The following is a 57,671-nucleotide window of genomic DNA, read 5'->3' as shown; positions in this document are numbered from 1 at the left end:
ACCAAATTTGCTCATGTCCGAGTCCCAGCCAAAGGCATAGACCCCTTTCTGTTCAGCTGCCTGAACGACTGCTGGAGAATCAGTATTTTGCATCAACACATCGGCACCTTGAGCAATCAATGCCAATGCAGCATCACGTTCCTTGCCCGGGTTAAACCATGAATTGACCCAGATCACTTTGGTTTTCACTTTTGGATTCACGCTTTGCGCACCCAAAGTATAAGCATTGATGTTGCGCACCACTTCAGGAATCGGGAATGATGCCACGACACCTAAAACATTGTTTTTGGTTTTCTGCCCAGCAACCACACCGAGCATATAGGCACCCTCATAGGTACGAACGTCATATACCCCCAGGTTCTTGCCCTGCTTATAACCAGTGGCATGCATAAATACCGTATTCGGGAACTGCTTGGAGACTTTCTCCATGGCATTCATATAGCCAAATGAGGTGGCAAAAACGACTTTATTGCCCTGCTGCGCCAGGTTACGGATAACACGCTCTGCATCGGCAGTTTCTGGAACATTTTCGATATAGGAGGTTTTATATTTGCCGCCCAGCGCTTTTTCAGCCTTGATCCGGCCCTGATCATGTGAATAGGTCCAGCCATGGTCACTGGTTGGGCCAATATATACAAATGCTGCTTTATCCTGTGCATGAGTCATTGATGCCGCCACCAGGCCACCCGCACATAGTATCCCCATCAGTGTTTTGAATCCGGTTTTAAAGATCTTTTTTTCTTTCATTCTCTTCCGCTCTTTTTGTACTTGTGCCCCATGCACACTAATCAATAACTTTACTCAGATGAGTAAAATCGGTTCTTTTTATAATTAGCAATAACTATTCCAACTTGATTAAAAAATGATTTATTTAATTTATTTCTTTTAAAATAAAAGTAATATTTTATTATTTTAATATTTATTAATAAATAATTTTTTTAATATTAAATAAAATGAATTAAATAAGTGCGCTTGATATAAGTAAATGCTATTAAAATGGGCATTTATATTTAAAATAATTTCTGTAAAAATAAAAAATCCCATTCTTAAAATGGGATTTTCTTCTAAAAAGGCTTATCTGCTTTGTCAGAATTGCTTTTGTAAACTGACCGTTTCAGCTTCAATCTCAGGTACTGGTCCAATCAAGTCAATGTCCTTTTGTCCATGGCTAAAGATATAGTGTGAGCTGACACTCATCGTTGGGTTTTCCTGATGATTACCGGTACATTCAAGTAAATATTTTTCCAAAATACCATAAACTACACGGCCTATATTAGCCCAATAGATGGTTCCAGCACACATACAGCAAGGTTCTACTGCCGTATAAAGCGTACATTGCCATAAATAATCTGCTAGATAATTGGTGGCAGCAATACGGGCTAATGTCGATTCTGCATGATTGACCGTATCAATATTACATTGGGTGAGCAGCACCGTTTCATGATCTGGCGCCACCAGTACTGCTCCAAAGGGATGATGTCCCAACTGGGTAGCACGCCGTCCCACATCATTAGAAAGTCTTAAAAAATTTAATATCTGCTGATGATTTGGACGGCTTATTTATACTAGAATAAATTTTAAATGATTGAATATTTAAATAGATTCTTTGCATTTTAAGAAAGTATAATTTATTTAAATATAGCCCCTGCTTGTTAAATAAAAATATACTGGTTTATTTTAAACAATATAACGTTTACTTAATCCCCATTCTGCCAATATACGTCGATAAGTTGTTGATGAGCGATCTGCTTCAAAATGTGCTTCCATGGAAATATCCAGTGGCAGCTCTTCCGGTTTTTGACTTTCTACCAGTTCCTGGTCTTCAGCAAAGATCTGTGCATTAAAATCATAAACTGCCTGTAAATCGCCAGTGGTATCAAAATTTCGGGTTAATGGTACAAACAGTCTGGTTTGGTTGTGTGACACCGGGCAGCAGGCATTCAGGATTTTAAGAATGCCTTCATTTGGAAAATGCACAGTTAATATCGCAGAAAATGGTGGATAGACATCAAACACGCGTTTCCATAAAAATCCTTCAGGTGCCAGATGCTGCATGCCATGAGGATAATTGCTGACATTACTGACATATTCAGTATGCAGACCATAAGACGTACGTTCGGTATTGTATTTCGGCACCACCGGATTATCGCGATCGGCAAAAGCATTGTGATGCACCCAGGCAAAATGCGCTACATCAATAAAGCCTTCTAACTGACGACCACTCGAACCGGCAATATCCACAAATGGCGGTAAAATAGATTGATGTTCTGCGGTATCCCAGGTATCTAGTACCGGGAAATTGGCAGCAATTTCATTCCGGCTAAACAGGCTGGTCCAGATCAGACCGTATTTTTCTACGACTGGAAATTTTGTGAGCGAGAAACGGTCTGAGATTTTAGTCAACTCGGGTTGCGCTGGGATTTTGATACATTTTCCCTGTTCGTTGTATTGCAGCCCATGATAGGGACAGACAATATTTTCCCCAGAAACCCAGCCCTTGCTCAGTGGTACACCACGATGCGGACAGATATCGCGTACCAGATGAATGACGCCGCTTTCAGTTTTATAAATTGCCAGTTTGACATCCAGCAAAGTCACTTGCTGTGGCTTTTCGTTCACGTCCTGAATACGTGCAACCGGATACCAATGATGCGCCAGAATTTCCCAATCCTGATCATCAAACTGGCTGTAGCATGGCTTGCTAAATACATTGATCATTGGAATAGCGTTCATATCAAACCTTTTTTCTGCAAAATCCTGAATATTTTTAATCCCCTGAAACGTGGCTTGTGCTGGCTAGCGTTCCAGTTATTTACAATTGAAATTACTCGTTTTTTTACTTTTTCGTCTATTAGAATGTTTCGTATAAATCATTCTAAAAATTAGAACAGTACCTTGTAATACTTGCTTGGCTTGGACCTTAGCTTCCTGCTTTGGCATAAAACTCGCATAAAGCTTTTATTGAATTTTAAGTACAGGTGAAACAGGCTTGAGTAAATTGATAAATACCCCGTTTTCACGCTTTTCTGATTACTTTATTGCTGTGGCGAAAAGTGGCAGTTTACGTAAGGCTGCAGATCAGTTATTTATTTCGGTATCTGCGGTTCACCGGCAGATCGCCCTGGCTGAAGAAGAATTAGGTATTGAGCTGTTTGAACGTTTGCCCAACGGACTGAAGTTAACTTTAGCGGGTGAAATGCTATATGCCGATATTCTAAAATGGCAAAAGGAGTTTCAGCAGACATGTATCCGCTTTGATGAAATTCAGGGACTCAAACGTGGCAGTATCGAATTTGGATTAATTTCTGCCTTGAGCGAAGGCTTTGTAATGCAGTCACTACAGCATATGTATGCGCAGTATCCTTGGATCAATTTCAATATACGAGTGGCAGACAGTGAAGTGATTGCCCGAAAAATTATCGATACCGAACTGGATTTCGGGCTGATTCTTAATCCCAAAGCCCATCATCAGCTGGAAGTACTGCATTTTCTGGAATTGCCTTTGGGCTTTGTCATGTCCAAACAGCATCCCCTTGCTGAGGCTGAACGAATCTATTTTTCAGATACCTTGGATGACAATCATTTTATTGCAGCAGAGCCGCTAATCATTCATGACTATGTACAGGCCATGTACAAACATCACAAATTCATTCCGGCACGCAAAACGGAATCCAATGATATCCGCCTGATGAACAGCATGATCAAAGCCAATACCGGTATTGGCATCTTGAGTTATCTGGATGTCTTCCCGGAACTGCAACGCGATGAACTGATCTTTAAACTGATTACGGAAAAAGGTGTACGTCCTTTGACCCTTGCCCTTTGCGTGGCGCCAAAACGTCAGATTTCACGAGCCTCCCAGCTAATGATCAAGCATATTATTGAACAGATGGAACAGCTAAAAAGTCAGATTTCTCAGCAAGCAGCCTAATAAATGATTTGTGAGGTCTACCTTTTCCATAAAGACGCGTTAATTCTCAAAATATGCTCACATATAAAAGAGAATGATCTTCAAATGGTAAAGAGTGTTCTAATTTTCTCAATACCTCATACGGATTTCTCTAATTTCGGTGAATGGGCTGTTGATCTATATTCAATCGAATATCACCGATTTGAGGCAATCATGAATAGTAAAACCATCCTCACGCATCAGCCTGACTTACCTGTTCATATGACATTTTCAGAACATGACTGGCACCTGTTAGCGCAATACTGGTATCCGGTAGCCTTGGCACGCGAAGTCTCTGAACAGCCAATCGGGACCATGTTGCTGGATATGCCCTTGGTAATTTATAAAATGGGGGATGAAATTATTGTGGCGCGAGATACCTGTCCACATCGAGGGGTTGCTTTAAGTCTGGGAAAAAATGATGGACAAGGTGTGGTTTGTCCTTATCACGGTCTACGCTTTGGATCAGGTGGAAAATGTAATCGTATCCCGGCCCATCCGCAGCAAAAAATCTCTGAGCGTTTCAATCTAAAAACCTATGCCGCCGTAGAAAAATATGGTCTGATCTGGTGCTCATTGCTGGCAGATAAACAGGCTAAGGCAAATATTCCGCAAATGCCTTACTGGGATGAACCAGATTACCAGCAACTGGTTTGCCCGAAAGTTGATATTCAGTGTTTTGCCGGTCGGCAGCTAGAAGGTTTTATTGATGTCGCACATTTTGCCTGGGTACATCCAGATACTTTTGGCGATCCGGATAATTCAGAAGTACCCGATTATCAAACCTATGAGACAGATTATGGTTTTGCTGCTGACTATATCAGTACCGTTGGACGCTATCCGATCGGACTGGATCAGCGCGGTGCAAAAGACTTTAAATGGCTACGCCATTTTGAAATCAGTGTACCCTTTACCGCGACCTTGACCATTCATTTTCCCCATGATGCCAAACAGGTCATTATGAATGCAGCTTCGCCTATGACAGCACGTACTACGCGGCTGTTTGCACCCATCTGCCGGAATTATGACAAAGACCTGCCAGTTGAAGATGCTTATGACTTTAACCTGAAAATTTTTGAAGAAGACCGGTTAATCGTCGAAAACCAGAAACCTGAATATCTGCCTTTGGACTTGTCTTTAGAAGCACATTTCCCGGCAGATCGCAGTTCCAGCATGTACCGGAAATTGCTGCGTAAGCATGGATTCAGTCCTTTATTTGCGGCTTGAGTTGAAATGAAAGGCTCTGGTTTTGGCTGGATTATTTTCCAGCTTTCAGTTTGAACAGTGGATCAGAGTCTTTCTTGCATTACCTATGTTTAAAAAATAATAACAAGCGTTAATCATAATATGCCTCTCTTTTCTTGGAGAACCGTTCTAACTGCTTCAGGAACCCTTCAAAATAATCTTTCTGTTTTTCTTCAGTGCGATAGCCTGCAAATAAAGTACGGCGTAATCCTTCAGGTGCGACGCAATCCAGACGGCGGGAGCTTACCCAGCCTTTCTGTTCATATTCATTCACCACCCAGTCCGGTAATGCTGCAATTCCGCGTCCACTTGCCACCAGCTGAATCAACATCTGGGTTAAATCAGTCCTCCGGATCTGTTTTGGCAAGATATTGGCTGGAATAAACAGGCGTGACATGATGTCTAGGCGATGTTTATCCACTGGGTAAGTCACCAGTGTTTCTTCTGCCAGTTGCTGTACGCTAATCTCTTTGGCACGTACCAGTGGATGAGTATTGGAAAGTACCAAACGTGATTCATATTCAAAAATCGGAAAATACTCTATCCCTTTTAATGCGATCGGATCGGCGGTAATCAGCAAGTCAAACTCACCAGTTTGTAAAAGCTCATGCGGATTGGCTTCAAAGCCTGAAGCAAAGTCTAAATCTACATCTGGATATTGGATGCGATACTGATTGAGTAAAGGCATCAGCCAGTCAAAGCAGCTATGACATTCAGAGGAGAAAATAATACGTCCCGTCTGTCCATGGACAATACGAGTAATATCACTTTGGGCAATCTGTACCTGAGGCAATATTTCATCTGCCAGTTTAAGTAATCGCTGTCCAACATTGGAAAAGCTCACAGGCCGACTACGGCGATTTACGACTTCTACGCCAACCCATTGATCAATTTCACGCAATTGATGAGATAAGGCTGAAGGTGTAAGACACAAATCTCCTGCAGCGGCGACCAATGAACCATGTTCTCGTAAAGCAACTAAAGTTTTTAAATGACGAAGTTCTAACATGTCTTCCTGCAGAATTTCCATAAAGCAATTTCAATATGCTGATCATAAAGCATAAAATTTTTATCTGTTAGTTTTTTTCAGTTTTAAATAACAATGATGATATTTATTCAATTTGTATTTATATCTACTAACATTCCCAGCAGTTAACCCGACTTATATTTTAAAAGCTAATTTTGAAAACAAGAATGATTTGATGGTGAGGCTTTGCCTTCAGCAAATTCTGAATTTTATCCAGCCCTAGAGTAATACCATTCACTGGATCAGTTTGAATCGCATCAACTGGTAATGCGCCAAGCAAGCTAACCCGACTCATCCACAATAGGATAAAGTTGGTATTAAACTGCCCGCCATTGTATAAAATATCACGCTCACCATCACCAATTGATACCATTGGAAATGCGGCTTTTAATGCCGGATGCTGGGTAGATGCCCCCAGCAGACTGGTAATACCTAGATAAGAAACACCATAGAGACCAATATTGCCATTTGACCATAACTGTTTGCCAGCCCAGTCAATAATTTCAAAACTGTCCTGCTGTTTAATGCCATCAAATGCCTGCCATACCCCTTCTGAAGAACCGGTACTATGTACATCTGCAGCTACTGTGGCATAACCACGGCCTACAAACTCAGGATTCGGGCCGCCTGCCATATCCGCAATCTGGCCTGCAAGGCCTGTATTGTAGAGTGTCTGGATTAAAATCACTGGATGTGGTTTAGTAAAATCGGGTTGTTTATTCTGATCAGCTGGCAAGGTAACACGAATTGCGATTTTGGTACCATCACGCATTTTAATCTACTGTACAGGCAAAGTGACCATATTGGGATAATCATAATCGCGAGTGTAATTACTCCATTGTGCATCTGAATTTGTGAGTAATGGTCGTTGAACTTGACTTTCGAACTGTCGTGTTCCTAATTTAGTATTTTTTAATGTAATGGCAGGTTGTGTCATGCCTGTAAAGTCAGTAAAAGATTGTGGTTCTAGGTAACTTAAATCTGAAGTGACTTGCTGAGGGGGGGTGAAAGTTTTATTGACCACACCCGCGGTCACGGTCACTGCAACCACAGTGACCTTCGCTGCCATGGAAGCATAAAATTTATTGAGAGCTTCATTGCTTATATCCGAATTATTATGATGATGCATTCCTCGATCAATGAACCATGCATTTTTATCTATGTTCATAGTTTTTATTAAGTTTGATTTGACGAAATGATTTCCTTCTCTCTGTTTTTCCTTTTAGATCACTTCTTAACACTGCATTTATAAACTGACAATGCTCCTTGTCTGTTATAAAAATTCTTATACAAAACTATGCTTATTCATATCTTGATAGATTTTAGAAATTTCTGATTGAGTAAAAATTTTATAGAAATGTGGTTTTCAAGACATTTTTACAAGATATTGCAACGTTACAGTAGATAGGTGAAATGTATTATTCATTATAGGAATAAGCAGATCACAGATCTTGACATGTTATAAAAATAATCAATGCATCAAGAGACTGTAATTTATTACACCCTAACAATGAAAACTACAAATGCTGTTCTAGATTCTATTTATCCCGAGATAGCGAAAAAGCTGGATCGGAGAGCTAAATATAATTCCTTACCCTGTATTTTATTTTTAGACATTGACGGTACACTTTCAGAATTTCATCCAGATCCTGAACAGAGTTTTATCCCCTCTTCTACCCTAAATAATATTGCACAAATCCAGCAATTTTTACCTTTATATCTGGTTACTGGACGTTCTATCGAGCAAGCACAACGACTGATTCAGCCTTATTGCTGGAATATTATCGGATCACATGGCATAGAGTTGCTACAGCAAGATGGTATAGGTCAAAAACTTGTTTATATCAATCACAAAGAACTCGAACAACTCAAATCTAGTGTGCTTGAGCAGCAGAATAAATGGCAGCCGATTCGGGTAGAACACAAAACCCATTCAGTTGCCCTACATTTCCGTGAACATCCTGAATATGCAGATCAGGCAAAAGCCATTATTGATAATTATCTTAAACAATTTACAAGTTTTGAATTAAAAAGCGGCAAATGTGTCTATGAACTGGTTCCCCACGGTTGCAATAAAGGTGCGGCAATCCAGCATATTTTAGAGGATCTTGAAGCTGAGCAGTTTTACCCCATTTTCATTGGGGATGATTTAACGGATGAAGCTGGTTTTCACATCATTAATGACTATGGAGGTATGTCAATCAAAGTTGGCCCAGGAGAAAGCGCAGCCAAAGCTCGTTTAGACGACGTGGCAGATGTCGGTTTTTTCTTACATGAATTTTTAACATCACTAAAAGCGTTAAAACAAGAAATGAAAGGAGAAAAAACGTGTCCCGACTCATTGTATTATCCAACCGTGTAACATTACCGAACCCGAATGCCACTCAGGCAGGTGGTCTTGCGGTTGCTCTGGAAGATGCCCTAAATGGTATAGGCGGCATCTGGATGGGATGGAATGGCAAAAAGACGGCGTATAGGCAGAATTCCTTTGACGTCCTGAAAGATCAGCAGATTGAATATCATACCTGTAGTTTCTCTGAAGCTGAATATCAGGGTTTTTACTGTGGTTTTGCGAATGGTGCACTATGGCCGCTAATGCATGACCAAAATCAATATATTGATTACTCAGATCAGGATTACCGGATCTATCAGGATGTCAATTTCAAGTTTGCCCGCCAGTTGCAGAAAATTATCGAACCGGGTGACATGATCTGGGTGCATGACTATCATTTCTTAAGTGTTGCACATTACTGCCGTCAGTTGGGCATGCGCAATCGTATCGGTTTCTTCCTGCATATTCCATTTCCAGAGACACAAAAATGGCAAGATCTAGCCTGCAGCCAGCATCTTGCAGCGCATCTGGCACAGTACGACCTGCTTGGCATGCAAACGCAGCAGGATCAGAGAAACTGTTATGATTTCCTGAAAACTACCTTGTCTCTAACTGCACATACCAACAATATTCTGCGTAATGGACAGCGTCAGGTAGAAGTAAAAGCTTATCCGATCAGTGTGCATCCTACTGCAATCCAGCGTCGTGCGGGACAACTCACTGATACTGAACTGCCATTTGATTTCAGTTCATCACCTGATGTTAAACATATCATTTCAGTAGACCGAATTGACTATAGCAAGGGCTTATTACAGAAGGTGGATGCGCTGCGTCAATGTTTCCAAGAAACTCCTGAAATGTTGTCGAAGATACGCCAGTTTCAGATTGCCTGTCCTTGCAGACTGGAAGTTCCGACCTATGCCAATCTGTATCGGGATTTAAAACGAGGTGTCGATCAGCTGAATCAGGATTTCTCTCATACAGATCAACCGGTCTTTGACTGTCATTATGATGCTTTAGGCCATCATGCCTTGATGCGTTTATATCGCAAGTCGGAAATCTGCTGGGTCAATTCGGTACGTGATGGCATGAATCTGGTAGCGAAGGAATATATTGCTGCTCAAGATCCAGAAAATCCGGGCATTTTGATTCTGTCCAAATATGCGGGTGCTGCTGAGCAGATGCGTGAAGCTTTACTGGTCGATCCTTATGATAATAACAGCATGATCAAAGCCTTAAAGCTGGCAGTAAAAATGCCAAAGTCTGAACGTATTGCACGTTATCAGGCGCTATTTCAAGGTCTGATGGACTATGACATAGTGCATTGGCGTGATTGTTTCTTAAAAGATCTTAAACACGTAAATAGCCAGTATATTTACCAGCCACTTAGCAAGTCACCCTCTCACGATCTTTATTTACAGCATTAAATTGCTTTGATTTAAACAAAAAACACCAGCTTTATGCTGGTGTTTGTGTTTTTTCTGCTTCTGCCGCAGTTGCTGGAGCAGAAGTCAGCTGGTTCAGTACAGTAATACTGATCAGGCCAACTGCAATGATAAAGAATACCTGGCTTAGACCTATGATCTCGCTTCCGAATCCCACCAATGCTGGCCCAAGCAAAGAACCGGTATAAGCAAATACAGAAACATAAGATAAAGCAATATGTTTTGGTAATTCAGTTTGACGTCCTGCACGTGAGAACATCAACGGAACGATATTGGCGCTACCCAGACCCAGGATCGCATAACCAATCAAAGCCACATACCAGACTGGTGCAAATACCACAGTCAGAAGACCCAAACCTGCTAAAGTGGCACTGTACAGAATCGTGTTCTTTTCACCAAAGAAGCGAATGATCAAATGGCCACTTAAACGTCCTGCAACCATCAATGCAGCAAAGCAACTGTAAGCTAGACCAGCTTGAGATGCTTGAACTTTAAATTGAGTATTCAGGTAAATTCCACTCCAGTCCATCGCTGCGCCTTCAGACAGAAAAGCGATAAAACAAATCAATCCCATGCAAAGAATTGCAAATGTTGGACGTGGTTTATGGGCAACTTTCTGGGTAGTATCTTCAGATTCTGTTGCTTCAGCTGCAGCTTCTGCTTTTAGACAGAATGGCACAGCAAATACCATGATTAGTAAAATGCTCATACTGATCACCAGTACACTCAAAGGCAGTGCAAGACCAAATGCCAGCATACTGGTCATACCCAACACACCTGCCAAACCACCCAGGCTACATACGCCATGGAACAGTGACATCATGCTTTTACGTTGCTGACTTTCCAGTTTAATTGCCTGAAGGTTAACCGATACGCCGAGTGCGCCAGCGCTAGCACCGAAGCAGAATAAAGCGGTTGCCAATAGCAATTTAGTCGGGCTAAATGCCAATGCAGGCAGAATCAAAACAAATGCAGCCAGTACCGTAGCAATAACGGAACGACAGCCGTAACGATGTGCCATACGACCTGCCAATGGCATGGCAATCATTGAACCTACGCCAGCGGCAAGCAATAGCACACCGAAATCCGAATGGCTCAAATTCAGACGCTGCTGCACCAGTGGAATCAACGGTGCCCAGGCAGCGGTACTAAAACCCAGAGCGAAAAAACATAGTGCAGTGGCAATACGTTGCCAATGACTACGTGGAAGCGCACGAAGAGAAGCAGGTAATAACGGAGCGTACATAGTAAGAACCAGTAAAAATTTCGGTGCGGTATCCCAAACCGTTGATCCATAGAAAAACCCCATGAACTTATACTTGAAATGTATTAGTTCACAGGGCTTAATTTGGATGAATTATAAGCGGTTTTATTTTAAATGGAATAGGTTTTAATCAAAAAAATCGGCCAAATTGTTAAGCCTATGATTCATTAAAAAATATAGTTCCAAAAAAATTCAAATAATTTTTCTCAGGCATTTTGTATTGGATTTGTTATCCTGATTTTGTCGTTCAATGCTCCATAAAAATTGTGAAAATCCTTCACGGACACGTGAAATCAGGCGACTGCTGGTTACCACTCTCAACTGGTTAGACCAGGTAATATGCATTCCCATTTTTTCCGCGCGTTTAACCAGATCTACATCTTCATGACATGGCATAGGTTTGAAGCCACCAAGAAGCTTATAACTCGATGCTTTAAAACAAAGGTTAGCACCATGAATATGCCGATGCCCCATATAATCCTGATAATGGTGCAGATATTTTTTTTGGGTAGCTAAACTTAAGTGCTCCCATTGCGCAATTTCAACGACTCCGCAAATCACATGTGTAGGCTGATGCAGCAGCATGGTCTTAAACCAGTCTGGATGTACTCTGGAATCTGCATCCGTACAGCAAATCCAGTCATAGCCTTGTTGGATCAAATGCTGTATACCGAGATCACGGGTTTTTCCTACACAACGATAGTTACAACTTATAGCTAAAACATTATAAGTGTTTAACTTTTCTGCTGTAGCATCAGTACAGCTATCCATCACGACAAGAATTTGAATTTGTATGCAATGACTTTGAGGCATGTCCTGATAAAATTTTTGGCGTGCCTGTTCCAATGCCTGCAGACAATGTTCGATTTCTTCTTCTTCGTTACAGGCCGGAATGACAACACCAATTTTTTTCATAACAATCCTTCCTGTACAGCAATCGAATTTACATCATGTGTCCAGACATCCAGAAAAAAATCGGCATCCTGTAACTGTGTGTGGTGATAATAATGCAATCGCTGTTTTAAAATCTGATGAACCTGTTCTCCATTCAGACTAAAGCCTTCAATCGCATGTCGCCAGTGGCAAGCCACAATACAGCCTTGTGGACTAAGATGCGTATTCATCCATTCAACCAGTTGCAGCAGAATATTTTCTTCAAGGTAATATAGCATTTCGCTGGCAACAATCAGATCAAACTGCTGTGTTGGCAAATCCAGAGGCACAATCCCCTGCACCACTTTGACATGATTATGGATCAGGCGCTGATTCGCTAGCTGTATGGCGGTCGAATTGGCATCCATACACAGTAAAGCTTCGCATCGTTCAGCCAACTCGGCGCTCAGCACGCCGTTACTGCAGCCAATTTCAATACCATTTTTAAATTTGGGATAAGGCAGTACAGCTAAGGTCATATCGCGTTTGCGCTTCTCATACCAGCGCTGTTCATACTGCCAGGGATCGCCATTATTTATGCGATACAGCTCGGCGAAGTAGTCATGATTATAGATGGCCTTCGTCATCAATATAGACCTCCCATGGCTGTAAAAGACGTGCTAATGCGCTGCCCGATACGATAGCAGCTTTACCTGTACTGGAGTCCGGTTCAAGCTGGCTTTTAAAACATTGCATGGCTTCTATTTTACGCGCTAACTGCTTTGCGTTGAGTTCAAGTCTAAGGGCTTTATGCCAAGGAATACGACTATCTCCAGGACTGGCCCAATGCCAGGTCCAGATCAGCACCTGTAAACATTTTAAAGAATGCGTTGCTGCAAGCTGTTTGCTTACCTGACCTGTAATCTCATGATCAGGATGGCCATCATGTTCAAAAGTGGTTACCAGAATATCATTTGCTTGCAAATACGGTTTTAAAGCAGCAACCAACTGGTCACGTTGTTGCGCTACTTCACCATCCTGGATATTCAGCGCAATACGCTGTATCGATTGTTTCAGATCGAGAACGCCTAAAGCATTTATTGTTTCCTGGGGTCGGATATGATCCAGCTGCTCTGGTGTATATAGTCTGGAGTCGGGATGACTGGCTGTGCCATTGGTGACTGCAAACAGAACAATCTCATAACCCGCTGCATCCAGCTGCTGAATCAGTCCACCACAGCCAAGAACTTCATCATCCGGATGTGGAGCAACAATACAAATGCGACTATTTAGGGGAAATATTTTACTCAGTTCAAGCGCTTTTAAATGATGGAGCTGCTGACTCTGCTGCCATTCTTCTAGCGCTGTTCCTTTACCCTGAATAATACGGTCTTCAACGATTGGATGTTTTAAAGTGCCCATGTCTGTTCATCCTCCATCGTCAGTTGACCAATACACTGCAAATCAAATGCAGCATGGCTTTGCCGGATAAATACGGGCAAATCTGCTACACAGCGGGCAAAATCCGCCTCCTGACAATATGGTGCTGCACCTAAGGCTTTACCACAAAGTTCCAGTACTGCCAGTGCAGAGTCTTCGACCTGGGCACGTAAAGCTCGGATCATTAGCTCATGATTATGCCTAGGGTCGGCATCAATCAATTTTGCAGCCTCATAAAATAGTGCACGAGTTGCATACAGCTTGCTACTGACCTCACCCAGATACATTTCTCTAAATGGATTAGTTTTATGATGCATGGCATGCTTTAAATAACCGGCCAGTTTGAGCGTTGCACCAAACCAGCAGGCAGCGACACCAGCCGCACCATGCCAGAATCCATGACGATCCAGATAATAGTTTGGCTTGCTGATGGTTTTGATTTTGACCTGATTGAAGCTGACCTCAGCCGTGCGTGTATATTGCATCCCTACAGCATGCCAGGCACTGGTATTGATCTGAATCCCATGCTGGGTCATATCTACCAGTAACAGTTGCGAGTGTTCTTCTTCATCCCGATAGGTCAATAAAGCCTGCTGTACCTGACCCGCGGCTGAACACCATGGTTTAATTCCGGAAAGCAGATCATCTTCCAGCTGTAAAGGTTTAGGACCACCTTCTGCTGCCCAGATAGCAGTCAATCCGACAATCTGCTCAGGATCAGCATGTAGTTCATGCAGTATCGCCAGTACATCCAGATGCGATTCATATAGCTTGGCCAGACTCAAGTCTATGGCAGCAACCTGACTCAGGACTTGCCAGCGTTTTAAGGTCTGTCCTTCACCCGGGTATGGCACCTCCAGACTGTGTGGAATCAGCTGATGTAAAGCGTAATCAATCTGCTGCTCGGGATCAGTCGAAGAAGAATTGAATTCTACTTTTAATTGTTCGATCAGCTGTTTGAGGTACATTCATATTCCTCATTAAATATCATTAAGATTCTTTTATCCGGTTCTTAAAGATGAATAGCAAAGTGAGTATCTGACTATCCATTATGTAAATCACTGTTTATGAATTAATTTATGCCCAGTATTGGCGCAAAATACTGTAGCTTTTTGTCAGGAATTTGTCTGATTTGTAAATCTTAAATATTTAAAGCCATAAAAAAAACCGCCTATCTTGAGGCGGTTTTTTGATGCAGCTATCTATGGATTATTGCTGAGCCACAAACTTGGCACGCGCTGCATGCAGTTTTTTATAGCTGTCAATCAGGCGTAAATGACGATCCAGACCTTCAAGCTTCATACTGGTTTCAGCCAAACCATAGAAACGGACTGTGCCTTCAACTGAACCCATGACTGCATCCATACGTTCATCACCAAACATACGACGGAAGTTGTGTTCATAATCTTCCAGTTCCATGTCATCATCCAGCATGACTTCCAGAACGACATTCATACACTGGTAGAACAGGCCACGTTCAACAGTATTGGTATTGAACTGCAGGAACTGCTCAACCAGATCTTTGGCTTCTTCAAATTGCTGCAAAGCTACATAAATCAGCAGTTTCAGTTCAAGAATCGTTAGTTGCCCCCATTCGGTATTTTCATCGAACTCGATACCGATCAAGGTTTTGATCTCGGTATAGTCATCCTCATCTGCTTCTTCCAGACGCTCAACCAGTGCTTCCAGTTTTTCATCATCCAGTCGATGCAGATTCAGGATATCTTCACGATATAACAAAGCCTTGTTGGTATTGTCCCAAACCAGATCTTCTACAAGATAAATTTCCGAATAGCCCGGTACCAAAATACGGCAAGCTGTTGCCCCTAAATGCTGATACACCGCCATATAAACTTCATGGCCCATGTCTTCAAGAATCGTGAATAATTCCTGAGCTTCATCCGCATTCGAGTTTTGACCATTATTGGTGAAATCCCACTCGACAAAATCATAATCTGATTTCGCACTGAAGAAACGCCAAGACACCACACCGCTTGAGTCGATGAAATGCTCAACAAAGTTATTCGGTTCAGTTACTGCATTGCTGCTAAAGGTTGGTTTTGGCAGATCATTCAGACCTTCAAAACTACGGCCTTGTAACAACTCAGTCAGACTGCGTTCTAATGCTACTTCAAAGTTAGGATGGGCACCAAATGAGGCAAATACACCGCCAGTACGCGGGTTCATTAAGGTCACACACATGACCGGGAACTGACCACCCAAAGAAGCATCTTTAACCAGAACCGGAAAGCCCTGTTCTTCCAGACCTTTAATGCCTTCAACAATTTTTGGATATTTTGCCAGAACCTGTTCAGGCACATCCGGTAGTGCGAGTTCACCTTCCAGAATTTCACGTTTAACAGCACGCTCAAAAATTTCAGACAGACATTGTACTTGCGCTTCAGACAGCGTATTCCCGGCGCTCATACCATTGCTCAGGTATAAGTTTTCGATCAGATTTGATGGGAAATAAACGGTTTCACCATCAGACTGACGTACAAATGGCAATGAACAGATACCGCGAGCCTTGTTCCCCGAATTAGTATCATAAAGATGGGTACCCAATAACTCATCTTCTGGATCATAAATTTCACGGGTATGTTCATCTAAAACTTCTGCTGGCAACTCGCCATTTGGAGCTGGCTGGAACCATTTTTCATCCGGATAATGCACAAATTCTGCATTGGCAATATCTTCACCCCAGAACTGGTCATTATAGAAGAAGTTACAGTTCAGACGCTCAATAAATTCACCCAAAGCAGATGCCAGCGCACTTTCTTTGGTTGAGCCCTTACCATTGGTAAAACACATTGGCGACTGCGCATCACGGATATGTAGCGACCAGACATTCGGCACGATATTACGCCAAGAGGCAATTTCAATCTTCATGCCAAGGCCTGCCAGAATTGCAGACATATTGGCAATGGTTTCTTCCAGCGGAAGGTCTTTACCTGGAATAAACGTACTGTTTTCAGAAGCCAGACTTGGCATTAACAAGGCTTGAGCATCCGCATCAATACTTTCCACTTCTTCAATGACAAATTCAGGACCGGTTTGAATGACTTTCTTGACGGTACAACGGTCTATCGAACGTAAAATTCCTTGGCGATCTTTTTCAGAAATATCAGCCGGCAGTTCCACCTGAATTTTAAAAATCTGTTTATAGCGGTTTTCAGGATCAACAATATTGTTTTGCGAAAGGCGGATATTATCAGTCGGAATGTCACGTGCTGCGCAATAGACTTTGACAAAATAAGCTGCACAAAGTGCCGATGACGCCAGAAAATAATCGAATGGGCCGGGTGCCGAACCATCGCCTTTATAGCGGATCGGCTGATCGGCGATTACCGTGAAGTCATCGAACTTGGCTTCCTGGCGAAGATTATCGAGATAATTGACCTTAATTTCCATGTGGATACCTAAATGTTCTTATGTGCCGTCACGGACAGATAAGATGCTGAATCTGAATATACAAGCCGGTTCACGGAGGAGAACTTGAATGAAAAATAGAAAATGGTCAGGTTATGCCATTTGACTAAGTGTCTGGATAACGCTGCCGAGAATGGGCGCTATTATAGAATTATTTTATGAAATTGATAATATTTGTCTGAAATTCTGGCAGATTAAACCAAACCCTCAACCTTTCCTGAGCTGCCGGAGCATGAATCAACTTCAAGTCATGGCTTATGCTATTAATCAATAGTTGCAGATAAGGCAGATTTTCACCCGCCTAGTCTGAATGATTTCATAATTTTAAAAATCATAACTCAGTGCAACTACTGCAAGATTACGCTGCTTGTCATCATAACGGTCATAACCGCCAAAGATATATTCACCAGACACACTCAACTGCGGTAAAAGCGTATAACTAAGTCCGGCAGAAGCATAACGAAAGGCAAACTGCTTTTCGGTATCGCCCAGTTCACCACCCTCATATTTGCCTTCATCGTTAAAATAGCTCCCTGCTGCCGTAACGCTGGCATTCAGACGATCATTTAATTGGTGGCTCAGATTCAGCGTATAAAAGGTATCGCCCTGATTGGCATAAGCCACATCATACAGATAGGTCGATACGCTGGCCCCGATACTGGTCTGATCATTCAATGCACGACTTACATTTAAGCCCAGCTCATTGCCAGTCGTGTTCTCACCGCCCGGATAATAATAGGTCGCATTCCATAAATCCCAGTCATAGTTTTCGCTGCTATGGGTATAACCCAGCAAAAAATCATGCTCGAATTTGTCTGAACGATGTCCCGAACGTCCCTGCACTTCTGCATAAGAGTATCCAAGCGTAGATCCCCAATATCCGACATAAAAATTGCCATAAGCTAGATTCAATGCAGCCTGTACAGCAATGTCGTCATTTTCAGGTGCATTGGTCAAACCACGGGAGACGTATTTGGATACCACACTCAAGTTTCCGCTTGCTTCTATTTGCTTTACTTTCGCATCATCGGCATAACAGTAAATACTTGAAACAGCAGCACAGCCAAACAGCACTGCTTTATATAACATTTTCATAAAATATAAATTGTATTAAGCACAGGCTAAATAAGACCTAAACCGGTGACGGCCTTATAAAGCTTGAGGTAAAGTAAATTTTGCTTTATTCCTGTTTGCACTCGGCAATAGAAAATGAAGCTATGAGTTAAGCGGGAGATGCCTTGTAGAAAGGTGCAGATGAAGGCGCAAGAGCAGGCTTGCCACGAATATGGTCTGCCAGTTTTTCAGCCATCATAATGGTGGTTGCATTGAGGTTACCGGTAATAATCAAAGGCATAATCGAGGCATCAATCACACGTAGACCCTGCATTTCATGCACGCGTCCATAACCATCGACTACCGCCATGTCATCTTCACCCATTTTACAGCTGCAAGAGGGATGATAAGCCGTTTCTGCATGCTGACGCACAAATTCATCAATCTCGGCATCGGTCTGTACCTCTTTACCTGGACTGATTTCTTCACCGCGATAAGGATCAAGTGCCGGCTGCTGCATAATTTCCCGGGTGATCCGGATCGCATCACGGAACTCACGCCAGTCCTGTTCCGTGCTCATGTAATTAAATAGGATACTCGGATGCTCGAATGGATCTTTGGATTTAAGCTGAATACGGCCACGCGACGGTGAGCGCATTGAGCCAACATGAGCTTGAAAACCATGCTCGTGAATGGCGTTGGTGCCATTGTAGTTAATCGCAATCGGTAAAAAGTGATACTGGATATTCGGCCATTCAAATTCATCTGAAGAGCGAATAAAACCACCTGCTTCAAACTGGTTACTAGCACCAATGCCCTTACCCAAAAATAACCATTCTGCCCCAATCATCGGCTGGTTATACCATTTCAAAGCCGGATATAAGCTAACCGGTTTTTTACACTGATATTGCAAGTACATTTCCAGATGGTCTTGCAGGTTTTCACCCACTCCAGGTAAGTCATGCACCACGGGAATATCCAGACTTTTTAATAGTTCGGCCGGACCTACACCAGAGCGTTGCAGGATTTGTGGCGAGGCGATTGCACCCGCACATAATAAAACTTCACGATCGGCAAACACCTGAATCGGCTGCAAGGTATTTTGCCCCTCGAAATACTCTACACCTATCGCCTGTTTCTGGTTAAACAGAATTCTATTGGTCATGGCATGGGTAATAATCGTCAGGTTGTCGCGACCTTTGGCCATGTCCAGATAACCGCGTGCAGTACTGGAACGACGGCCTTGCGGCGTCACAGTTCGATCCATCGGACCAAAGCCTTCCTGTTGATAACCGTTCAGATCATCAGTACGTGGATAACCGGCCTGTACACCCGCTTCGATCATGGCATGAAACAGTTCATTATTGCCCTGTTTAGGCGTTGCCACCGAAACCGGTCCAGAATCGCCATGATAATCATTGCCACCAATATCACGGCTTTCCGCTTTTTTATAATATGGCAGACATTCGGCATAGCTCCAGTGTTCAAGCCCCTTCAGGCTGGCCCATTGTTCCAGATCCATGGCATTACCGCGAATGTAGCACATGCCGTTAATTAACGAGGAACCGCCCAAGCCTTTACCACGACCGCATTCCATCCGACGGTTATTCATATGTGGTTCGGGGTCGGTCAGATAGGCCCAGTTATAGCGTCGTCCCTGTAATGGATAAGCCAAAGCGGCTGGCATCTGGGTTCTAAAATCCAGACGATGATCCGGACCACCCGCTTCCAGCAACAAGACTTTGATCTCTGGATCTTCCGTTAAACGCGCAGCCAGTACATTACCCGCAGAACCTGCACCAATAATAATATAGTCGTAATTCATTCATCCTCCCCCTTATGCGTTAAACACGGATTGGAAAGGACTGAGTTCGACCTGAACTGACTTGGTCTGGGTATATTGCTGTAGTGTAACAATACCGTTTTCGCGACCGACACCCGAATGTTTATAGCCACCGACAGGCATTTCTGCCGGTGATTCGCCCCAGGTATTGATCCAGCAAATACCGGCTTCGATCTGATGAATGATCCGATGGGCGCGAGACAAATTAGGCGTGACTACACCAGCGGCCAGACCATATTCTGTGGCATTGGCACGTTGAATCACTTCTTCTTCAGAGTCATAACTGAGGATACTCATGACCGGTCCAAAAATTTCATCACGGACAATTGTCATGTCGTCACGGCAATCGGTAAATACCGTGGGTAGCACGTAAGCACCTTGGGCAAATTGCTCATCTTCGGCACGGCCACCACCACAAAGTAAACGAGCACCCTCTTTTTTACCCTGTTCGATATAATCCAGCACTTTTGCCATATGAGAGAAGCTGGAAACTGGACCGAAATTGGTCTCAGGATCAAGTGGATCCCCCATACGGACATAAGGAATACGCTGCAAAATCTTGTCTTCAAATTCTGCTTTCAAGGCCAAAGGGATAAATACACGGGTACCATTGGTGCAAACCTGACCGGAACTATAGTAGTTGGCCATCATGGCAATATCTGCTGCCAGATCCAGATCAGCATCTTCACAAATTATCAGGGGTGATTTACCACCAAGTTCCATAGTCACTTCTTTCAGGCTGGAATTCGCAGCCTGCGCCATGACCTTCTTGCCGGTGGCAACACCACCAGTAAATGAAACTTTGGCTATATCAGGATGCGAGGTCAGATAAGCACCAATTTCACTGCCACCTGTCACCACATTAAATACACCATGCGGAACACCAGCTTCGGTATAAATTTCTGCCAGTTTTAACGCAGTTAAAGGTGTGACTTCACTGGCCTTAAAGATCATGGCATTGCCCGCTGCCATTGCAGGAGCAGATTTCCATAAGGCAATTTGAATTGGATAATTCCATGCACCAATTCCGGCCACCACACCCAGAGGTTCACGACGGGTATAAATAAATGATGTTTCTCGTAGTGGAATTTGCTGGCCTTCGAGTGCTGGCAAAATACCCGCATAATATTCGAGCACATCAGCGCCCGTTGCAATATCGACGGTGGATGTTTCACTAAAAGCTTTACCACTGTCGAGAGTTTCAATACGGGCCAGTTCATCATTACGATCTCTCAGTATCGCCACCGCTTTTTGCAAGATACGGGAACGTTGAATCGCCGTCATTTCTGCCCAGACTTTCTGGCCTTGCTGAGCGGATTTTACCGCACGGTCGATGTCGTCTTTGCTGCAAATCTGGACTTCTGCCAGAACTTCGCCGGTCGCTGGATTAATTGTTTCAAATGTGCTGTTGGATGTAGCATCGACAAATTGTCCGTGGATATAAGGACGTTGCAGATTAAAGTGTGTCAATGGGATTCCCTCGTAGTTGAGTCATTCTTGAGTTGCTGTCGGATATAGTCACTACAAAGTTCTATCGGCATTTCAGGGTCAAGTTCTTCATTGATCAGTGCACCCCTTAACCAGAAGCCATCAATCAGTGCAGCCAAACCTTGAGCGGCTTTTTCAGCTTGTGTCTTAGGCAGCGCTTTCATGAATTCGTACTTGATATTGGAATGCAGGCGGTAATGGTTGACCTGCTGTAAACGGTGTAAATCAGGTTGATGCAAACTGCTGGCCCAAAATGCCAGCCAGACTTTCATGGCCGCTTTATCTGTTTGTGGGGCAGCAAAGTTGCCTCGCACAATGGCTAGTAAACGTTGTTCAGGTGTGCTATCCACTTGGGACTGCATTTCTGCAACAGACTTACCTAACTGCTGCAATAAATAACGCATCGTTGCTTCAATGAGCCCATTTTTACCGCCAAAATAATGACTTATGATGCCGGTTGATACTCCGGCGCGCTGGGCAATCTGACTGATTGAGCTTTCGGCAAAACCCAATTCATTCACGGCAGCTAAGGTGGCATCGATTAATTGCTGGCGACGGATCGGCTGCATACCAACTTTTGGCATAGGACTAACCTGAATAACGAATATAACAATAGAAAACCATTCTGCTAGATCAATAGCGGAGTGATGTAACAATTCATAAACGCTTTTTTAATTGAACGTTCAATTAATAAAAATTATAGTGCCAGCTCACCCTTGATGTACAGCGCAGTTTGTTTTGGATTTGCAAAAGTTTGTAATTCACAAAAGGCTCTTGCTTTCAAATCACACTGCACTGTAGATCATCCGGCAACAAAACGATGGTCATGGATTTATGCAAAAGAAAAACGAAGAGGTGCAAGATAGTCTGAATAAAGTGGTCTTTTATTTTTCGGCAACGCTTATTCTGCTGTTTTCTATCATCACCATTTTATTTAATGAACAGGCCAATCAGGTTATTACCAATATTTTAAACTGGGTCAGTGCGACCTTTAGCTGGTACTACTTGTTGGCGGCAACACTGTATCTGGTCTTTATCCTTTTTATCGCCTGCTCACGTTATGGCGAGATTAAATTGGGTCCTAAACATTCCAAGCCAGAATTTAGTCTACTGAGTTGGTCGGCGATGCTATTTTCTGCCGGAATCGGGATTGACCTGATGTTTTTCTCGGTGGCAGAACCGCTTTCCCATTATATGCATCCACCGGTGGGTGAAGGCGAAACCTTTGAGGCTGCACGTCAGTCCATGGTCTGGACGCTGTTTCACTATGGTTTAACCGGCTGGAGTATGTACGCACTGATTGGGGTCGCACTGGGCTATTTCAGTTATCGTTATAACCTGCCACTGACCATCCGTTCGGCACTCTATCCCATCTTCGGTAAAAAAATTAATGGTCCAATTGGACATACAGTAGATACTGCTGCGGTACTCGGGACGATTTTTGGTATTGCCACCACCTGCGGTATTGGCGTCGTACAATTAAATTATGGTCTGCATGTGCTGTTTGGTTTACCGGAAAATCTCTGGGTCCAGACCGCTTTAATTCTGGTGGCCGTGATTATTACTATTTTTTCTGTTGCTGCGGGGGTCAACAAAGGTATTCGCATTCTTTCAGAGATCAATATTTACGTATCGATCGGATTACTGCTGTTCATTCTATTTGTCGGTAATACCGAGTTTTTACTGGGTGCCTTGATCCAGAACTTTGGCGACTACATCAGCCAGTTTCCTCAACTGTCTTTGACCAGTTTTCCTTTTGAGCAGCCGAAAGAATGGATGAATAGCTGGACCTTGTTCTTCTGGGCCTGGTGGATCGCTTGGTCACCTTTTGTGGGGCTGTTCTTGGCACGGATTTCACGTGGTCGTACCATTCGTGAATTTGTCACTGGGACTTTGGTTATTCCATTGTTATTTACCCTGACCTGGTTATCTATTTTTGGTAACAGCGCCTTATATAGCGTTATTTTTGATGGTAATACTCAGTTAGCAGCGACCGTTCTCGATAACCCGGCCCACGGTTTTTATGATCTGTTAGCCCAATATCCCGGCTTTATGTTTACCGCAGGCGTGGCCACGATTACCGGTTTATTATTCTATGTGACCTCGGCAGATTCTGGAGCATTGGTATTAGGCAATTTCACCACTAAATTTAGCAATATCGAGCATGACTCTCCACGCTGGCTCAGTATTTTCTGGGCGATTGCGATTGGCTTGCTGACCTTGGCGATGCTGATGGCCAATGGCGTGACAGCATTACAGAACACCACGATTATTATGGGCCTGCCCTTTAGTTTCGTGATCTTCTTTGTGATGGCAGGTTTATATAAATCTTTGCGACTTGAAGATTTCCGTCAAGCCAGTACCAGTCTGAATGCAGCGCCTGTGGTCGGCAATGTCGATATTTTTAACTGGAAGAAACGCCTGAGTCGGGTCATGCTGCATCCCAGCTTGAACCAAACCCGAAACATGCTGGATGAAGTATGTAAACCGGCCATTCAGGCGGTGGCCAGCGAGCTGATCAGCAAAGGGATACAGGTCGATGTACAGGAAAAACCGGTTGATCATGAACCTGAACTTTATCATCTGGATCTGGTCATTCAGCTGGATGAAGAAGAAAACTTTGTCTATGCCATTTGGCCAGTACGTTATGACACGCCAAACTTCAGTGCCCGCGGGAAACGCACCAAACGTTATTACTACCGTCTGGAAAGTTACCTGTTTGAAGGCTCTCAGGGCAATGATCTGGTGGGTTATAGCAAAGAACAGGTGATCAATGACATCCTGGATAAATACGAACGCCATATGATGTATCTGCATATCAACCGGATTAGTCCGGGTAAACGCCCACTGTTTCCGGATCGCGAATCTTAGGATAAGACCCATTAAAAAGGATTGAATAATGTCAGAAACTTTAAATGCCTTTGCCCTGTTTTTCTCCCTGCTCAATCCTTTTTTGATGAGTATTTACATGCTCGGAATTATCCGTAATTCCGAGGCCAAAGTATTCAACATGGCATTGATTCAGGGCAGCCTGATCAGCTTTATTGTTTTTATCATTTTTGCCAAGACTGGCGAAGCTTTCTTTCAGGAAGTGCTGCATGTCCGCTTTGAATCCTTCCAGATTTTTGGCGGTATTATCTTTCTGGTGATTGGCTATCGTTATGTATTTGAAGGTGCTGATACGATTGGGGTCATGCGTGGTGCACCTAGTCACCTGGCCGGTACAATTGCCATGCCCTTTATGATTGGTCCGGGAACCATTTCGGCATCCGTGATTACCGGCATTCAGCTCAGTTTATGGCAAACCATTCTGGTGATTTTCTCTACTCTTTTTCTGACATGTAGCCTGTTAATTCTAATGAAATATTTACATGATCATTTACAGCATAAATACTCCAACTACATCGATTTATATGTCGATATTGTCGGTCGTGTTGCTGCGTTGCTGATTGGGACAATTGCGATTGATATGATTGTCACGGGCGTCAGTGGCATCATGCAGGGTTAATTCAATCATTATAAAAGCCGTCTTAACTGCTTGTTGCGCGTCACCAGCCCTAAGACTTTTCGGCGTGCCATAATATCTTCTTGACTGCATTTCAGCATTTCACTGAGTTGTTCAATAGGTAAATTATTATTTTCAATCAGTATAATGTCCTGCTCACGTGTCCAATGAGCCGTGAGCAATTTAGCGGTTAATTTCTTGGTATTTACTCTCATTCATTTCAACGCATCATCAAACAATTAATTTCAGTTTAAAACACTATAAATCATGTACTGTTGAAGTCTGGTAAATCTCATGTTTATCAAGTTATAGCACCCTTTTCACTGTGCTCAAGGCGTCTTTTGGCTGACTCACTGGACTTTGACTGGTGACGCTGGTTTGCACATTCGATTTGAGTACATAATGAAGCTTACCTTCTGCATCCTTGGTGATCGACTCAATATCAATATTACGTATCAGTTGACCATTAATCAGTAACCTCGTATTTGGATCTTGTTTGATTTCAATCAGATTTTTAGAGCTCAACTGTTCCGTAGTGCTTTTATCATAAAGCGCCATCGGACTATCCAGATTTTCTTCGGCATATTTTAAACGCTGCTTTAAAGATGGATGCCGTTGCATAAATGCAGGTAATTTGCTTTGTATCGGGTATTCTTTCAGAAAAGTCGGATAGAACTGAGCGAATACTGCAATTCCCTGTTTAGGGTTATATCCTGCTCTTGCCATAAGTTCGAGTCCCAACAAATCTGCTTCTTTCTCCATGCGGCGCTGATAGGTACTGCCATACCCATCATGCAATACGCCCGTAATCAGTGCTGAAGTTCCTGCTGTTGCCCAGGCAGTTCCCACTAAAAGTGGACTTACAATATATTTCCAGCTCTGTGTTTCACGCTGGTGCTCACGAATAACATGTGCCATTTCATGCGCCAGAATGTAAGCCAGCGCTTCATCATCCAGCATCGCACGATTTACCATCTTATAGCTCATGAAAATCATACCATTAGCCAAGGCACCTGCATTGGATTTGTCTGAATGATAAAGATGAACGCCCCATTTAATTGTCCGATCTGCTGAAATGTAATGATCCGCATAAGGAATCATCCTGTTCATAATTTTAGCGCAACGTATCTCAGCTTCACTTAAATATTCTTTTTCGATAAGTCCCGTTTTTTGGGTAAATTTACGCTTCGCCTGTTCAACGACCTGATCTTGAGATAACAACATGAGTTGTTTACGGTCAGCTCCGTGTCCCATATGAGTGGTATTGATACAACCCGTTAGAGCCCCAACAGCAATGAGTGCTGAAAATAAATTTTTCATACAAAAAATTACATTTTATTAACATTTGATTGTAGTTTTAGCGGAATTCTTTTGAATTGTGAAGCTGTATTTAATAAATGTTTGGTCACTATTCCATTGCTAATCACTTAGAAAATAATTTTTTAAACTAAGCTTCTGAATTAATTATTTTTATATTAAAAATGAGGATTGGTTAAGGTTAAATCAGGATAAGCAGAATTAAAGCAAAGAAATAAGATTAAAAAAAGTAACAGTACTCATTTCTAACTTAATCCTCCCTTTTATTCATACAAAAGCAATCTGAAAAATCATTCATGCGGATTTCGTGTCTATGAAGTGAATTTGAAACAGTAAATACATATTTAAATTGTATCTCTCTTCAATGGCTTCTATTTTTAAAGAATTAAGATAAGCCAAGGAGATCGAGATGAAATTAATAACAGCAATTATTAAACCATTCAGACTCGATGATGTACGTGCTGAACTTTCTCATCAGGGTGTTCATGGTTTGACAGTCACTGAGGTAAAAGGTGCCGGACGCCAGAAAGGTCACTCTGAAATGTATCATGGTGCTGAGTATAGTGCTGAATTCCTTCCGAAAGTAAAAGTAGAAGTTGCCGTCCCAGATGAAAAGGTAGATCAGGTGATTGAAGGTATCATTAAAGCGGCATGTACCGATAAAATTGGTGATGGCAAAATTTTTGTCACGCCTTTAGAGCAGGTCGTGCGAATCAGAACCAGCGAAACTGGAGTAGCAGCAATTTAGGCATCTTTTGTAAAAGTAAAAATTTATCTCTACAGAAATGCTGTTTATGAATCTATGCAAATTATATTTCAGTTAGTGGATCTCTATACTTGCAGAACAGCTCACCCATCTCATGATGAAGTGAGCTTTATTCTGGAAAGCTTAAATATTTATTTTTGAATTTTAGCTTCGACTGTTTTGGCATGTAAGACTTCGCTATCTGCTACCGTTACTTTCTTTTTCTCAAGGTATTCTGCTGCCTTAGCAATATTTTTTTCTGCAAAATGCAAACCACCCTCACCTGCCATAGTGACGGTCGTAAACATGCAAATGCCACCTAATAATGCGAGAGTAGATATTATTCTTACTTTCATCGCTTCCCCTCCAAATTTGTAATTACTGAATTGATTTTTCTTTGTTTTAGACCAAGCAATTATTATTCCAATTCTTAAATTGGATATATTTTATTCATTATAATCTAACATAATATTTATTAAATAAAGCAATGCAATATCAATCACATATTTTTACCTAATCTTCCCTTTATAAAGTTCAGATGAAATATAAAGAAAACCTCAAAAATGCTTCATCTTTGAGGTTTTAAGATAGGCAATATTCTGTTTTGAACGTAGGTCTTGATCCTGTTTTTATTTTTGAGTTTTAGGCAGGAAGAAACTCAGTATGCCCAATAATGGCAGGTATGAACATAACTGGAATACCCAGGCAATGCTGGTATGATCTGCCACATAACCTAATCCTGCTGCTGCGATCCCACTGATGCCAAACATTACGCCAAACATCAAACCGGCAATCGTACCCACACGGCCTGGTACTGCTTCCTGAGCATACACCACCATCGCTGAAAATGCTGACGATAAAATCAGGCCAGCGAAAATTGAAAAGATACAAGTCCAGAATAAATTGGCATACGGCATGAGTAAGGCAAATGGTGCCATACCTAAAAAGGAAAACCAGATCACTGCATTACGGCCGATCCGGTCTCCAATGGGTCCACCAAAGAAAGTGCCCAAAGCGACGGCGCCCAAAAAGGCAAATAGATAGAGCTGCGCATCTCGGATTGAGATACCAAATTTATCAATCAGGTAAAAAGTAAAATAATTACTGATGCTCACGGTATAAGTAAATTTGGCGATCATCAGGATACCAATGACACCAAGCGCACGGATTAAAGTGATTCCATGCAGTTTGGACGCTGCTGTAGCACCCATCTTTTTCAGTTGTGTCTGGCTATTCGTGATGGTCCAGCGGCTAACCTTAAATAATACAAATATGCCAAGAGCAGCAAACAGCATCAGCCATGCCGAAGATGCCTGTCCATTCGGAATAATAATCAGTGCAGCCAGTAACGGTCCTACTGCAGAGCCACTATTACCACCGACCTGAAAGGCTGATTGTGCAGTACCGAGCTTACCACCAGAAGCCATACGCGCTACACGCGATGCTTCCGGATGAAAAGTCGAAGAACCGATCCCAATAATTGCAGCGGAAACCAGCAGCATTACAAAGCTCTGCGATAAAGCTAACAGCAGAATCCCAAACAGGGTAAAGCCCATACCGATCGGCAAAAGATAAGGCTTTGGATATTTGTCAGTATAGAAGCCCACCCAAGGTTGTAATAAAGACGCCGTCAATTGATACACGAGAGAGATTAAGCCGATCTGACCAAAACTCAGGTCATAATTAGTTTTCAATAAGGGATAGATGGCTGGTAAACAGGCTTGAATCAGGTCATTTAAGAAATGTGCAAGGGCAACAGCAAAGACAATGGGTAAAACCATTTTTGAGGCAGACCGCGTTACTTCGGTCTGTGCAATATCCGTCATATTCATCCATGTAGCATCCGGTAATGGCTGAAGATTATACGCCAAGCCAAATTACTTGAAATTTATTTTATTTTTTATTTATAAGTATTCTTAAAAAAGGTATTTCGGCGAATTGCTTAGCTGATGATCCTGTAATTCAATAATTTCTGCATCCAGCTGTTCCAGCTCTTCATGATGATGGGTCACATAAATCATCGGCACCTGTATTTGATCGCGGATGCGAGTAAAAAATGGCAGGATTTGCTGTTTCAGTTTGGTATCCAGGCCAGTCAATGGCTCATCCAAGAGAAGTAATTCAGGACTGGACAACAGCGCCCGCCCGATCGAAATACGCTGTGCTTCCCCACCCGATAATTGCTGAACCCGACGCTGCAATAGATGATCAATTTCCAATAATTCAGCAATCTCCTTTAATTGGAATTTTTCCTGTTCCAATTTGCCCCATTTTTTGGCGTAAAGCAGGTTCTGTTCAACATTCATATGTGGAAACAGCATCGCCTGCTGAAATACCAAGGCGATTTTGCGTTGATGGATTGAAATATGAATTTTCTGGTTTGCATCAGTCAGGATCTGTTTATTTAAATGAATATGGCCAGATTGTGGTTGATAGAGCCCAAGGAGTAATTTAAGAAAAGTAGTTTTGCCTGCTCCCGAAGGTCCAACAATTCCCAAGACAGAATTCTGCATCTGGACTGCTGCATCTAAACTAAAGGCATCCTTTTGATAATGAAACTCACATTGCAGCATTAGCGCTCCTGAATTTTCTGCTGATATTTTTGCATAATCCAGTAATTCGCCAATAATGCTGCAAAAGCCAGACCTAGAGATAAAAGCACCAGTCGTAAAGCCATCTGTTCGCCATCAGGTTGCTGTAATAGGGAATAGATCGCAATCGGAATGGTGCGGGTTTCGTCAGGAATGTTGCCAACAAAGGTGATAGTGGCACCAAACTCGCCCAGACTGCGGCTAAAACAGAGAATACTGCCAATCAGAATACCGGGCAACGCCAGCGGTAAGCTGATACTGCAAAAAACTTTATAGGGCTGAACACCCAAAGAATTTGCTACCTGTTCCAGTTGCGGATTAATCATTTGAAAGGACAACCGGATCGGTTGCACCATTAAGGGGAAAGCTACAATCATGGCGGCCAGCACTGCACCTTTCCAGTTAAAAGCCAGCTGAATGCCCCACTGCTGCAACCATTGTCCAATCCAGCCATTGCCACCAAAGACGATCAATAATAAATAGCCCAATACCACAGGTGGTAAAACCATCGGCAGGTGCAACAGTGTTTCCACCACATATTTCAGACGAAACTCATAACGTGCCAGAATCCACGCCAATAAAATGGCAAACGGCAAACTGATCGCTGTGGCAAAACCTGCAACCTTTGCTGACAGATACAATGCACTGAGTTCCTCTGGTGTCAGCATACTAGAACCATCCTAGAGTTTAAAACCATAGTGCTGATAAATCTTTTTCGCCTCGGTATGCTGACTCATAAAACGCATGAATTTGACTGCATCGGCATTTTTACTGCCCTGCTGAGTCAAGGCAATTGGATAGACAATCGGGCTATGCGTATGAGCTGGAAAGACCCCAGCAATTTTCACTTTTTTACTCTGTAACGCATCGGTCTTATACACAATCCCGGCCTGACATTCACCACGTTCCACAAAAGCCAAGGCCGAACGTACACTATCTGTTCCGACAATGCGGCCTTGCAGACCCTTTAACCATTTCAGATTGGTTAGACTCTGTTTGGCATATTTGCCAACAGGCACAGATTCCATTTGTCCGGTACATACATACCCCTGAAAGGACTGGGCAAAATTAAATTGAGAACTGGCCTGAAAACTTTGCTGACGCTGTAAAGGACTGATTAATACCAATTCATTGCTTAATAAGGGCTTTACTTGAGATCTAGCTATTTTTTGTTTTTTTACCAAGTAATTCATCCAGTCCTGATCGGCAGAGAAAAAAATATCAGCCGGTGCGCCAGTTTGAATTTGTCGGGCGAGCGATGAAGACGCTGCAAAGACCAGCACTACTTTGATTGAGGGATACTGTTTTTCATAACGTCTGGCAATCTCCGTCACCGCATTGCTCAGACTGGCGGCCGCATAGACTCGGACGGTACTGCCAGCCTGGACTGAACAGGAAAGGAAAACTGCACTGAATAAGATCAATCCCTTTTTCATCGGTGACATATTCCTTAAATAAACAGACCTTGCAGGATCTGACCGGTCTGGATGCTTTGCGCCGCCGGAATACGGACAATACAATTGGCCTGCATCAGGTTACTCAGCATATGCGACTGTTGCTTTGGCAAGCTGGAAAGCTTTAGCATTCCCGATTCAAAATTTACTGCCATACGCAAAAAACGTTCCCGGCTATCGGCTTTTAAGTCATGACTCATTACTGCACTAAACCATTGTGGTAATTGCTTTTGACCTTGTAACGTACTGATTAAGGTTGATACATAGATCTGCATGCCTATATAGACTGCAGCAGGATTACCCGGCAGGCCGAGTAAATAACATGGACTTTGATCGGGTCGCTCAGATCTGGCGAAGAACATTGGCTTGCCAGGTTTCTGTTTGACTTTCCAGAATAACTGTTCAAAACCCAGTTTTAGTGCGACCGGACGGACAAAGTCATAATCTCCTACCGATACACCACCGGTGGTCAGAATCAGATCGTACTGGGTTCTCAGCCTTTTAAATAGCGCGCTGACCGCCTGTTCGGTATCGGCAACATGCATGATCTCAACCTGCTGGTTTCTGGACTGGAACCAAGCTTGAATTAAAGGAGCATTGGCATCAAAAATTTTGCCGGAATTTAAGTCTTCAACTGTTTCAGCGACTTCATCACCAGTAATGATGACTGCAATTTTAGGATAGCGATAAACGGATACTTCATGCACGCCCGCCATACTTAAGGCTGCAATTGTCCCAATACTGAGCTGCTGCCCCTGAACAGCCAGGCATTGGCCCATGCGAATTTCTTCACCGGCTTGACGGATATCAGCATCCAGTCGCAAGGCTTCAGTCAAGATAATGGTCGAGTCCCTGAGCTGTACAATTTCCTGTCGTGCCACCGTCGAGGTCTGCAACGGAATTTTCGCACCAGTAAAGATGCGTACTGCCTGACCTGGTTCAAGTATCAGATCAGCTCCCTGTCCAGCACGAATTTCACCGATCAGTTCAAAACTGCTTTCTGCTGGCATGTCGATATCCATACAGATGGCATAACCGTCTACAGCACTTTGCGAAAATATCGGCAGCTGAGTTTTTGAATAAATATCTTCGGCTACGAAACGGTTCAGTGCCTGACTTAAGGGCAGTGTTTCAATGGCTAAATGATCAGTATGATCTAGAATCATCTGCAGAGCCTGATCGACAGAAATTAGGCCGGGTTCACTGCCACAGGCGGAATGTTCTGTCGTTACAGCAGAGTTCATTCATAGCCTCCTGCATGGGGAATATTTTTCTGTACATCAAACAGATGTACGAGTGCAGGTAAAATCGCCACTAAAGATTCTTTAGCTCCTTGGCGGCTACCTGGTAAGGTAAGGATCAGACTGTTTTCAATGTAACCTGCGACACCGCGGCTCAGTGCTGCGTAAGGTGTACGACGTTGACCAAAACTGCGTGCAGCTTCCATCAGTCCCGGAATTTCACGGGTTAGTAAGGGTTGAATAGTTTCCACTGTCAGATCTTTAGGGCCGAGTCCCGTACCACCCACTGTCAGAATTAATGGATAATCATTTTTTTGCTGTTCAATTAAAGCTTTTAGCTGTTCAGGACTATCCGGAATCACCTGATAGTGGATAAAGCCAAAATTAGCTTCTTCCAGAATTTCCATCACATTCTGCCCGGCTGTGTCGGCTTTCTTGCCAGATGCCACGGTATCAGAAAGTACAATGACAGAGGCTGGTAAAGGTTCTTTCAGAACACGGGTGAAATGTGATTTTCCACCCTTTTTTTGCCCCAGTTTAACCTGATCCAGACATAATTCTTCCGGCTCACAATGTGGTTTCAGCATATCGTAAAGGGTCAAACCTGCCAGACTGACTGCTGTCAGTGCTTCCATTTCCACACCCGTTGGACCAATCGTTTCCACTACCGCAGTAATCACTACATGAGCTTCTTCAAGCTCATATTCCACATCGGCCCGATAAATTGGCAGTGGATGACATAGAGGAATGAGTTCATCAGTACGTTTTGCGCCTAAAATCCCTGCGATCCGAGCGGTTTTTAGCGCATCACCTTTGTCGGTATTACCATTACGCAGTAATTCAATGCAGTGTGGCGGCGCATGCAGAATCCCGGTGGCAATAGCAGTGCGGTAACTCTCCGGTTTCATTCCGACATCTTTCATGGCTTATCCTTCTTGAATCTTTTCATTTTTTACTCAAACTTCAATTTATAGCGGCCATTGATAAACAGGAACATCTGGCTGGATCAGGTTCAAAGGCAATTTTTCCGATGTATGTGCATCAGTACAGTTATGAGTATGCGCATGCTTTCTATGAGGGTGATGATTTGAACCTTGGTCACGACGAATGCAGCAACCTTCGACATATTGACTACTGCCATCCATATAGAATTCTTCTTTCCAGACCGGTACTTCATGCTTGACCCGTTCCACGGCTTCTTCGCAGGCTTGAAAAGCTTCCCTACGATGTGGTGCATAGGCCATGGCAATAATGGCGATATCACCAATATCCAATGAACCGATGCGATGTACAATTCGGACATAGGACACGCCATATTCAGCCTGAATTTCCTGCTCGATCTGGCGAATCATTTTTTCAGCAACAGGTGCATAAGCGGTATATTTCAGTGCTTTAACCGCTTTACCTTGATGATGATTTCGTACTGTTCCGACAAAAATACCGATTCCCCCACATTCAGGAAAATATTGAATCCCGTCAAATACGTCCTGTTGCAGCGGTGTGTCCTGAATACGGGTAAATTGTTTCAGTTCCATCTCAACCTCCTGCGACCGGTGACAGCAACACTAGAGTACTATCCTGGTTTAATCGGGTCTGGCGAGAAATAATGTCTTCACCGATGGCACAGGCACAACGCTCTAACAAGTTGAAAGCTTCTGGAAAGGACTGAATGACTTTATTGAGTACATCGGCAACCAGACTGTCTATCTGACATTGCACAGTTAAATCTTGAGGCAACTGACGTTCGATCGCACCGAAAGATTCGATTTTGACGGTAATCGATGATTGAAGTTTTGTAGTCATCTTAGCCTCCTATCATATGCATGCTGATTTTTCGGAAATTTGAATGGGTTTTATGGGATGGATTGAACAGTTTTTGCTGAGCCTGAATAGCCTGAAAGCCAGCAGCTTTATTCCAGATATAGGGTTGCAGCTGTTGTTGTAGGGTTTGTTCAGCTGATGCTAGGTGCTGTCTTAACTGTTGAATACTGTTTTTGAGTTTTAGACCTTGAGTTGAGAATAAGCAGTTAAATAATTCACCTTGAGCATTCAGTCGTAAACGGTCACAGTTACCACAGAATGAATTAGTAATCGTTGAAATAATGCCGATCGACATACCTTCAATGTAATAGCTTCGTGCTGGATTAGTCCCCTGACCTTGTCTGATCTTTACTTCAAATACTTGTGCCAGTTGATCCAGAATGTCCTGCTCGCTAACCACATGATCACGTGACCAGTTCTGGTCGCCATCGAGTGGCATAAACTCGATAAAACGCAATTCAACTTGTTCGCGTTTGGCCCAGTGTGCCAAAGACAGAATCTGGTCATCATTGATGCCTTTGATGAGTACTGTATTAATTTTGATTTGAAAGCCAGCCTGCTGGGCTGCTTGAATGCCTTCTAATACGGGTTGCAGTTTTTTTGCAGTTAATTGTTCAAACTGCTCTGCATCCAGGCTGTCCAGACTGATATTCAGGTCATCTAGCCCGGCCTGCTTTAATTCTGCTGCATATTGTTTGAGATAATGACCATTCGTAGTCATTGAAATACGTTTCAGGCCGATTTTTTTCAGTTGTTGTAGTTCGGCAATAAAATGCACTATACCTTGGCGCATCAGAGGTTCACCACCGGTAATCCGGATCTGTTCAATACCACGGCGAACCATGAATTCACAAAAATAATAGAGTTCTTCAAAGCTGAGTAAATCGTGTTTTTTCATCCATTCCGGATGTTCTGGCATGCAATAAACACATTTAAAATTACAGCGATCCGTCACAGAGATACGGAGCTTACGCTTATTGCGTCCAAACTGATCCTGAAATACCGGGACTGGTTCAGCCTGCTGTAAAGGATTGATATGGTTCATTGCTTATTCCATTAGGGTCGATCATCAACTTTGTTTCTAGCCAAATTTTTGCTGACCGATGCCCTATTAAATTGCTATTGCTCTAGGGTTAAATTGCAATAAATGTTCCAACTTTGCGCAGAAATTGCGGTTTTTTAATATTTGAGTGCGATTTATTGGAATTTAAGAAAAATAAGAGTTTTAAACAGATGTATTGCCCTGCTTTTAAGCACCATTCACTCAGCACTTAGAGAAAATGCAGTTGCTGATGCTGCTGCAATTCATCAAAGGAGTTAATGCTGTGAAAAAACAGTGCATGATTATTAAATCGCGCCATTTGCATGTGCATTTTCGCAAAACAATGTCTTAAACTGCGCTGATTTTGTTCGAGATGCTGAACCAGTGTCGGCAAACTGCTTCGTTTAAGTAAGCAGAATGGATACAATGCTATATCATTTATTTCCACTACAGCCACTTCACAAAGAAGATCTCGCTGCATGGCCCGATGTAATCCAGAAATAACCTTTTTTGGAATGTAAGTCACATCGCACGGTACAAATAGCACATAGTCAGACTGCACATGAGACCAGGCACTTTTCATGCCCATCAAAGGTCCTTGAAAGCCCGGTTCATCATCCTGAAAATAACGGATTGATGGAATAAGGCGTTCATAAATGGAGTGATCACGGTGGCTGTTGATCCAGACCTGACCAACACGCGATCTAAGCTGCTGGTGAATCTTGATCAGTTGAATTTCATCATCAAACTTTTGCAGCAGCTTGTTAATGCCATTCATCCGACGCGCCTGGCCACCGGCCAGGATGACTAAATCGGTGGGTGGATAATTCATGCTCTTATGGATTCTTTTCATTATACGGACTCCGTCTGGCAAGCTTTAATCAGGCCACGAATTTCAGGTAAGCAGGAACCGCAGTTGCCGCCGGCTTTTAGACATGCGGTCACCTGTTTTTCATTGGTGATATTTTTTTCTTTTATGGTTTGGATGATGCGATTTTTACCGACTTTAAAACAGCTGCACACTAGCGCACCTTCACTCTTGCTCATTGAGATCGCCTGACCGGCCAGTAACGCTTTACGGTGCATGGCACTGAGTCGTTCACGCTGAAATAGCCCCGATAACCAGTCGCGATCTGGCAAAAGCTCTTTTGGTGCGATATACAGGCTGGCAATCAGCTTGCCGTCCTGCAACACTATGCTATGGCTGATATGCGCGGTCTGGTCCTCCAGATTTAGCCATTCAAAGTCCTCTTCAGTAAAAAGCAATAAGTTCTTTAACTGTTGGGTTGTGGTATTAAATTTCTGACGATCCGCAATTTCATAACGCGTTGCTCGGACCGCTTTGACCTTGGTCCACCAGATGCTCTTGTCAATAAATGGCTGCACATAACTTTCATAACCTTCACGCACATACAGCACGCCCTGCCACTGGGTATGGAATGGCTGGATCAACACTGGCGTATGCTTAAACTCAGGCTCGCCAGAAATGGCATCGACCACCGGATTCACCAGCTTACCGATACGTGCATCGGATGCCACCTGATCATTCCAGTGGATTGGTGCAAAGACCTGACCACGACGGATATTGTCACTAACCTGAGCACGTAAAATACATTGTCCCCATTCAGAACGAACTTCGACCAGCTCACCATCCTGAATCCCGTATTTCAGTGCATCATTCGGGTGAATTTCACAATACGGTTCGGCACGATGTGTACTGAGATTGGCAGATAATCCAGTGCGGCTCATGGTATGCCATTGGTCACGAATCCGACCAGTATTCAGAATTAAAGGATATTCACTGGAAACCTGATTGACCGGATCAATCGCAGTAGTCGTAATAAATCTTGCTTTACCATCAGCATGACTGAACTGACCTTGGGCAAATAATCGTCCTACAGATTGAGCAGGTTGCTGTTTACCCCAAACCGGCCATTGCACTGGTTCCAGTTTGTCGTATTCTTCTGTGGTTAAATTACTCAAGCCTTGCAGATTAAAATAACGGAAATATGGGGTTTCTAGACGTTGGGAAATTTCTACATTTTGATAGGCAGAGAGTCCGGCATGCTCTTTAAAAATTTCATGGCTATTGTGAAAATCAAACCCTCTGAAGCCCATTTTCTTCGCCACCTGTGCAATCGCCCACCAGTCGGATTTGGCTTCACCCGGCGCATCTAAAAAGGCATGTTGCCTTGAAATACAGCGTTCCGAATTGGTGACGGTTCCATCTTTTTCGCCCCAGCCTAAAGCTGGAAGTAATACATCAGCATATTGAGTAGTATCCGTATCCTGACAGATATCAGAGACCACTACGAATTCACATTTATCCAGAGCACGCTTCACTTGATCGGCATCGGGCAAGCTGACGACCGGATTTGTGGCTATGATCCAGATGGCTTTGATCTTGCCGCTTTCAACTGCCTGGAATAGATCAACTGCCTTAAAACCCGCTTGCTTGGCAATATATGGACTTTGCCAGAATTTTTGCACCAGCTGTTGATGCTCCGGATTTTCTAAATCCATATGGGCTGCCAGCATATTGGCCAGACCACCGACTTCACGTCCGCCCATCGCATTTGGCTGACCGGTCATAGAGAATGGGGCTGCACCGAGTCTGCCAATTTTTCCGGTGAGCAAATGGCAGTTAATAATACTGTTGGCTTTATCGACGCCACGGGAGGATTGGTTTACACCCATGGAGAACAACGTCATGACTTTGTCAATCTGGGCAAATTTTTCAAAGAATTGAGTGAGTTTAACTGCTGAAATACCGGTGCGTGCCGCAACATCTTCAATCGAAGCTTCCGCAGTACTGCTGGCCAAGGCCTGTTCCAGCCCTTGGGTATGTACAGCAACAAATTCCTGATCTACATCACCATGCTGATATAAGTACTGTAATAGGCCATTAAATAGTGCAACGTCTTGCCCTGGCAGAATAGGCAAATGCAGATCTGCTGCTTCACAGGTACTGGTAAAACGCGGATCAATCACGACCACGAACAGGTCACGCTGTTCCTTGGCTTTCATGATGCGCTGGTAGAGCACCGGATGACACCATGCAGTATTGGAACCCACCAGCACCACCATGTCAGTATATTCAAAATCTTCATAACTGGCTGGAACCAGATCTTCACCAAAGGCACGCTTATGTGCAGCTACAGCGGAAGACATACATAGACGTGAATTAGTATCAATATTTGCCGTGCCGAGATAGCCTTTGACGAACTTATTCACCATATAATAGTCTTCAGTCAGCAGCTGACCCGAGACATAAAAGGCAATGCTGTCACGGCCATACTGCTCAATGTATTGCTGGAATTTATGGGCAATCGTTGAAGTTGCAGTATCCCAATCAGTAATTTCACGCTGGTCTTTACGGCCTGACATTGGATGCAATAAACGGGTTTCCAAGCCTAAAGTATCGGCCAGATTACTGCCTTTGATGCACAATTTTCCGTAATTCGAAGGATGTTTGACATCACCTTCAACAGTCACTTTCGGACCTGATGTGGTCGGCGTTACATGTGCAGTCACACCACAACCCACGCCGCAATATGGACACGTAGTCTGTGTGGTTTTAGTTTTTAATTCTGTGGAGCTATGCAGTTCCACCACTGGGATACTATTCATTGCTGCTGTGCTCCTAAATTATCTAAATTCACTTATCTCGCCAAATCTATAATGTCTAGCTTTTACAGGTTTGGTTTAAATTTTTTCTTGGCCCCAAAAGCTTTAATCCTCCCCAACCCTCCTTTGTTAAAGGAGGGAGGTTCCCCTCTTTTTAAAGAGGGGTTAGGGGAGATTTATGTGATGGATTAACCTGCTTTCTTTAATGCAAAATCCCGACCAAAAAGTAGCTTGTTACGAATCGTTGCAATTGGGGTTTGATCTGCAATTAGCTCAGCATACCAAGCACCATCCTCAGTATCACCAAACAGCACTGCACCAATTACTTTATCTCTTTGAATAATAATGCGTTTATAGATCTGACGTTTCTCATCATTTAGTACGATATCTTCAAAATCCTCTTTTGGTTCGAAATCACCTGCCGAGAATACATCACAGCCACTCACTTTTAATTGAGTTGGTACGGTTGGCGCTTTGAACGTCAGACTGCCATGCTCGGCCAGATGTGATGCACAAATAAACGCCTGGCCCCAAAGTGGTTCAACCAGACCAAAAGTTTGACCTCGATGTTCAATACATTCACCCACCGCATAAATACTTGGGTCAAAAGTCTGCATGGTGTCATTCACTAATACACCACGGTTACAACGTAAGCCTGCGCTTTGTGCTAAAGCCATGTTTGGACGGATCCCCACAGCAAACACCACCAGATCAGCATCCAGCACAGTCCCGTCTTTGAGTTTGACTTGAGTCACATGACCCTCTTCACCAAACAGGCATTCGGTATTCGCTGCAGTCAGAATCGTGATACCTTTCTGCTCAATTGCTGTTTTCAGCATCTGGCTAGCTTTGCTGTCCAGCTGGCGATCCATGATGCGATCCATCAGATGCAATACTGTGACATTCATGCCTTGCTGTTTTAGTCCATACGCTGCTTCCAGACCTAAAAGTCCTCCGCCAATCACTACAGCATTTTTCCGGGTCTTGCAGTAATCCAGCATGCTGTTGACATCATAAATATCACGGAAGCTCAGTACACCTTTTAAGTCACTCCCCGGAATCGGTGGAACAAATGGTTTGGAACCAGTCGCCAGAATCAGGCGGTCATAACTGATCACTTCGCCTTTTTCGGTATATACGTGTTTACGAGGACGGTCGATGCGAACTGCCGGATCACCGGCAATCAGACGGATGCCTTTGTCAGCATACCAGGCATGCGAATGCAGCATGATGTCATCAATGGTTTTCTCACCAGACAATACTGGTGACAACATGATACGGTTGTAATTGCCCCAAGGTTCTTCACCAATCACGGTAATTTCATAACGGTCAGGTGCCATATCCAGCAGGTCTTCCAGACAACGCATACCAGCCAGGCCATTGCCCACCAAAACCAGCTTCATCTTTTCCTGAGAAGTACCATTATTGGTGATATAGGTTTTTTGAGGGGTCGGACTGATCCAGACTTTGCCATTTTCAATCTTGCTCGGAAATACCAGCAGCTTTTGGTCTTTATCTTCCAGACAGCGTCCGGTTGCCAGACTGAAATGCTGCTTGTAAATCGGTGAAGCGACGACGCGTTCCCCTTGCAGATCACCCAGAATCCCGCGTGACATTACAAATGCTTTACTAAATGGATCTTGGTTACTTAAGGCATAAACACGCTTTTCATGACCTACACGGAACAAAGCAATTTGCTGATTTTCAATTAATGCACCTACACCGGTATTCGGGGTAATGTCATCCAGTGCACACACTTCCACCCAATTCAGTTCATTCATATCTTTTAAAATGGTCATCTTCTTTCTTCCTTATGCTTTGAATCAGGCTTCAACTACTGGAATACGTGTGATATCACGTTCAGCTTCAGTTTTCGGACGGATCTGGCCGCGTACTTCAGTAAATTGAACATGAGGATCATTTTGCAGTTCAGCTTTGGCATTAATAAAGGTTTTAAAGCGTTTACGAACTTTAGGATCTTCAATCGCAGTACGCCATTCGTCCTGATAAGTACCCACCACATGCTGCATACGGTGTTCCAGTTCAGCGGCCAGACCAAGCGAGTCATTCACGATGACATCTTTCAGATAATCTAGGCCACCTTCCAGGTTGTCACGCCATACCGAAGTACGTTGCAAACGATCTGCAGTCTGGATATAGAACATGAAGAAACGGTCGATATAGCGGATCAAGGTTTGAGTATCCAGATCAGATGCCAGCAGTTCCGCGTGGCGTGGTTTCATACCGCCGTTACCGCAAACATATAGGTTCCAGCCTTTTTCAGTGGCAATCACGCCCACGTCTTTGCTTTGTGCTTCGGCACATTCACGGGTACAGCCAGACACGGCCATTTTCAGTTTGTGTGGAGAACGCAGGCCTTTGTAACGGTTTTCCAGGAAGATCGCCAAGCCAACCGAATCATCTACGCCATAACGGCACCAGGTGCTACCGACACAAGATTTCACCGTACGTAAGGATTTACCGTAAGCATGACCTGATTCAAAACCTGCATTGATCAGTTTTTCCCAGATTTCCGGCAATTGATGCACTTGTGCACCAAACATATCGACACGTTGACCGCCTGTCAGTTTGGTATATAGGCCATATTCTTTAGCAATCTGACCAATCGCAATCAGGCCATCCGGTGTAACTTCACCACCCGCCATACGTGGCACGACTGAGTAAGAACCATCTTTCTGGATATTGCCCAGGTAGTAGTCATTACTGTCTTGCAAGCCAGCATGGCTTGGTTTTAAGACGAAATCATTCCAGCAAGATGCGAGAATGTTCGCTACTGTCGGTTTACAGATGTCACAGCCCAGCCCATGTCCATGTTGATGAATCAGGTCATCAAACGTTTTGATTTCATTAACTCGAACCAGGTGATACAGCTCTTGACGTGAGTAAGCAAAATGTTCACACAAATGGTTATTTACCGTTACGCCTTGGCGTTGCAACTCGGACTTCAATACTTGAGTGACGAGTGGCGCACAGCCACCACAGGCGGTTGCTGCTTTGGTGCATTTTTTCAGAGCGCCGAGTGAAGTTGAGCCATCAGCAATTGCAGAGCATATATCTGCTTTAGACACGTTATTACATGAACAGATGGTTGCACTATCTGGAAGTAGATCCACACCACTACCACCTGCTTTAGCAGTCGCCTGATCAAAGCCCGGCATAATCAGGCTTTCAGGATTCTCAGGTACAGCCAGTCCATTCAGCATCATTTGCAGCAGGTCGTTATATTCTTTGGCACAACCGACCAGTACTGCACCCAACAGTTTGGTCTTTTCGGCATTGACCACGATTTTCTTATAGACTTGAGCCGCTTCATCGGCGTAGAAGTAGCTCAGTGAACCTGGTGTCATGGCATGTGCATCGCCTACCGAAGCAACATCTACACCCATCAGTTTCAGCTTGGTGCTCATGTCTGCACCAGCAAATGCTGCACATTCTTCTTGCAGCACATGCTTTGCAGCGATACGTGCCATGTCATAGCCTGGAGCCACCAGACCAAAAATCTTGTTATTCCAGAGTGCACATTCACCAATCGCGTAAATATCTGGATGAGAAGTCTGACAATAATCATTGATCATGATTCCGCCACGTTCACCAATGGCCAGCCCGCTTTGACGTGCCAATTCATCACGTGGACGAATCCCTGCAGAGAACAGGATAATATCGGTTTCCAGTTCCGCACCATCACCAAACTTCATCACATGTTTGGCATTGGCACCGTCTTCAATAGATGAGGTTGCTTTTTGGGTATGAACTTTAACACCCAGATTTTCAATTTTTGAGCGTAAAACTTTTCCGCCAAGATCATCAATCTGGACTGCCATCAGACGTGGCGCAAATTCAACCACATGTGTTTCCAGATTTAGATCACGCAGGGCTTTAGCTGCTTCCAGACCCAACAGACCACCACCGATTACCACACCAGTTTTTGCATTTAAACTCGCTGCACGAATGGCATCCAGGTCTTCAATCGTACGGTAAACAAAACAATTTTCACGGTCATTCCCCGGGATTGGCGGAACAAAAGCATAGGAACCTGTTGCCAGAATCAGCTTGTCATAAGTTAACTCTTCACCATGCTGGGTAGTCACAGTACGAGTGTGCTGATTTATTGAAACTGCTTTAGTGCCCAAGCGCAGGTCGATCCCATATGCATCCGCAAAGTCGCTACGGCAAAGGGTCAAGTCTTTTGCTGATTTTCCACTGAAATATTCAGTTAAATGAACACGGTCATATGCCAAACGTGGTTCTTCAGCCAGAATAGTGATTTCAACCTCATCGCCCGCCTGTTCAAGTACAGATTCGATAAATTTGTGGCCCACCATGCCATGACCAATCATGATAATTTTCATATGTTTACTTCCTACTAATTTTAAAATATCTGGTCTTAATTTTGCGCTTCAACAAGGTTGCGATCCTGGATCGCCTGTTCAAACAGACGCTGTTCTTTTTCCTTATGCTCAACCGAGAAACGGATCATCAATACACAGCTCGCAGCAATCACTACCAGCCCACCCAGCACCATTAATGTGGTCTGGATATCCAGCATGCCTTTTAATAAGAAGCCCGCTGCAACTGCGCCTACGTTACCGCCTGCACCGATAATGCCCGCCACGCCACCCAGTGCATCACGATCAATAAATGGCACCAGCGCATAGGTCGCACCGCAGGCCATGTGGGTAAACAGGGCAAATACCGTCATGGTAAGGATTGCCAGCATTGCACTGTTCATTTGTGAGAACACCACCAGGAACACACCTTCCAGCAGGATCATCAGAAACAATACTTTGGTACGGCCATCCAGACCTTTGCTTAGTGCGACTCTGTCAGATACGATGCCGCCCAGGGCGCGTGCAAATAACGCCAGCAAACCAAAGATCCCCGCAGCCATACCCGCTTCTTTCAGGCCAAACTCGAAGTTTTCTACGTAGTACATTGCCACGATGTTATGAATGAAGATTTCGATACCGAAACAGGCAGCATAGGCACCAAACAGGATCCAGACGCGGTAGTTTTTCGCTGCATGCATCAGAATCGCCATGCCGCCTTTTTTATCGCTGCCGACACTGACGCCTTGGGCACGTAATTCACTAAAGTTGCCTTGCGGACAGTCTTGAGTCAGTTTCCAGTACAGGAAGCCTACTATCACCATCATCACACCTGGCACAATCAGTGCAATTCTCCAGCCCATTGCCTGTTCAACACCGAACATCACCAGGGCAGCCAGCATTAATGGCATCAATACCTGCGTGGCGCCACCACCTGCATTGCCCCAGCCTGCAGTTGCCGCATTTGCCGTACCTACGACATTTGGCGCAAACATGATGCTGGTGTGATATTGGGTAATCACGAAGCTGGCACCAATGGCGCCAATCAATAAGCGGAAGAACAGGAAGGATTCGTAGCTATTAGAAGCTGCAACACCAAAGACAGGAATACTGCCGATGATCAGTAATGCAGAATAGGTTTTACGTGGACCGTATTTGTCACATAAAGGCCCCACAATCAGACGAACCAGAATAGTGATAGCAACCGCAGCAATGTTGATATTGGCGATTTGTGCTTTGGTCAGATTGAATTCACCTGCAATGACCGGCATCAGCGGCGCACAGGCAAACCAGGCGAAGAAACAGACAAAGAATGCCAGCCAGCTCATGTGGAAGGCACGCATCGCTGCGCTGGAAAAACTGAATAGACTTATTTTTGTTGCTTTTTGAGCTTGTAAATTTGAAGACATGACCATCTTCCTCCAGAACTGAACGTTATAAATATCCTGGCCTGTGGCTTTGGCAGGTCAGAATCGAACAGAACGGACGTCATTGGCCGTCTAAATTTTCAGGTATAAGTCGCCTTTGACTCAATACTCTTATCTTGTTAAATACTTAGCAGGATCTGTGCCAATTTTATAAAAAAGGCTTTTTTACTTATTTTTTAAGGATAAAGCGCTAGTCCAACTTATTTATAAGCATTGCAATCCCCTACGACATTGATGGAATTGCACTGTTTCAAAGCTTTTGCACAAAAAGGAATCATAAAAATACAGAAAACCCTGCTTAACATTGCATAAAAATGGCGCAAAAATTGCATATAAATGCGTTCAAGATGTACCGATCATTGGATCAAAAATAAAGCTGTAATATGCCAAAACTTAAAATTGCACTCATTGATGACAATGCCGAACGTGCTGAATTTATTCAGGATTCATTAACTGCGCATGATTTTATCGTCGTTGCCTGCCTGATCGTCCATGATCTGAGTATGGCGCATGTCAAGAATCTGCAGGCAGATGTCATTCTATTGAATATGGATCACCCGCATCGAGACATTATCGAAAGCTGCGTGAGCCAGTATGAATTACCTACGGTTCTGTTTACCCAGAACTCCAACAAGGACACCATCAAAAGCGCGATTGATGCCGGTGTGACGGCGTATATTGTTGATGGTATTGATCCGAGCAAGCTGAATAGCATCATGGAGATTTCCATTGAGCAATTCCATAAGCATAAAAAACTGCTGAATGATCTCAAGGAAACCCAAGATAAGCTGGCAGACCGCCGTGACATCGACAAAGCTAAATCCTTGCTGATTCAACTGCATTCCATGAGCGAAGAACAAGCTTTTGCTCTGCTGCGCAAAAATGCCATGAGTCACCGCATAACTTTGGGCGAAATGGCAAGACGTCTGCTGGATGCACAAAAACTGTTATCGGGCGAATAAGGAGAAGAAAATGTCTGAACTGGAACAGCATGAAATTAATATCGGCTTTATTCCTTTGCTCGATTGTGTCGCGATCTTATGGGCGGAAAAACAGGGTTATTTTCAGGAACAAGGTTTAAAGGTGAACTTGATCCGGGAAGCTTCATGGGCCAGTCTGCGTGACCGTCTGGCTTATGGCTTCCTTGATGTCGCGCACTGCCTGTCTGCAATGTTGCCAGCTGCAGCACTTGGTCAGGATCAACTGAAAGCCAATCTGCAAACGCCTTTGGTACTCAGTATTAATCAGGCCTTTATCAGTCTGCGCCAGGATATTTGCTATGCGCTGAATTTACATCCGGATTTCGATGAAAAAACCAGTTCGGAAAAAGTCGTGCAAGCACTGAAAGAAAATAAACGCGTGAATCTGGCGCATGTATATAAATATTCAATCCATCATTTCTGTTTACGTGAATGGCTGGCACTGACCGATCCAGATTTGGCTAAAAACTTTCATATGCTAACCTCGCCACCGCCCTCGATGGTGAAAGGTATTGCCCAACATGTCTTTGATGGCTTTTGTGTGGGTGAGCCGTGGAATATTCAGGCGCAGATTGAAGGTCATAGTTTTATTGTGGCCTCCGGCCCAAATATTATTCCTGCAGTGGCAGACAAAGTACTAGCAGTCTGTCAGGAGTGGGCAGAACAACATCCACTGACCTTAAAAGCTTTAGTGACTGCGATTCAGAAAGCCCAAGCCGATTTGCAACAGAGAACTGACCTGTCTGAAGTCTGGGAGATGCTGGTCGATTATAAGATTATCCAGTTTGAATGTTCTGATCATCAGCATGTTTATGACTTCCATAAGATTCAGACAATTATCCGTAATATGCATGGTGAAAGTGCCCAACCCAAACTGGAAGATTTTAGCTGGCTCTTGCAGCAAATAGAAAAATGGGAAGATATTGAAATGACCGCAGCCGAGAAAAAACAGATTGCGCAATCCTGTATTTATCAGCAAGAAGCGACTACTGTTTAAAACATTGCCTATTTCCATAAAAAAAGACCCAGAAAATTCTGGGTCTTTTAGATTTAACGTTTTATTCAGCTGAATGCCTGTTGTAAATTCAGTTGCATGAATTTCTGCAAGGACAGTTTTCCAGCAATGATCTGATTGATGAATTGTGCCATTTCGTCATACAACATCTCATAGAGCTGCGGTTCTAATGCCATATGTCTTAATTGGATCTGCAAATGCATTAAAAGTTCCTGCTGCTCGCATTCGCCCTGCTCCAGAGCATAGACATAACCGAGCACTGCTCCTTTTAAAACCACATCAAAAGGCAAGCTATATTTGAGCAAGGTCGCCAACGAGCCCATCACCCGCTCATTGTGCTCAAGTTTTCTGAGGGGTTCACGACCTACACGTGCGCATGGGTCCTGATAAGCATGGGCACAAGATTCACTAAAGCTTTGAGCCAGACGTTCCAGATCTGAGGCATGTTTTGGAATCTGGTAACATAGACTATGTTTCACTTGAGCTAAGGACTGGTGCATAAATTTTCTGACTGCCTGATCTGACATGGCAATCCCAATAGTCGGATGTCCACGCAGGCTGGCATACCAGGCCATCATCGCATGTACGCCATTCCATAAGCGGTTTTTAATCAGCTGGATATTGGCAATATCATCCACCAGAATCATCTGCCGCATTTTCGCCAGTAAGGGACTGTTATTTTCTACATAAATCGGCATATCCGTTTCAGCATTAAACAGAATCAGATCCATCGACTGCAGGATATGACTCGGCTGGAAGTTACGGCGCAGGTCTTCTATATATAGACCTGCCTGATGTTCCTGCTCGGCATTCAATGCGGTTGAATCATCCAGATCAACGGTGGACAGATCTTCATCTAGCTGGTACTGCTTGAACATGTTGTATTTAATGCGCAACTGACGATACAGTTTCTGGTCTGATAGCTTGGACACCATACGGTTGACCACGGTGTCACAGAAGTAATGCTGATCCATAATCTTCTGTGCAGTCTGTTCATCGGTAATTCGTTGCAGACGATTCAGAATCTGCTGTATCACCTTCTGTTTAGCACCGATTTTATTCAGGATAATGAGCACTGTCAGTGGTTGATCCTGCTGCTCATCAGCCAGATAACGTGCGTATAAACCTTGTGCAATGACCTCCGCTTCAGAAACCAGTGCTTCCTCAGGTACGCAAATGGCGACCAGACTGGATTCAATATACATGTTCTGCATCTGTTCCAGATCATGCGCATCAATTACGCTCATATTTTCAATACGCTGGTCAAACGAATTCTGACCATAGCGAATACAGTAAGTGCCAAAAGCATTAACGCTAGATTGATAAAGCGGATTACGTGTCGAAGCAATAATTTTGCGCGGACGTGTGTATCCATCCCAGTGTGATAATACCTGAGCCAGATAACCGCCCCCAATTGCACCAAAACCGTGTATCCCGACCGTCAACTGATTCAGTGTTTGCGGAAAAGCCGTCTGTAGTTCTGGCATGTCCAGAACGGGCACAAACTGGTTTAATTCCGTCAAGAAATCTTCGACCGTTTCATAATAATACTGGGCTTGTGCCAGCATCGATTCATTCGGTGTTTTGATGTCTTTGAAAAGCACCGTCATCCCGCCTGCATCATAGGCAGAGCGCAGACCATTTTCAGAATCTTCAAACATCAGGCACTGGGCCGGACTTAAATTGATTTTTTCGGCTGCACTGATAAAAATTTCCGGATGAGGTTTCCCCTGTTTAATCTCATCGCCACAGACCAGTACATCAAAAAACTTATAGACATTTGCATTGATTAAATATTCTTCTGCGATCGCACGTCGGCTTGAGGTGGCTACCGCCATTTTCAGACCAGCTTTGCGCAGGCGTTCCAGCACTTGTAATAAACCTTTTTTAATCGGAACGCCGTATTGACGCACGTGCTCCAGTTCCAGCACATCGGCACGTTGACGAATCTCGGCATAAGGTACATCTTCTCCATAACGCTCTTTAGCCAATTGCTCTGCACTACGAGCACTAAGGCCCAAACACTGCATTAAATAACTTTCAGAAAATTCAATGCCAATCAGCTCACGTGAAGCTTGTTGCAAGGTTTGAAAGCGCAAGCGTTCGGTATCAAACATGGTTCCATCCATATCAAAAATTGCGCCGTGTACGATTTGATTTTTAAATTCTAGCATTGCTCCCCTTTTATAATTCAATGAGTTAAGAAGTGAGCAATACCTTAAAGAAAAACAAAACTGAATTAAACCAATGTAAAGATATGAAATAGTTTGGATCAAAAAATAACCAATAAAGACTGAAATGCTATGTTTTATGTTTTTATACGTAACCAGAAGGTTAATTTAAGTAAGTCAAAAACTTTATTTTTTAATGATTTTTGAATATCAGATTCTTTTATCAAATTGAAGATTTTAGTTAATCGTGGCATCCATTTTGCTTAGTCAGTATTACGTTTTATAAAATTTGTAATATTGAGGGGCAACACTATGAGTTACGTTGCACGTGAACTCAGTCAAAGAAATAAGTTACTGTTTGGCTTGGGGTCGTTTTTAATACCAATTCTCATCTGGTGTGCAGTCAGCTATTTGCCATTTATCTGGCATCCACAAGTCCAGATTACGGATTCAGGTAGTGTTGCCTATTTACAGGTGGATAGTCGTATTGATAAAAACCTGTTTTTTTCTGCTGCCCAGTCTGCGGTAGATCAGGGTCTGGCTCCGCCGCAAGGTATTCTGGTGAATCCGATTTATCTGCCTGCACCCCATGAAGTTGCCATTGCTTTGGTCACAGCTTTTACCACGGAGCCGGCTCAGGCGAATGCGCCCTGGTTTCATGAAAGTCTGTGGCACAGTATCAAACTGGTGTTTACTGCGTTCTTTATTTCTTCCCTGGTCGGTATTCCACTGGGTATTTTATGTGGATTCTCCAATAAAATTTCCCAGCTGACCGAGCCCTTTGTTGAATTTTTCCGTTATCTACCTGCTCCGGCCTTTGGTGCACTGGCAGTGGCAATTCTGGGCATTAATGATGCACCAAAAATTGCCATCATTGTGATTGGAACTTTATTCCAGCAAATCCTGATTATTGCCAATACCACACGTCTGGTGGATCGCAGCCTGATTGAAGCCGGTTTTACCCTAGGCACCAATAAACTCAAAAGCCTGTTGCATGTCGTCATTCCAGCAGCCCTTCCGGAAATTTACCGCAATCTGCGTGTGCTGCTCGGCTGGGCATGGACTTACCTGATCGTAGCAGAACTAATCGGCAGTACCTCCGGGATTACCTGGTTCATTACCCAGCAAGCCCGTTATCAGAACTTTGATAATGTCTTTGCCGCGATCCTGATCATTGGGGTGATTGGTCTGCTGTGTGATGTGATTTTAATGAAACTGGGACAACGCTTATTTAAATGGAAACCGGGAGCCAACTGATGCAAAACACTGAATTTAATACCCGCGAATACTTTGACAAGATTTATAGCCGTCCGGTGATTCTGGAAGCCAAACAGCTGACCCAATCATTCAGTCATGGCAAAACCGAGCGTACGGTTTTAAATGCCCTTGATTTGAAAATTCATAAGCGGGAGTTCATCTGTGTGATTGGACCTTCCGGTTGCGGCAAGTCAACCTTTAGCCGTGTAGTCGCCGGTCTGGATCCTTATAGCAGTGGTGAGATTCTGGTGGATGGCCAGCCGATTACCGGCCCAAGTCCAGAGCGTGGCATGGTGTTCCAGGGCTATACCCTGTTTCCATGGAAAACCGTCAAGGAAAATGTCATGTTTGGCCCGCGCATGAAAGGCCAAAGTAGTGCAGCGGCCGAAGCGCAGGCACGTGAATGGATCAATATCATTGGTCTGGAAAAGTATGAAAACCAGTATCCGCATGAGCTGTCTGGCGGGATGAAACAGCGTGTCGCGATTGCCCGGGCTTTGGTCAATGAACCGAAGATCCTGTTGATGGATGAACCCTTTGGAGCACTCGATCCGCATACCCGGCAAAAAATGCAGCGTCATCTGATGGATCTTTGGCAAAATATCGACATCACCATCATTTTTGTGACTCACGATATGGATGAAGCCATTTTACTGGCCGACCGTATTGTGGCGCTGAAAGCCAATCCGGGTGAAATCAAGGAAATTATCGAAGTTGATCTACCTCGTCCACGCCATCCAGACGTCATGCTTAGTCCTGAATTTAAACAGTTAAGACAACGTGTCGATTATCTGGTGCATGCTGAGGAAGATGAACTGGATCCGGCACTGGCAGAACTGCCATTCATTCCGCGTATGACCAAGGTCAGCAGCAATAAATAATCTCATTCAAAATGCCTTTGGGACGACCCGAAGGTTTTAATCGCTGTGTTGGACGACCAACATTAGAGGTGATTGTCATGCAAGCGCAATATGTACTCCCACTGGTTAATATTTCAAAATTGCAAAGTCCGGATTTAGCCGATCGTATTGAAGTTGCTCATGCTCTGGATCAGGCCTGTAAAGAAGTCGGATTTCTTTATCTGCAAGGCGACCAGTTTAATTTTGACTACGCCAACGCCCTGATTGAAATGGCCCAGTCCTATTTTGCACAGGATCTGGACACCAAAATGCGGCACTATATTGGCAAATCAAAAAACCATAGCGGCTATGTGCCGATTGGTGAAGAACAATTTGCCGGCAACAGTTATGACTTAAAAGAAGCCTATGATGTCAATTATGATTATCAGGGGGTAAGAAAAGACTGTCCTTTACTGGGGCCAACCTTATGGCCAGACCATCGGGATTTCAAGTCTATTGTCAGCCAATACTATAGCCATCTGCGTGAGATCAGCCAGCAGATTTTTTCTGCCTTTGCACTGGCGTTGGGCGTTCGTGAGGATTTTTTTGAAAGCAAAATTACTGATGCACCAAGTCAGCTACGTTTGATTCATTATCCCTATAATCCGGAAGTGCAAGATGCCGAAGGTATTGGCGCACATACCGATTATGAATGCTTTACCCTGCTGTTACCCACCGCGCCCGGCTTACAGGTTTTGAATAAAGCCGGTGAATGGATCGACATCCCCCTGATTGAAAATACCCTGGTGATGAATATCGGGGACATGATGGAAATTCTGTCAAATGGTAAATATCTCGCCACCAAGCACCGCGTGAAAAAGGTCTCGGAAGAACGTTATTCATTCCCGCTGTTTTGCGCCTGCAATTATGACACCGTGATTGAACCGGTTATTCACACTGAAAATTCCAAATATTCTGCCCTGATCGGGGGCGAGCATCTATTTAATCAGACCGCCCAGACCTTTCAATATTTAAAACATCGCGTTGCTAGCGGTGAACTGGTCTTAAAAAATGCTGTACCACTTTCCTCTTTTGGACTTGAAGAACAGGCGGAGACAGCATCATGAATCTGTTTGAAGTAATTAAAACTTTAAAGTCCACCACCCCTCAGTCAGAGATTATTCCGGGCTTTTTATACGGTGCTTTCCGGCGTAAAAGCATCAGTTTTTTTAATGGCCTGACCGATGAAAACACCATTGTGTACTGGTTCCAGTCGCGCAGCTTTACCATTGATCTTCGTCTAAAAAGCCAGACGAGAACTGCTGTTCAGGAACGCCAAGGCTGGATTGGCAATACGTTTTGGGATAACGCTAGCCAGCTATTGTCCTGGGAAGTGAAAGACTACGCCAATTACCAGAATCATGTGCAGTGGCCAGAACCTGCTAGGTTGCATGCAATTGGCAACTGCATTCTGGAATTTTCTCCAAGTAATGTCTATGTCGAAGACTGGCGCCAGCAGGTACAGCACGGTTTATTTTTAGGGCTGCGGCTTCAGTCTGCGCTTGATGTTCAATCTGGTCAGGAACTGGAAATGGATGGTGGCCTGATCATTTGTGCTGATCATATTGCCTATGCCCTGACGCGTTTGCCTGAAGTGCAAAGTGCAGTAGCTCAAATGGATTTGAAAGCTGTCGATCCGACCGTGTTTGCCTTGGTGGAAAGTTTTGAAGTTTCTATCGGGGCTGATGGTCAAGCTAAAACTTACAGCACCCGCAGCAGTGAGACAGGTAAAGCCTTTAACCTGGAAAATTTTGAAGTTCTCGATGAGACCCGTCTGGTTCAGCATGTCATTTTAGATGGTCGCGACATTGACCTGATTTTTGAGCTGGATATATACCAGCCGGATTACCAATTTCAATATGCGACCCCCACGACTACACAAGCTGAAAGCTGGCTGAAGTCAGAACAGGATCACCTGATGCAGCATGCAGAACGGGTGTTATAGGGAGAAATATGTCTTTTTTATATCTTTCGATTGCCATCATTGCAGAAGTCATTGCAACTTCTGCATTGAAAGCTTCCAATGGTTTTAGCGTGCTCTGGCCTTCACTTGCCACCATTGCCGGTTATGCCGTTGCCCTGTTTTTCCTGTCACTGACCATGAAAACCATTCCAATGGGCATTGCCTATGCAATCTGGTCTGGTGCTGGCATTATCTTGATATCAACGGTTGGTCTCTTGGTGTTTAAACAGCAACTGGATCTTCCTGCGCTGATCGGTCTGGCGTTTATGATCATTGGCATTATTTTTATCAATGTCTTTTCCAAAAGTACGCAGCTTTAATTTTTTGATATTAGCGTTCTTTCATCAGTCATTTTTAATTATTAAGAAGTAAATTGCCTCTCCTTGTAGGAGACTTGCGGAGCATGCTCCTCAGGGAGGGGTTCTTTCTAATAAATACCCTCATCCTCATGCGAAGCTATGCCTCTCATCCCAGAAGGAGAAGGAGCTTTTCAATATCCCTTCAATCATTTTTTGATTTATAAAAAATATCTACTCATTTAACAATAAGAAATCCCCAGACCAGGGATTTCTTATGTAAGAGATCAGGCTTTATTGCAGCTCTTGCACCAGCGTTGGAACAATCACGCCATCTACGTTCATTTCAGTCGTATAAATGCCGTTGGCCACATTGAACTTGTTCACATGATAGCTGGAACCATAGATCGAGTCGAAACCATCACCTTTGGTAAAGACTTTCTTGTTGGCGGCCAGATCAAGTAAATGCGTACCATCAATGAACTGCATATAGGTTTTCGCATCTACACCGACACGTTTGGACATGATCTGTGCAGCATCTTCACGAGTCGCCGGGTCATTGATGTATTTCACCGTTTTATCCCAAACCTGAATTACCTTTTTCCATTGCTCTTTATTGGCTTCCAGATGGGCTGGATTCACGGTCAAGGTATCGTAAATTAATCCCGGCTTGTCTTTAGAGGTGAAAATAATCTTGGAACCGGCCACCGCGGATAAAGCCTGATTCGCCACTGGCTGCCATACCGCAATCGCATCAATATCGGGAGTGGCAAACACCTGTGGCAATTCATTGGTCATGGTATTGACCAGTTTAACTTCATTCAGTTTAACCTTGGCATCATCCAGTGCAGTGGACAGTAACAAGTGATCAACGAGGCCTTTTTCAGTCGCGATTGTTTTACCGCGCAGATCCTGAATCGAATTAATGCCATTCTTGGCAATAATCACGTCATTTCCAGCTGAATAATCAGTCGCCATGATCATCACACCCTTGGTACCGCCAGAGCCAGTGACCAGATTATCACCATTGGTGACCATGACTGCATCCAGCTGGTTGGCAGCAAAAGCTGACAGTGAGGCTGAATAATCAAACCATTCGAAATTGGCATTTACCCCTGCTTCTTTTAGCCAGCCTTTTTCAATCGCCACCTGCCAGGCCACAAATCCCGGCCAGTCACTATAACCAATCCGGATGGGCTGAGTATTTACACTCCCTTCTGCCTTGGCATTTGGTTCAGGTACTTTAGCGGTATTGTCACAACCGCTAAAAAGGATTGCAGACAGTACGGAAACGGACATCAGTGCTTTTTTGATCATTTTGCGACTTCCCCTATGCATTCACATTTAAATTTGGTATTTGAAAGTTGTTTAGATTTTATAAATTCGCGCCAGCCACCGAAATGACTGATATCTGTTGCATCTTCAAGTGCATAGCCTTCACAGATAAAGCCTTTGACCCAACTACCATCAATCAGCTGGACATTGCCGATCCCCAAAGGTGCCGGCACTTCTGCAACAATGTCCCCGAATAGTGCACGCGGAATATTCCAGACCTCGACTTCAATTGAATAACCTTGAGCGCTGTATTGCAGGCCGGGTTTTGGCGGTGTGGTATTTTTTAATGCATAAAGTTTGTAATGCAAAGCAGTCCGGGTCTGCTTGATCAGGGTGCCACCGCGCGTGGTCAACTGAAAATTCAGTGGCATACCGGTCAGATGTGCACCGACGACAGCCAGTTTGACGCTGTGACCCGATGAGATTTCAGTTATTTTTTCATAGCTAAGTTCAGATGTGCCCAACTTTAACTGGCTTGCTTGCTGCCATTTTTGCCCGAATTTGGCCAGTGCTTCATCCATCCAGGCTGGCGCAATAAAGGTCACGCCCGTTGGCAGACCATCGGCACGAATGCTATTTGGTAGCGCCAAAGCTGTCAGATCGGCAAAATTGACAAAATTGGTATAAGCGCCCATGTGGCTGTTTTTTACCAGAGGATCGGCTTCTACTTCTGCAATGCGATAAATGGTGGGTGCAGTAGGCACCATCAAGGCATCATAATCTGCCAGTGTATTTTGAATAACACGGCTCAGGTGGGCACGTTCATATTCATCCTGCATGACATCGACCGCATTGAACCGGTCTGCCTGCGCAATAATCTGGCCAATTACCGGATGGGTCTGCTCGCGTTGCACCATTTTTTCCACGGCACTGGTACGTTCAGCCACCCAAGAGCGGTTATACAAGGCCGCTGCCAGTTGTTGAAATGGAGCAAAATCAATCGGCTCAACCGTATAACCCAAGCTTTGTGCACGTGCGATCGCCAGCTGGAATGCTTTTTCAGTTTCGGCATCGCCATAAAATTCCAGTGTATCTGGAATGGCAATTTTGCCTTTTGAAAATTGGCTCGGTACATTTTGAGGATGCATTCTGGAATAATCATCGCTGGCATCATAGCCTTGCATGACTTGCGCCACCTGCCAGGCATCATCCACCGTTAAGGCAAAAATCGAAATCAAATCGATGGTACGACAAGCTGGAATTAGGCCCGTAGTCGAGAACCAGCCTTTGGTTGGTTTGAGTCCGACAATGTTATTGTGCCCTGCCGGTACACGTCCTGAACCTGCAGTATCTGTACCCAGTGAAAATGGCACTAATCCGTTTGCCACGACTACACTTGAACCGGAACTTGAACCGCCACTGATATATTCAGGATTAAAGCTGTTCTTTACCGCGCCGTATGGGGAGCGCACACCAACCAGACCCGTCGCAAACTGATCCAGATTGGTTTTACCCACGACAATCGCGCCGGCAGCTTTTAATTTGGCTACTGCGGTTGCATCGGAAGTTGCCAGATAAGCTACCTCTTTACATGCTGCTGTGGTATAGAACCCTGCAACATCAATATTGTCCTTGACTGCAAATGGCACCCCATAAAGTGGCAAGCTTGCACTATCTGCACCAGTCAATGCATCAATTTGTGCCTGTAATTGTGCTGCTGTTGCAATTGAAATCCAGGCATGATCGTCATTATTCAATCCGGCAACATACTCAATCAGGTCACTAAGCTGGATATTGTTATTCTGGTAGGCGTGTTGCCAGTCCTGTACAGTCCATAAGTTGTGCACAGCTGTTCTCCTTAAGTGTGTTCGGTATTTTGTGGAATAGGCGGCATGACGGCATCCATCAGTTCGAGATGCCCTTTAATCACGCCTTTCAGTGCAATAAATTGTTCGCTTATTTCTTTCAGGTCACTGCTCGCGCCCTGCATCAGCATGACTTGCAGAATTTTTTCATCATCCAGCTGGATATGAAGCGAGTTGATCACTTGCGCCAAATACTGCTGCTGCAGATCGACCAGCTGACTGCGCAGCGGTTTCAGGCTAACGTCATAGAGCAAGGTAAGCGTACCAACCATAACTTCATCTCGGATCACCAGATCATCAATCAGGTGGCGGTTAATCATGTCGACAATGGCCTGCGAGCGACTTTCATAGTGCTGCTCGACAATTTTTTGATCCATCGCCTGCAGCGTGGTTTCTGGCACGGTAATACTGATCCGTGCCAATTTTTGTTTAGGCACGATGTTGATCCTTGGATTGATATTGGGAAGACTGTTTAATGTGAAAGCCTGCGCGTACGCTAAGCAGCTCAACCAAAAAGTGAAGCCATGGATGCATTTTTTTATTTGATGTCGGATTGTTCATGTGCATCTCCTGTGGATATTACAAAACCAAAATTTCGTATTACTTAGGAAAATGCAGAAAGCGTGCCAATTTTTAGTTATTTGGATGAAGTGAATAAACTTATATAAAAGGGCGAAAAAAAGCCCCATAACATTGAAATGGGGCTTGTTCTAAAGCAAAAGTAAGTTTTGTATTTCACCGGTTTATTCCATTTTGATTGCTCATGTCCTTGCTATTCTTTTTATACATGAATGGTTAACCGATGTTTGTGATTATGAGTGATCAAGTGTATTGCTCTCCTCTATTTATGTTGTATATAAATAAATGCATTAAGCGTGCCACAATATAAAAATAGAATAGATTTAAGGAGAATACATGGGAAATTAATTACATACGCAAAAAGAGGCAAAACAAGAATGATTTACTTTTTTAAGTGTGCCTAAAAAATAGGCCATTTTGCACCATTGGGGTTCGAGTGTGCATCAAAGTGTGGCTGAGTGATTCCGGCCGTTATCTATCTAGGTGTTATACTTCTAAAACAAAGACAACCAGATTTGAATCAATCACTATTTCATAAATTATTTGAAAAGTAATGAATTACTGCTAAATTAGCTCCCATATTTGGAGGGCTTTTTATGACAGAAAAATTATATTACTGGGCTGAAAATTTAGAAAATTATAGTTCAGATAATGATACGGAATATGATGAAGTCATAGAAATTAAAAGATTAAATTTTTTTATTGGTAAGAATAATGCAGGGAAAAGTAGATTTTTACGTACACTTTTTCAAACAACAACTGATTTTTCAAAATTTCAAAAATATGACTTAACAGCAGAAATAGACAATCTTTGTGAATACTTAAATAATACACAATTTAGAAGACTGATGTGTGCTGAGAAAACAG

At 43.7% G+C, this 57,671-nt stretch carries 52 protein-coding genes and 1 pseudogene (1 of these 53 running past the window's edge); 15 read left to right on the top strand and 38 right to left on the bottom strand.

The genetic code is table 11. The features are described from left to right. The 3 genes from BK820_RS05010 to BK820_RS05000 all read right to left on the bottom strand — a co-directional run. Positions 1 to 747: the 5' portion of a BMP family ABC transporter substrate-binding protein gene (locus tag BK820_RS05010; RefSeq protein ID WP_071320290.1), read on the bottom strand. The gene continues 345 nt to the left of window position 1, outside the view; 747 of the gene's 1,092 nt are visible here — the first part of the coding sequence; the start codon lies at positions 745 to 747; the stop codon falls past the left edge of the window. Positions 748 to 1,086: 339 nt separating this feature from the next. Further along, positions 1,087 to 1,536: a nucleoside deaminase gene (locus BK820_RS05005; RefSeq protein ID WP_228715872.1), complete on the bottom strand. Its 450-nt coding sequence runs from the start codon at positions 1,534 to 1,536 to the stop codon at positions 1,087 to 1,089. A 141-nt stretch (positions 1,537 to 1,677) separates the two neighbouring features. Continuing rightward, complete coding sequence (locus BK820_RS05000; protein WP_071320289.1) at positions 1,678 to 2,733, bottom strand: Rieske 2Fe-2S domain-containing protein; 1,056 nt, start codon at positions 2,731 to 2,733, stop codon at positions 1,678 to 1,680. 268 nt (positions 2,734 to 3,001) lie between these two features. Between BK820_RS05000 and BK820_RS04995 the strand changes: the two genes are divergently transcribed. Next, a complete protein-coding gene (locus BK820_RS04995) occupies positions 3,002 to 3,931 on the top strand; it encodes a LysR family transcriptional regulator (RefSeq protein ID WP_071320333.1) in 930 nt (309 codons plus the stop codon). 192 nt (positions 3,932 to 4,123) lie between these two features. Continuing rightward, the gene (locus BK820_RS04990; protein WP_071320288.1) at positions 4,124 to 5,176 is read left to right on the top strand and encodes a Rieske 2Fe-2S domain-containing protein; all 1,053 of its coding nucleotides are present in this window, start codon (positions 4,124 to 4,126) and stop codon (positions 5,174 to 5,176) included. Positions 5,177 to 5,285: 109 nt separating this feature from the next. Here the strand turns inward: BK820_RS04990 and BK820_RS04985 are convergent, their stop codons facing one another. From BK820_RS04985 to BK820_RS15460, 3 genes are all read right to left on the bottom strand, one after another. Then, positions 5,286 to 6,203, bottom strand: coding sequence for a LysR family transcriptional regulator (locus BK820_RS04985; RefSeq protein ID WP_071320332.1), 918 nt, complete (start codon positions 6,201 to 6,203; stop codon positions 5,286 to 5,288). A gap of 160 nt (positions 6,204 to 6,363) precedes the next feature. Next, positions 6,364 to 6,993, bottom strand: a complete 630-nt coding sequence (locus tag BK820_RS04980) for a CocE/NonD family hydrolase (protein ID WP_071320287.1) — start codon at positions 6,991 to 6,993, stop codon at positions 6,364 to 6,366. 6 nt (positions 6,994 to 6,999) lie between these two features. Then, entirely contained in the window at positions 7,000 to 7,350 is a 351-nt protein-coding gene (locus tag BK820_RS15460; RefSeq protein ID WP_171260590.1) for a hypothetical protein, read from the bottom strand. A gap of 345 nt (positions 7,351 to 7,695) precedes the next feature. Between BK820_RS15460 and otsB the strand changes: the two genes are divergently transcribed. Further along, positions 7,696 to 8,583 carry a trehalose-phosphatase gene (gene otsB, locus BK820_RS04970; protein WP_071320285.1) on the top strand — a complete coding sequence of 296 codons (888 nt, stop codon included), beginning with the start codon at positions 7,696 to 7,698 and terminating at the stop codon, positions 8,581 to 8,583. Continuing rightward, complete coding sequence (locus BK820_RS04965) at positions 8,550 to 9,980, top strand: trehalose-6-phosphate synthase (RefSeq protein ID WP_071320284.1); 1,431 nt, start codon at positions 8,550 to 8,552, stop codon at positions 9,978 to 9,980. Before otsB ends, BK820_RS04965 begins: the two co-directional genes overlap by 34 nt. A gap of 31 nt (positions 9,981 to 10,011) precedes the next feature. On the opposite strand, the gene BK820_RS04960 is transcribed toward BK820_RS04965, so the two are convergent. The 10 genes from BK820_RS04960 to betI all read right to left on the bottom strand — a co-directional run bounded on the left by BK820_RS04960 (position 10,012) and on the right by betI (position 21,972). After that, complete coding sequence (locus BK820_RS04960) at positions 10,012 to 11,244, bottom strand: MFS transporter (protein ID WP_071320283.1); 1,233 nt, start codon at positions 11,242 to 11,244, stop codon at positions 10,012 to 10,014. 210 nt (positions 11,245 to 11,454) lie between these two features. Next, positions 11,455 to 12,177 carry a glycosyltransferase family 2 protein gene (locus tag BK820_RS04955; protein WP_004809364.1) on the bottom strand — a complete coding sequence of 241 codons (723 nt, stop codon included), beginning with the start codon at positions 12,175 to 12,177 and terminating at the stop codon, positions 11,455 to 11,457. After that, the gene (locus BK820_RS04950; protein ID WP_071320282.1) at positions 12,174 to 12,782 is read right to left on the bottom strand and encodes a class I SAM-dependent DNA methyltransferase; all 609 of its coding nucleotides are present in this window, start codon (positions 12,780 to 12,782) and stop codon (positions 12,174 to 12,176) included. The genes BK820_RS04955 and BK820_RS04950 overlap by 4 nt, the downstream gene beginning before the upstream one ends. Beyond that, entirely contained in the window at positions 12,763 to 13,557 is a 795-nt protein-coding gene (locus BK820_RS04945) for a PIG-L deacetylase family protein (protein ID WP_008303530.1), read from the bottom strand. The genes BK820_RS04950 and BK820_RS04945 overlap by 20 nt, the downstream gene beginning before the upstream one ends. Beyond that, a complete protein-coding gene (locus BK820_RS04940) occupies positions 13,545 to 14,543 on the bottom strand; it encodes an acyl-CoA dehydrogenase family protein (RefSeq protein ID WP_071320281.1) in 999 nt (332 codons plus the stop codon). The genes BK820_RS04945 and BK820_RS04940 overlap by 13 nt, the downstream gene beginning before the upstream one ends. Before the next feature lie 241 nt (positions 14,544 to 14,784). After that, a complete protein-coding gene (locus tag BK820_RS04935; protein ID WP_071320280.1) occupies positions 14,785 to 16,986 on the bottom strand; it encodes an OsmC domain/YcaO domain-containing protein in 2,202 nt (733 codons plus the stop codon). A 342-nt stretch (positions 16,987 to 17,328) separates the two neighbouring features. Next, positions 17,329 to 18,099 carry a TorF family putative porin gene (locus BK820_RS04930; protein ID WP_071320279.1) on the bottom strand — a complete coding sequence of 257 codons (771 nt, stop codon included), beginning with the start codon at positions 18,097 to 18,099 and terminating at the stop codon, positions 17,329 to 17,331. A gap of 127 nt (positions 18,100 to 18,226) precedes the next feature. Further along, positions 18,227 to 19,882 (bottom strand): choline dehydrogenase, encoded by a 1,656-nt coding sequence (gene betA, locus BK820_RS04925; RefSeq protein ID WP_071320278.1) that lies wholly within the window; start codon positions 19,880 to 19,882, stop codon positions 18,227 to 18,229. A 12-nt stretch (positions 19,883 to 19,894) separates the two neighbouring features. Further along, a complete protein-coding gene (gene betB / locus BK820_RS04920; protein WP_071320277.1) occupies positions 19,895 to 21,370 on the bottom strand; it encodes a betaine-aldehyde dehydrogenase in 1,476 nt (491 codons plus the stop codon). Beyond that, the gene (gene betI / locus BK820_RS04915; RefSeq protein ID WP_071320276.1) at positions 21,367 to 21,972 is read right to left on the bottom strand and encodes a transcriptional regulator BetI; all 606 of its coding nucleotides are present in this window, start codon (positions 21,970 to 21,972) and stop codon (positions 21,367 to 21,369) included. The genes betB and betI overlap by 4 nt, the downstream gene beginning before the upstream one ends. A gap of 250 nt (positions 21,973 to 22,222) precedes the next feature. On the opposite strand from betI, the gene BK820_RS04910 reads away from it, so the two are divergent. Next, entirely contained in the window at positions 22,223 to 24,259 is a 2,037-nt protein-coding gene (locus BK820_RS04910; RefSeq protein ID WP_071320275.1) for a choline transporter, read from the top strand. A 28-nt stretch (positions 24,260 to 24,287) separates the two neighbouring features. After that, on the top strand, positions 24,288 to 24,896 hold the full coding sequence (locus tag BK820_RS04905; RefSeq protein WP_004894827.1) for a MarC family protein: 609 nt from the start codon (positions 24,288 to 24,290) through the stop codon (positions 24,894 to 24,896). Between the two features lie 8 nt (positions 24,897 to 24,904). Here BK820_RS04905 and BK820_RS04900 read toward each other — a convergent pair whose 3' ends face one another. Continuing rightward, complete coding sequence (locus BK820_RS04900) at positions 24,905 to 25,108, bottom strand: hypothetical protein (protein ID WP_004809384.1); 204 nt, start codon at positions 25,106 to 25,108, stop codon at positions 24,905 to 24,907. Between the two features lie 91 nt (positions 25,109 to 25,199). Then, positions 25,200 to 26,213, bottom strand: a complete 1,014-nt coding sequence (locus BK820_RS04895; RefSeq protein WP_071320274.1) for a M48 family metallopeptidase — start codon at positions 26,211 to 26,213, stop codon at positions 25,200 to 25,202. 406 nt (positions 26,214 to 26,619) lie between these two features. Here BK820_RS04895 and BK820_RS04890 point away from each other — a divergent pair, with 406 nt between their 5' ends. After that, positions 26,620 to 26,958, top strand: a complete 339-nt coding sequence (locus tag BK820_RS04890) for a P-II family nitrogen regulator (RefSeq protein WP_008303518.1) — start codon at positions 26,620 to 26,622, stop codon at positions 26,956 to 26,958. A 149-nt stretch (positions 26,959 to 27,107) separates the two neighbouring features. Here BK820_RS04890 and BK820_RS04885 read toward each other — a convergent pair whose 3' ends face one another. The 15 genes from BK820_RS04885 to BK820_RS04815 form a co-directional block, all read right to left on the bottom strand. Further along, positions 27,108 to 27,311: a hypothetical protein gene (locus BK820_RS04885; RefSeq protein WP_048882722.1), complete on the bottom strand. Its 204-nt coding sequence runs from the start codon at positions 27,309 to 27,311 to the stop codon at positions 27,108 to 27,110. A 273-nt stretch (positions 27,312 to 27,584) separates the two neighbouring features. Further along, positions 27,585 to 28,787: an MFS transporter gene (locus tag BK820_RS04880; RefSeq protein ID WP_071320273.1), complete on the bottom strand. Its 1,203-nt coding sequence runs from the start codon at positions 28,785 to 28,787 to the stop codon at positions 27,585 to 27,587. Between the two features lie 84 nt (positions 28,788 to 28,871). Beyond that, positions 28,872 to 29,528 carry an ATP-binding cassette domain-containing protein gene (locus BK820_RS04875; RefSeq protein ID WP_071320272.1) on the bottom strand — a complete coding sequence of 219 codons (657 nt, stop codon included), beginning with the start codon at positions 29,526 to 29,528 and terminating at the stop codon, positions 28,872 to 28,874. After that, positions 29,528 to 30,214: a molybdate ABC transporter permease subunit gene (gene modB / locus BK820_RS04870; protein ID WP_048882720.1), complete on the bottom strand. Its 687-nt coding sequence runs from the start codon at positions 30,212 to 30,214 to the stop codon at positions 29,528 to 29,530. The genes BK820_RS04875 and modB overlap by 1 nt, the downstream gene beginning before the upstream one ends. Before the next feature lie 12 nt (positions 30,215 to 30,226). Continuing rightward, entirely contained in the window at positions 30,227 to 30,982 is a 756-nt protein-coding gene (gene modA / locus BK820_RS04865; RefSeq protein WP_071320271.1) for a molybdate ABC transporter substrate-binding protein, read from the bottom strand. A 14-nt stretch (positions 30,983 to 30,996) separates the two neighbouring features. Continuing rightward, a complete protein-coding gene (locus BK820_RS04860; protein WP_071320270.1) occupies positions 30,997 to 32,244 on the bottom strand; it encodes a molybdopterin molybdotransferase MoeA in 1,248 nt (415 codons plus the stop codon). Then, a complete protein-coding gene (moaCB, locus tag BK820_RS04855) occupies positions 32,241 to 33,164 on the bottom strand; it encodes a bifunctional molybdenum cofactor biosynthesis protein MoaC/MoaB (RefSeq protein WP_004809393.1) in 924 nt (307 codons plus the stop codon). Before moaCB ends, BK820_RS04860 begins: the two co-directional genes overlap by 4 nt. Before the next feature lie 45 nt (positions 33,165 to 33,209). Further along, positions 33,210 to 33,776 carry a molybdenum cofactor biosynthesis protein MoaE gene (locus BK820_RS04850; protein WP_071320269.1) on the bottom strand — a complete coding sequence of 189 codons (567 nt, stop codon included), beginning with the start codon at positions 33,774 to 33,776 and terminating at the stop codon, positions 33,210 to 33,212. Between the two features lies 1 nt (position 33,777). After that, the gene (locus tag BK820_RS04845; RefSeq protein WP_004809395.1) at positions 33,778 to 34,044 is read right to left on the bottom strand and encodes a MoaD/ThiS family protein; all 267 of its coding nucleotides are present in this window, start codon (positions 34,042 to 34,044) and stop codon (positions 33,778 to 33,780) included. Between the two features lies 1 nt (position 34,045). Continuing rightward, positions 34,046 to 35,107, bottom strand: a complete 1,062-nt coding sequence (gene moaA, locus BK820_RS04840; RefSeq protein WP_071320268.1) for a GTP 3',8-cyclase MoaA — start codon at positions 35,105 to 35,107, stop codon at positions 34,046 to 34,048. A 226-nt stretch (positions 35,108 to 35,333) separates the two neighbouring features. Then, on the bottom strand, positions 35,334 to 35,957 hold the full coding sequence (gene mobA / locus BK820_RS04835) for a molybdenum cofactor guanylyltransferase (protein WP_071320267.1): 624 nt from the start codon (positions 35,955 to 35,957) through the stop codon (positions 35,334 to 35,336). Continuing rightward, positions 35,957 to 38,734, bottom strand: coding sequence for a nitrate reductase (locus tag BK820_RS04830; RefSeq protein WP_071320266.1), 2,778 nt, complete (start codon positions 38,732 to 38,734; stop codon positions 35,957 to 35,959). The genes mobA and BK820_RS04830 overlap by 1 nt, the downstream gene beginning before the upstream one ends. Before the next feature lie 185 nt (positions 38,735 to 38,919). Beyond that, positions 38,920 to 40,530 carry a nitrite reductase small subunit NirD gene (gene nirD / locus BK820_RS04825; protein WP_071320265.1) on the bottom strand — a complete coding sequence of 537 codons (1,611 nt, stop codon included), beginning with the start codon at positions 40,528 to 40,530 and terminating at the stop codon, positions 38,920 to 38,922. A gap of 24 nt (positions 40,531 to 40,554) precedes the next feature. Continuing rightward, on the bottom strand, positions 40,555 to 43,101 hold the full coding sequence (gene nirB, locus BK820_RS04820; RefSeq protein ID WP_071320264.1) for a nitrite reductase large subunit NirB: 2,547 nt from the start codon (positions 43,099 to 43,101) through the stop codon (positions 40,555 to 40,557). Between the two features lie 35 nt (positions 43,102 to 43,136). Continuing rightward, complete coding sequence (locus BK820_RS04815) at positions 43,137 to 44,486, bottom strand: MFS transporter (RefSeq protein WP_071320263.1); 1,350 nt, start codon at positions 44,484 to 44,486, stop codon at positions 43,137 to 43,139. A gap of 401 nt (positions 44,487 to 44,887) precedes the next feature. On the opposite strand from BK820_RS04815, the gene BK820_RS04810 reads away from it, so the two are divergent. Then, the gene (locus BK820_RS04810) at positions 44,888 to 45,466 is read left to right on the top strand and encodes an ANTAR domain-containing response regulator (RefSeq protein ID WP_071320262.1); all 579 of its coding nucleotides are present in this window, start codon (positions 44,888 to 44,890) and stop codon (positions 45,464 to 45,466) included. 10 nt (positions 45,467 to 45,476) lie between these two features. Beyond that, the gene (locus BK820_RS04805) at positions 45,477 to 46,481 is read left to right on the top strand and encodes an ABC transporter substrate-binding protein (protein ID WP_071320261.1); all 1,005 of its coding nucleotides are present in this window, start codon (positions 45,477 to 45,479) and stop codon (positions 46,479 to 46,481) included. A 65-nt stretch (positions 46,482 to 46,546) separates the two neighbouring features. Here BK820_RS04805 and mtlD read toward each other — a convergent pair whose 3' ends face one another. Beyond that, positions 46,547 to 48,673 (bottom strand): bifunctional mannitol-1-phosphate dehydrogenase/phosphatase, encoded by a 2,127-nt coding sequence (gene mtlD / locus BK820_RS04800; protein ID WP_071320260.1) that lies wholly within the window; start codon positions 48,671 to 48,673, stop codon positions 46,547 to 46,549. A 309-nt stretch (positions 48,674 to 48,982) separates the two neighbouring features. Between mtlD and BK820_RS04795 the strand changes: the two genes are divergently transcribed. From BK820_RS04795 to BK820_RS04775, 5 genes are all read left to right on the top strand, one after another. Then, a complete protein-coding gene (locus BK820_RS04795) occupies positions 48,983 to 49,927 on the top strand; it encodes an ABC transporter permease (protein ID WP_071320259.1) in 945 nt (314 codons plus the stop codon). Beyond that, a complete protein-coding gene (locus BK820_RS04790; protein WP_071320258.1) occupies positions 49,927 to 50,808 on the top strand; it encodes an ABC transporter ATP-binding protein in 882 nt (293 codons plus the stop codon). The genes BK820_RS04795 and BK820_RS04790 overlap by 1 nt, the downstream gene beginning before the upstream one ends. 77 nt (positions 50,809 to 50,885) lie before the next feature. Next, on the top strand, positions 50,886 to 51,893 hold the full coding sequence (locus BK820_RS04785; RefSeq protein WP_071320257.1) for an isopenicillin N synthase family dioxygenase: 1,008 nt from the start codon (positions 50,886 to 50,888) through the stop codon (positions 51,891 to 51,893). Further along, positions 51,890 to 52,771, top strand: a complete 882-nt coding sequence (locus tag BK820_RS04780; RefSeq protein ID WP_071320256.1) for a hypothetical protein — start codon at positions 51,890 to 51,892, stop codon at positions 52,769 to 52,771. Before BK820_RS04785 ends, BK820_RS04780 begins: the two co-directional genes overlap by 4 nt. 8 nt (positions 52,772 to 52,779) lie before the next feature. Next, complete coding sequence (locus BK820_RS04775; RefSeq protein WP_004280373.1) at positions 52,780 to 53,109, top strand: DMT family transporter; 330 nt, start codon at positions 52,780 to 52,782, stop codon at positions 53,107 to 53,109. Between the two features lie 270 nt (positions 53,110 to 53,379). Here BK820_RS04775 and BK820_RS04770 read toward each other — a convergent pair whose 3' ends face one another. The 4 genes from BK820_RS04770 to BK820_RS15745 are packed head-to-tail and all read right to left on the bottom strand — an operon-like array spanning position 53,380 to position 56,759. Then, positions 53,380 to 54,402, bottom strand: a complete 1,023-nt coding sequence (locus BK820_RS04770) for an ABC transporter substrate-binding protein (RefSeq protein ID WP_071320255.1) — start codon at positions 54,400 to 54,402, stop codon at positions 53,380 to 53,382. Next, positions 54,399 to 56,207 (bottom strand): allophanate hydrolase, encoded by a 1,809-nt coding sequence (gene atzF / locus BK820_RS04765; protein ID WP_071320254.1) that lies wholly within the window; start codon positions 56,205 to 56,207, stop codon positions 54,399 to 54,401. The genes BK820_RS04770 and atzF overlap by 4 nt, the downstream gene beginning before the upstream one ends. Before the next feature lie 11 nt (positions 56,208 to 56,218). Further along, positions 56,219 to 56,662: a CopG family ribbon-helix-helix protein gene (locus BK820_RS04760; RefSeq protein ID WP_004894906.1), complete on the bottom strand. Its 444-nt coding sequence runs from the start codon at positions 56,660 to 56,662 to the stop codon at positions 56,219 to 56,221. Beyond that, complete coding sequence (locus BK820_RS15745; protein ID WP_372410767.1) at positions 56,655 to 56,759, bottom strand: hypothetical protein; 105 nt, start codon at positions 56,757 to 56,759, stop codon at positions 56,655 to 56,657. The genes BK820_RS04760 and BK820_RS15745 overlap by 8 nt, the downstream gene beginning before the upstream one ends. A 641-nt stretch (positions 56,760 to 57,400) precedes the next feature. Between BK820_RS15745 and BK820_RS15575 the strand changes: the two are divergent. After that, a pseudogene (locus BK820_RS15575) lies at positions 57,401 to 57,671 on the top strand (ATP-binding protein); the annotation flags it as partial.

The sequence above is a fragment of the Acinetobacter sp. LCT-H3 genome (genome assembly GCF_001866125.1).
GTDB classification, from domain to species: domain Bacteria; phylum Pseudomonadota; class Gammaproteobacteria; order Pseudomonadales; family Moraxellaceae; genus Acinetobacter; species Acinetobacter schindleri.
The sequence above is the reverse complement of the archived record's forward strand: the minus strand, read 5'-3'. Positions and strand labels throughout refer to the sequence as shown.

What these genes read in the sequence shown, in the direction of transcription:
- BK820_RS04880 (WP_071320273.1), bottom strand. Translation starts at nt 28,787, where the DNA reads ATGAATATGACGGATATTGCACAGACCGAAGTAACGCGGTCTGCCTCA.
- mobA (WP_071320267.1), bottom strand. Translation starts at nt 35,957, where the DNA reads ATGAAAAGAATCCATAAGAGCATGAATTATCCACCCACCGATTTAGTC.
- BK820_RS04990 (WP_071320288.1), top strand. Translation starts at nt 4,124, where the DNA reads ATGAATAGTAAAACCATCCTCACGCATCAGCCTGACTTACCTGTTCAT.
- BK820_RS04945 (WP_008303530.1), bottom strand. Translation starts at nt 13,557, where the DNA reads ATGGGCACTTTAAAACATCCAATCGTTGAAGACCGTATTATTCAGGGT.
- otsB (WP_071320285.1), top strand. Translation starts at nt 7,696, where the DNA reads ATGCATCAAGAGACTGTAATTTATTACACCCTAACAATGAAAACTACA.
- BK820_RS04785 (WP_071320257.1), top strand. Translation starts at nt 50,886, where the DNA reads ATGCAAGCGCAATATGTACTCCCACTGGTTAATATTTCAAAATTGCAA.
- BK820_RS04770 (WP_071320255.1), bottom strand. Translation starts at nt 54,402, where the DNA reads ATGATCAAAAAAGCACTGATGTCCGTTTCCGTACTGTCTGCAATCCTT.
- BK820_RS04830 (WP_071320266.1), bottom strand. Translation starts at nt 38,734, where the DNA reads ATGAATAGTATCCCAGTGGTGGAACTGCATAGCTCCACAGAATTAAAA.
- betI (WP_071320276.1), bottom strand. Translation starts at nt 21,972, where the DNA reads ATGCCAAAAGTTGGTATGCAGCCGATCCGTCGCCAGCAATTAATCGAT.
- betA (WP_071320278.1), bottom strand. Translation starts at nt 19,882, where the DNA reads ATGAATTACGACTATATTATTATTGGTGCAGGTTCTGCGGGTAATGTA.
- BK820_RS15745 (WP_372410767.1), bottom strand. Translation starts at nt 56,759, where the DNA reads ATGCATCCATGGCTTCACTTTTTGGTTGAGCTGCTTAGCGTACGCGCA.
- BK820_RS04845 (WP_004809395.1), bottom strand. Translation starts at nt 34,044, where the DNA reads ATGACTACAAAACTTCAATCATCGATTACCGTCAAAATCGAATCTTTC.
- BK820_RS04850 (WP_071320269.1), bottom strand. Translation starts at nt 33,776, where the DNA reads ATGGAACTGAAACAATTTACCCGTATTCAGGACACACCGCTGCAACAG.
- BK820_RS04905 (WP_004894827.1), top strand. Translation starts at nt 24,288, where the DNA reads ATGTCAGAAACTTTAAATGCCTTTGCCCTGTTTTTCTCCCTGCTCAAT.
- BK820_RS04985 (WP_071320332.1), bottom strand. Translation starts at nt 6,203, where the DNA reads ATGTTAGAACTTCGTCATTTAAAAACTTTAGTTGCTTTACGAGAACAT.
- nirD (WP_071320265.1), bottom strand. Translation starts at nt 40,530, where the DNA reads ATGACCATTTTAAAAGATATGAATGAACTGAATTGGGTGGAAGTGTGT.
- BK820_RS15460 (WP_171260590.1), bottom strand. Translation starts at nt 7,350, where the DNA reads ATGCATCATCATAATAATTCGGATATAAGCAATGAAGCTCTCAATAAA.
- BK820_RS04795 (WP_071320259.1), top strand. Translation starts at nt 48,983, where the DNA reads ATGAGTTACGTTGCACGTGAACTCAGTCAAAGAAATAAGTTACTGTTT.
- BK820_RS04960 (WP_071320283.1), bottom strand. Translation starts at nt 11,244, where the DNA reads ATGTACGCTCCGTTATTACCTGCTTCTCTTCGTGCGCTTCCACGTAGT.
- BK820_RS04860 (WP_071320270.1), bottom strand. Translation starts at nt 32,244, where the DNA reads ATGAACTCTGCTGTAACGACAGAACATTCCGCCTGTGGCAGTGAACCC.
- mtlD (WP_071320260.1), bottom strand. Translation starts at nt 48,673, where the DNA reads ATGCTAGAATTTAAAAATCAAATCGTACACGGCGCAATTTTTGATATG.
- BK820_RS04875 (WP_071320272.1), bottom strand. Translation starts at nt 29,528, where the DNA reads ATGCTGCAATGTGAGTTTCATTATCAAAAGGATGCCTTTAGTTTAGAT.
- modA (WP_071320271.1), bottom strand. Translation starts at nt 30,982, where the DNA reads ATGAAAAAGGGATTGATCTTATTCAGTGCAGTTTTCCTTTCCTGTTCA.
- BK820_RS05000 (WP_071320289.1), bottom strand. Translation starts at nt 2,733, where the DNA reads ATGAACGCTATTCCAATGATCAATGTATTTAGCAAGCCATGCTACAGC.
- BK820_RS04950 (WP_071320282.1), bottom strand. Translation starts at nt 12,782, where the DNA reads ATGACGAAGGCCATCTATAATCATGACTACTTCGCCGAGCTGTATCGC.
- BK820_RS04890 (WP_008303518.1), top strand. Translation starts at nt 26,620, where the DNA reads ATGAAATTAATAACAGCAATTATTAAACCATTCAGACTCGATGATGTA.
- BK820_RS04775 (WP_004280373.1), top strand. Translation starts at nt 52,780, where the DNA reads ATGTCTTTTTTATATCTTTCGATTGCCATCATTGCAGAAGTCATTGCA.
- BK820_RS04940 (WP_071320281.1), bottom strand. Translation starts at nt 14,543, where the DNA reads ATGTACCTCAAACAGCTGATCGAACAATTAAAAGTAGAATTCAATTCT.
- moaA (WP_071320268.1), bottom strand. Translation starts at nt 35,107, where the DNA reads ATGAACCATATCAATCCTTTACAGCAGGCTGAACCAGTCCCGGTATTT.
- BK820_RS04955 (WP_004809364.1), bottom strand. Translation starts at nt 12,177, where the DNA reads ATGAAAAAAATTGGTGTTGTCATTCCGGCCTGTAACGAAGAAGAAGAA.
- BK820_RS04805 (WP_071320261.1), top strand. Translation starts at nt 45,477, where the DNA reads ATGTCTGAACTGGAACAGCATGAAATTAATATCGGCTTTATTCCTTTG.
- BK820_RS04885 (WP_048882722.1), bottom strand. Translation starts at nt 27,311, where the DNA reads ATGAAAGTAAGAATAATATCTACTCTCGCATTATTAGGTGGCATTTGC.
- moaCB (WP_004809393.1), bottom strand. Translation starts at nt 33,164, where the DNA reads ATGAAAGATGTCGGAATGAAACCGGAGAGTTACCGCACTGCTATTGCC.
- BK820_RS04790 (WP_071320258.1), top strand. Translation starts at nt 49,927, where the DNA reads ATGCAAAACACTGAATTTAATACCCGCGAATACTTTGACAAGATTTAT.
- BK820_RS04930 (WP_071320279.1), bottom strand. Translation starts at nt 18,099, where the DNA reads ATGAAAATGTTATATAAAGCAGTGCTGTTTGGCTGTGCTGCTGTTTCA.
- nirB (WP_071320264.1), bottom strand. Translation starts at nt 43,101, where the DNA reads ATGAAAATTATCATGATTGGTCATGGCATGGTGGGCCACAAATTTATC.
- BK820_RS04980 (WP_071320287.1), bottom strand. Translation starts at nt 6,993, where the DNA reads ATGCGTGATGGTACCAAAATCGCAATTCGTGTTACCTTGCCAGCTGAT.
- BK820_RS04935 (WP_071320280.1), bottom strand. Translation starts at nt 16,986, where the DNA reads ATGGAAATTAAGGTCAATTATCTCGATAATCTTCGCCAGGAAGCCAAG.
- BK820_RS04910 (WP_071320275.1), top strand. Translation starts at nt 22,223, where the DNA reads ATGCAAAAGAAAAACGAAGAGGTGCAAGATAGTCTGAATAAAGTGGTC.
- BK820_RS04810 (WP_071320262.1), top strand. Translation starts at nt 44,888, where the DNA reads ATGCCAAAACTTAAAATTGCACTCATTGATGACAATGCCGAACGTGCT.
- BK820_RS04895 (WP_071320274.1), bottom strand. Translation starts at nt 26,213, where the DNA reads ATGAAAAATTTATTTTCAGCACTCATTGCTGTTGGGGCTCTAACGGGT.
- BK820_RS04780 (WP_071320256.1), top strand. Translation starts at nt 51,890, where the DNA reads ATGAATCTGTTTGAAGTAATTAAAACTTTAAAGTCCACCACCCCTCAG.
- BK820_RS04900 (WP_004809384.1), bottom strand. Translation starts at nt 25,108, where the DNA reads ATGAGAGTAAATACCAAGAAATTAACCGCTAAATTGCTCACGGCTCAT.
- BK820_RS04815 (WP_071320263.1), bottom strand. Translation starts at nt 44,486, where the DNA reads ATGTCTTCAAATTTACAAGCTCAAAAAGCAACAAAAATAAGTCTATTC.
- modB (WP_048882720.1), bottom strand. Translation starts at nt 30,214, where the DNA reads ATGCTGACACCAGAGGAACTCAGTGCATTGTATCTGTCAGCAAAGGTT.